Origin of the sequence: Neptunitalea chrysea, assembly GCF_027924145.1 — a bacterium.
Lineage (GTDB): Bacteria > Bacteroidota > Bacteroidia > Flavobacteriales > Flavobacteriaceae > Neptunitalea > Neptunitalea chrysea.
Window position 1 is genome coordinate 57,672 of the sequence record NZ_BRVP01000012.1, and the last position, 57,671, is coordinate 115,342.

The 57,671-nt window shown below is 32.6% G+C and carries 46 protein-coding genes and 1 tRNA gene (2 of these 47 cut by a window edge); 15 read left to right on the forward strand and 32 right to left on the reverse strand.

Going from position 1 to position 57,671, the window contains the following annotated elements; all coding sequences use genetic code 11:
* From NBRC110019_RS09915 to NBRC110019_RS09930, 4 genes are all read right to left on the reverse strand, one after another.
* On the reverse strand, nt 1-1,736 hold the 5' portion of the coding sequence (locus tag NBRC110019_RS09915; RefSeq protein WP_281754475.1) for a Tex family protein. It extends 391 nt beyond the left edge of the window; only the first 1,736 of its 2,127 coding nucleotides appear in the window; its start codon is at nt 1,734-1,736; its stop codon lies off the left edge, out of view.
* Nucleotides 1,737-1,954: 218 nt separating this feature from the next.
* Nucleotides 1,955-3,055 (reverse strand): DUF4837 family protein, encoded by a 1,101-nt coding sequence (locus NBRC110019_RS09920; protein ID WP_281754476.1) that lies wholly within the window; start codon nt 3,053-3,055, stop codon nt 1,955-1,957.
* A 21-nt stretch (nt 3,056-3,076) separates the two neighbouring features.
* Nucleotides 3,077-4,660 (reverse strand): LysM peptidoglycan-binding domain-containing protein, encoded by a 1,584-nt coding sequence (locus tag NBRC110019_RS09925; RefSeq protein ID WP_281754478.1) that lies wholly within the window; start codon nt 4,658-4,660, stop codon nt 3,077-3,079.
* 190 nt (nt 4,661-4,850) lie between these two features.
* Complete coding sequence (locus NBRC110019_RS09930) at nt 4,851-6,038, reverse strand: phosphoglycerate kinase (protein ID WP_281754480.1); 1,188 nt, start codon at nt 6,036-6,038, stop codon at nt 4,851-4,853.
* Nucleotides 6,039-6,156: 118 nt separating this feature from the next.
* Between NBRC110019_RS09930 and NBRC110019_RS09935 the strand changes: the two genes are divergently transcribed.
* On the forward strand, nt 6,157-7,311 hold the full coding sequence (locus NBRC110019_RS09935; protein ID WP_281754482.1) for a DNA polymerase III subunit: 1,155 nt from the start codon (nt 6,157-6,159) through the stop codon (nt 7,309-7,311).
* 40 nt (nt 7,312-7,351) lie between these two features.
* Here NBRC110019_RS09935 and NBRC110019_RS09940 read toward each other — a convergent pair whose 3' ends face one another.
* The 3 genes from NBRC110019_RS09940 to NBRC110019_RS09950 all read right to left on the reverse strand — a co-directional run bounded on the left by NBRC110019_RS09940 (nt 7,352) and on the right by NBRC110019_RS09950 (nt 11,744).
* Entirely contained in the window at nt 7,352-8,200 is an 849-nt protein-coding gene (locus tag NBRC110019_RS09940) for a DUF4249 family protein (RefSeq protein ID WP_281754483.1), read from the reverse strand.
* Between the two features lie 19 nt (nt 8,201-8,219).
* The gene (locus NBRC110019_RS09945; RefSeq protein ID WP_281754484.1) at nt 8,220-10,589 is read right to left on the reverse strand and encodes a TonB-dependent receptor; all 2,370 of its coding nucleotides are present in this window, start codon (nt 10,587-10,589) and stop codon (nt 8,220-8,222) included.
* A 171-nt stretch (nt 10,590-10,760) separates the two neighbouring features.
* Nucleotides 10,761-11,744: a LytR/AlgR family response regulator transcription factor gene (locus tag NBRC110019_RS09950; RefSeq protein ID WP_281754485.1), complete on the reverse strand. Its 984-nt coding sequence runs from the start codon at nt 11,742-11,744 to the stop codon at nt 10,761-10,763.
* A 403-nt stretch (nt 11,745-12,147) separates the two neighbouring features.
* Here NBRC110019_RS09950 and NBRC110019_RS09955 point away from each other — a divergent pair, with 403 nt between their 5' ends.
* Complete coding sequence (locus NBRC110019_RS09955; protein ID WP_281754487.1) at nt 12,148-12,540, forward strand: DoxX family protein; 393 nt, start codon at nt 12,148-12,150, stop codon at nt 12,538-12,540.
* A 591-nt stretch (nt 12,541-13,131) separates the two neighbouring features.
* Here NBRC110019_RS09955 and NBRC110019_RS09960 read toward each other — a convergent pair.
* From NBRC110019_RS09960 to NBRC110019_RS09980, 5 genes are all read right to left on the reverse strand, one after another.
* Nucleotides 13,132-13,653 carry an OmpH/Skp family outer membrane protein gene (locus NBRC110019_RS09960; protein WP_281754489.1) on the reverse strand — a complete coding sequence of 174 codons (522 nt, stop codon included), beginning with the start codon at nt 13,651-13,653 and terminating at the stop codon, nt 13,132-13,134.
* 296 nt (nt 13,654-13,949) lie between these two features.
* Complete coding sequence (locus tag NBRC110019_RS09965; RefSeq protein WP_281754491.1) at nt 13,950-14,792, reverse strand: class I SAM-dependent methyltransferase; 843 nt, start codon at nt 14,790-14,792, stop codon at nt 13,950-13,952.
* Between the two features lie 241 nt (nt 14,793-15,033).
* Nucleotides 15,034-16,905, reverse strand: coding sequence for a tRNA uridine-5-carboxymethylaminomethyl(34) synthesis enzyme MnmG (gene mnmG, locus NBRC110019_RS09970; RefSeq protein ID WP_281754493.1), 1,872 nt, complete (start codon nt 16,903-16,905; stop codon nt 15,034-15,036).
* Between the two features lie 141 nt (nt 16,906-17,046).
* Complete coding sequence (gene ybeY, locus NBRC110019_RS09975; RefSeq protein WP_281754495.1) at nt 17,047-17,466, reverse strand: rRNA maturation RNase YbeY; 420 nt, start codon at nt 17,464-17,466, stop codon at nt 17,047-17,049.
* The gene (locus tag NBRC110019_RS09980) at nt 17,459-20,779 is read right to left on the reverse strand and encodes a coiled-coil domain-containing protein (protein ID WP_281754497.1); all 3,321 of its coding nucleotides are present in this window, start codon (nt 20,777-20,779) and stop codon (nt 17,459-17,461) included. The genes ybeY and NBRC110019_RS09980 overlap by 8 nt, the downstream gene beginning before the upstream one ends.
* 277 nt (nt 20,780-21,056) lie before the next feature.
* On the opposite strand from NBRC110019_RS09980, the gene gltX reads away from it, so the two are divergent.
* Nucleotides 21,057-22,577 (forward strand): glutamate--tRNA ligase, encoded by a 1,521-nt coding sequence (gltX, locus tag NBRC110019_RS09985; RefSeq protein WP_281754552.1) that lies wholly within the window; start codon nt 21,057-21,059, stop codon nt 22,575-22,577.
* Nucleotides 22,578-22,694: 117 nt separating this feature from the next.
* On the forward strand, nt 22,695-23,651 hold the full coding sequence (locus tag NBRC110019_RS09990) for an SPFH domain-containing protein (RefSeq protein WP_281754499.1): 957 nt from the start codon (nt 22,695-22,697) through the stop codon (nt 23,649-23,651).
* Nucleotides 23,652-23,742: 91 nt separating this feature from the next.
* Here NBRC110019_RS09990 and NBRC110019_RS09995 read toward each other — a convergent pair whose 3' ends face one another.
* The 4 genes from NBRC110019_RS09995 to NBRC110019_RS10010 all read right to left on the reverse strand — a co-directional run bounded on the left by NBRC110019_RS09995 (nt 23,743) and on the right by NBRC110019_RS10010 (nt 26,532).
* A complete protein-coding gene (locus NBRC110019_RS09995) occupies nt 23,743-23,940 on the reverse strand; it encodes a DUF6327 family protein (protein WP_281754501.1) in 198 nt (65 codons plus the stop codon).
* Between the two features lie 18 nt (nt 23,941-23,958).
* A complete protein-coding gene (locus NBRC110019_RS10000; RefSeq protein WP_281754503.1) occupies nt 23,959-24,318 on the reverse strand; it encodes a hypothetical protein in 360 nt (119 codons plus the stop codon).
* Between the two features lie 19 nt (nt 24,319-24,337).
* On the reverse strand, nt 24,338-24,694 hold the full coding sequence (locus tag NBRC110019_RS10005) for a YtxH domain-containing protein (RefSeq protein ID WP_281754505.1): 357 nt from the start codon (nt 24,692-24,694) through the stop codon (nt 24,338-24,340).
* 155 nt (nt 24,695-24,849) lie between these two features.
* Nucleotides 24,850-26,532, reverse strand: coding sequence for a glutamine--tRNA ligase/YqeY domain fusion protein (locus NBRC110019_RS10010; RefSeq protein ID WP_281754507.1), 1,683 nt, complete (start codon nt 26,530-26,532; stop codon nt 24,850-24,852).
* Between the two features lie 114 nt (nt 26,533-26,646).
* On the opposite strand from NBRC110019_RS10010, the gene folB reads away from it, so the two are divergent.
* Nucleotides 26,647-27,012, forward strand: a complete 366-nt coding sequence (gene folB / locus NBRC110019_RS10015; RefSeq protein WP_281754509.1) for a dihydroneopterin aldolase — start codon at nt 26,647-26,649, stop codon at nt 27,010-27,012.
* A 70-nt stretch (nt 27,013-27,082) separates the two neighbouring features.
* Nucleotides 27,083-27,156: transfer RNA gene (locus NBRC110019_RS10020), tRNA-Cys, on the forward strand.
* A 38-nt stretch (nt 27,157-27,194) separates the two neighbouring features.
* Here NBRC110019_RS10020 and NBRC110019_RS10025 read toward each other — a convergent pair.
* The 3 genes from NBRC110019_RS10025 to rnr all read right to left on the reverse strand — a co-directional run bounded on the left by NBRC110019_RS10025 (nt 27,195) and on the right by rnr (nt 31,025).
* Nucleotides 27,195-27,908 carry a LysE family translocator gene (locus NBRC110019_RS10025; RefSeq protein ID WP_281754510.1) on the reverse strand — a complete coding sequence of 238 codons (714 nt, stop codon included), beginning with the start codon at nt 27,906-27,908 and terminating at the stop codon, nt 27,195-27,197.
* A 132-nt stretch (nt 27,909-28,040) separates the two neighbouring features.
* Nucleotides 28,041-28,718: a head GIN domain-containing protein gene (locus tag NBRC110019_RS10030; protein WP_281754512.1), complete on the reverse strand. Its 678-nt coding sequence runs from the start codon at nt 28,716-28,718 to the stop codon at nt 28,041-28,043.
* A 120-nt stretch (nt 28,719-28,838) separates the two neighbouring features.
* Nucleotides 28,839-31,025 (reverse strand): ribonuclease R, encoded by a 2,187-nt coding sequence (gene rnr / locus NBRC110019_RS10035; RefSeq protein WP_281754514.1) that lies wholly within the window; start codon nt 31,023-31,025, stop codon nt 28,839-28,841.
* Between the two features lie 1,131 nt (nt 31,026-32,156).
* Here rnr and NBRC110019_RS10040 point away from each other — a divergent pair.
* The 4 genes from NBRC110019_RS10040 to NBRC110019_RS10055 all read left to right on the forward strand — a co-directional run bounded on the left by NBRC110019_RS10040 (nt 32,157) and on the right by NBRC110019_RS10055 (nt 36,865).
* Nucleotides 32,157-32,588, forward strand: coding sequence for an RpiB/LacA/LacB family sugar-phosphate isomerase (locus tag NBRC110019_RS10040; protein WP_281754515.1), 432 nt, complete (start codon nt 32,157-32,159; stop codon nt 32,586-32,588).
* Between the two features lie 458 nt (nt 32,589-33,046).
* Nucleotides 33,047-33,973: a cation diffusion facilitator family transporter gene (locus NBRC110019_RS10045; RefSeq protein WP_281754517.1), complete on the forward strand. Its 927-nt coding sequence runs from the start codon at nt 33,047-33,049 to the stop codon at nt 33,971-33,973.
* Between the two features lie 9 nt (nt 33,974-33,982).
* On the forward strand, nt 33,983-34,426 hold the full coding sequence (locus NBRC110019_RS10050) for a GNAT family N-acetyltransferase (RefSeq protein WP_281754518.1): 444 nt from the start codon (nt 33,983-33,985) through the stop codon (nt 34,424-34,426).
* A 63-nt stretch (nt 34,427-34,489) separates the two neighbouring features.
* The gene (locus tag NBRC110019_RS10055) at nt 34,490-36,865 is read left to right on the forward strand and encodes a TonB-dependent receptor (protein WP_281754519.1); all 2,376 of its coding nucleotides are present in this window, start codon (nt 34,490-34,492) and stop codon (nt 36,863-36,865) included.
* Nucleotides 36,866-37,212: 347 nt separating this feature from the next.
* Here NBRC110019_RS10055 and NBRC110019_RS10060 read toward each other — a convergent pair whose 3' ends face one another.
* The 10 genes from NBRC110019_RS10060 to NBRC110019_RS10105 all read right to left on the reverse strand — a co-directional run bounded on the left by NBRC110019_RS10060 (nt 37,213) and on the right by NBRC110019_RS10105 (nt 47,360).
* A complete protein-coding gene (locus NBRC110019_RS10060; RefSeq protein WP_281754520.1) occupies nt 37,213-37,992 on the reverse strand; it encodes a LuxR C-terminal-related transcriptional regulator in 780 nt (259 codons plus the stop codon).
* A complete protein-coding gene (locus NBRC110019_RS10065) occupies nt 37,992-38,501 on the reverse strand; it encodes a GNAT family N-acetyltransferase (protein WP_281754522.1) in 510 nt (169 codons plus the stop codon). The genes NBRC110019_RS10060 and NBRC110019_RS10065 overlap by 1 nt, the downstream gene beginning before the upstream one ends.
* Nucleotides 38,502-38,510: 9 nt before the next feature.
* Complete coding sequence (locus NBRC110019_RS10070; RefSeq protein WP_281754524.1) at nt 38,511-40,133, reverse strand: S41 family peptidase; 1,623 nt, start codon at nt 40,131-40,133, stop codon at nt 38,511-38,513.
* Between the two features lie 61 nt (nt 40,134-40,194).
* On the reverse strand, nt 40,195-40,575 hold the full coding sequence (rnpA, locus tag NBRC110019_RS10075) for a ribonuclease P protein component (protein WP_281754526.1): 381 nt from the start codon (nt 40,573-40,575) through the stop codon (nt 40,195-40,197).
* 155 nt (nt 40,576-40,730) lie between these two features.
* Nucleotides 40,731-41,342 carry a hypothetical protein gene (locus tag NBRC110019_RS10080; RefSeq protein ID WP_281754528.1) on the reverse strand — a complete coding sequence of 204 codons (612 nt, stop codon included), beginning with the start codon at nt 41,340-41,342 and terminating at the stop codon, nt 40,731-40,733.
* Nucleotides 41,332-41,838 carry an RNA polymerase sigma factor gene (locus NBRC110019_RS10085; protein ID WP_281754530.1) on the reverse strand — a complete coding sequence of 169 codons (507 nt, stop codon included), beginning with the start codon at nt 41,836-41,838 and terminating at the stop codon, nt 41,332-41,334. Before NBRC110019_RS10085 ends, NBRC110019_RS10080 begins: the two co-directional genes overlap by 11 nt.
* A gap of 4 nt (nt 41,839-41,842) precedes the next feature.
* Nucleotides 41,843-42,706 (reverse strand): TraB/GumN family protein, encoded by an 864-nt coding sequence (locus tag NBRC110019_RS10090; protein ID WP_281754531.1) that lies wholly within the window; start codon nt 42,704-42,706, stop codon nt 41,843-41,845.
* A 201-nt stretch (nt 42,707-42,907) separates the two neighbouring features.
* Complete coding sequence (locus tag NBRC110019_RS10095; protein WP_281754532.1) at nt 42,908-44,782, reverse strand: M1 family metallopeptidase; 1,875 nt, start codon at nt 44,780-44,782, stop codon at nt 42,908-42,910.
* 78 nt (nt 44,783-44,860) lie between these two features.
* Nucleotides 44,861-46,483, reverse strand: a complete 1,623-nt coding sequence (locus tag NBRC110019_RS10100) for a S8 family peptidase (RefSeq protein ID WP_281754533.1) — start codon at nt 46,481-46,483, stop codon at nt 44,861-44,863.
* 16 nt (nt 46,484-46,499) lie between these two features.
* Complete coding sequence (locus NBRC110019_RS10105; protein WP_281754534.1) at nt 46,500-47,360, reverse strand: MBL fold metallo-hydrolase; 861 nt, start codon at nt 47,358-47,360, stop codon at nt 46,500-46,502.
* A gap of 634 nt (nt 47,361-47,994) precedes the next feature.
* On the opposite strand from NBRC110019_RS10105, the gene NBRC110019_RS10110 reads away from it, so the two are divergent.
* From NBRC110019_RS10110 to NBRC110019_RS10125, 4 genes are all read left to right on the forward strand, one after another.
* Nucleotides 47,995-50,223: a phage tail family protein gene (locus tag NBRC110019_RS10110; protein ID WP_281754535.1), complete on the forward strand. Its 2,229-nt coding sequence runs from the start codon at nt 47,995-47,997 to the stop codon at nt 50,221-50,223.
* Between the two features lie 11 nt (nt 50,224-50,234).
* Nucleotides 50,235-50,570, forward strand: coding sequence for a hypothetical protein (locus tag NBRC110019_RS10115; protein WP_281754536.1), 336 nt, complete (start codon nt 50,235-50,237; stop codon nt 50,568-50,570).
* A gap of 77 nt (nt 50,571-50,647) precedes the next feature.
* Nucleotides 50,648-50,980, forward strand: coding sequence for a hypothetical protein (locus NBRC110019_RS10120; protein WP_281754537.1), 333 nt, complete (start codon nt 50,648-50,650; stop codon nt 50,978-50,980).
* Nucleotides 50,981-51,056: 76 nt separating this feature from the next.
* The gene (locus NBRC110019_RS10125) at nt 51,057-51,392 is read left to right on the forward strand and encodes a hypothetical protein (protein WP_281754538.1); all 336 of its coding nucleotides are present in this window, start codon (nt 51,057-51,059) and stop codon (nt 51,390-51,392) included.
* 19 nt (nt 51,393-51,411) lie between these two features.
* On the opposite strand, the gene NBRC110019_RS10130 is transcribed toward NBRC110019_RS10125, so the two are convergent.
* Both NBRC110019_RS10130 and NBRC110019_RS10135 read right to left on the reverse strand, forming a co-directional pair.
* Complete coding sequence (locus NBRC110019_RS10130) at nt 51,412-53,643, reverse strand: SulP family inorganic anion transporter (protein WP_281754540.1); 2,232 nt, start codon at nt 53,641-53,643, stop codon at nt 51,412-51,414.
* Between the two features lie 3 nt (nt 53,644-53,646).
* On the reverse strand, nt 53,647-54,492 hold the full coding sequence (locus NBRC110019_RS10135; protein WP_281754542.1) for a universal stress protein: 846 nt from the start codon (nt 54,490-54,492) through the stop codon (nt 53,647-53,649).
* 205 nt (nt 54,493-54,697) lie between these two features.
* Between NBRC110019_RS10135 and NBRC110019_RS10140 the strand changes: the two genes are divergently transcribed.
* Nucleotides 54,698-56,530, forward strand: coding sequence for a cation:proton antiporter (locus NBRC110019_RS10140; protein WP_281754543.1), 1,833 nt, complete (start codon nt 54,698-54,700; stop codon nt 56,528-56,530).
* A 394-nt stretch (nt 56,531-56,924) separates the two neighbouring features.
* On the opposite strand, the gene NBRC110019_RS10145 is transcribed toward NBRC110019_RS10140, so the two are convergent.
* Nucleotides 56,925-57,671, reverse strand: the 3' portion of a protein-coding gene (locus NBRC110019_RS10145) for a cytochrome c peroxidase (RefSeq protein WP_281754545.1). It continues 1,074 nt past the right edge of the window; 747 of the gene's 1,821 nt are visible here — the last part of the coding sequence; its start codon lies beyond the right edge, outside the window — the gene reads right to left on this strand; it ends in the stop codon at nt 56,925-56,927.

Sequence of the window (57,671 nt, forward strand, 5' to 3'; positions counted from 1 at the left end):
CCAACTAGCTCGGTAACCGAAACTTTCTTATCCTTTGCCATCTTTTCTACCAGCTTATAACGCTCTGGGTGTACCGCCGAATTATCTAACGGATGCTCTGGCAGTGCTATACGTAAAAAGGCAGCACTTTGCTCAAAAGCCTTGGCTCCTAAGCGCGGGACTTTCAACAGCTCTTTTCTAGATTTTATTCCATTGTGCTCGGTTCTGTACTTTACAATATTTTCTGCCAACGAAGTACCAATACCCGATACATAACTTAACAGGGGTGCACTGGCAGTGTTTACATTTACCCCAACCGTATTTACACAACTCATAACCACCGTATCTAACTCTGATTTTAACTTAGACTGATCTACATCGTGTTGATATTGCCCTACACCAATCGATTTCGGATCTATTTTTACCAGCTCTGCTAAGGGATCAGACAAGCGTCTTCCTATAGACACAGCACCCCGCACCGTAACATCATAGGTAGGAAACTCAGCTCGTGCAATTTTAGAAGCAGAGTACACAGATGCTCCACTTTCATTTACTATAAATACCTGTAGGTCTCTATCAAAGGCTATACGTTTAATAAAGGCTTCCGTTTCACGTGAAGCGGTGCCATTACCAATGGCAATAGTCTCAATATCATACGCATTTACCAGACTCCTAATTTTTTTAATAGCCATGGCGGTTTCACGTTGAGGTGGGTGCGGATAGATATTCTCGTTATGTTTTAAATCTCCATTTTCATCTAAACAAACCACTTTACAACCACTCTTATACCCCGGATCTAATGCTAAAATACGTTTTTCTCCCAATGGAGCTGCCAGTAGCAATTGCCTTAAATTAGAAGAAAACACTTTTATAGCAGCCTCATCTGCACGCTCTTTTGCTTCCTTTAAAGCTTCATTAGATATAGCAGGTTGCAATAGTCTTTTATAAGCATCTTCTATAGCCATAAATACCTGATTGGTACTACTCTCTACTTCTGTTCTAATAATTACGTCATCAATAAGATCCAATGCATCATCTTTCTCCACATCTACCTTAAGTTTTACATAACCTTCGTTCACAGCCCTTAACATTGCTAACAAACGGTGAGATGGTGCTTTGTTCAAGGGTTCATTCCAATCAAAATACTGTTGATATTTCTGTGCATCTTCATCATCTTTCTTACTTTTTACTACTTTGGCCATAACTGTAGCCCTTCTGCTATACAAGCTTCGTATCTTCTTCCGTACAAACTCATTCTCGTTAACCCACTCAGCTATAATATCTCTGGCACCTTGTAAGGCGTCTTCTATAGAAGCTACCTCACCATTTAAGTATTTCTGAGCTACAAAATCCACATTCTCTTCACGCTGATTAAATATAACTTTAGCCAAAGGCTCTAACCCTTTTTTCTTAGCTATCGCAGCTCTGGTTGTACGCTGTTTTTTATAAGGCAAATACAAATCTTCTAACTGTACTAAGGTAGAAGCTGCCTCTATTCTTTGTTTTAACTCAGGCGTTAAAGCATCTTGCTCATGTATTGCCTTTAAAATGGTTTCCTTACGCTTTTGTACTTCTTCAAAAGCCGCTTTATATTTTGCTATATCACCTATCTGTACCTCATCAAGATTTCCGGTCATTTCTTTACGATATCTTGAGATAAAAGGAATTGTACAATCTTCTTGTAATAATTTTAGGGTGTTAGTAACACCCTTTTCAGGTAAATTGGTATGCTGAAGAATATAAGATAGTATAGTCATTCGATTGTATTAATTATTTAGAATTCAAAAATAGTTTTTTCATAGTAAACTACCTCGGGGCAAGCCCACGAAGCATTTAGTAAGCATTGTATTTCTATTTCGAGACAAGCCTCAGAGCATTTAATCTCAATTATAAGAAATACGCAAAGATTACAAAAAGTACAAAGCCAAAAAATCCTGCAAAAAGCAGGATTTTTAACTCATGTATTTTAGCGTTCTTACTTCTTTTTATCAACATCATATTTCTCTAAATCAAAATCAGCGTCTTCTTTAAACTTAATAGACTTCGCAATAGATTCTAACTCAAATATATAATCTCTCTTATCTATAGATGGAGCAAAAACAAAGCCATCAATAACAATATATCTGTTATTTGCCTTATCTGGAATCATGTAATTAATATACGGTCCTCCCATTAAAAAGTTTTTCATTTCCCATAAACCTCTACTCTCAATAGCCTTTCTATTATCTATCTCAACCTTATGAATACTTGGAGCAAATCCTTTTTCGGTTTGCATATACATACGCTCAGGGTCTCTACCAGGTACATGGGCTTTACCAATAGAATCTCTCATAGATACTACATAATTTGCCAAGGCTACATCAGGTGTTTCTACAGTAAAATCCTTATCAAAATTATACTCCTTATTGTGTTTCGTAGCAAAGTAATAATTGTTCTCATCTGAGGGAACACTGTCATAAGGTACCTCATATACTAAGATTCCACCTTCATATTTCTGAATTTGTCTACGTATCCAGAAAAACTTAGTATCCTGAGTAGTAATAATATATGTTGATGGTAATTTTAAAGTAATACCGAACTCTTTCAACAAAGCTTCTTCCTTAGACTTAGAAGTAACCATTCTTCTTTGAGACTCAATAATCTCATGATCTTTAAAATTAGCTACCATCTTAGGTGCATTGGTATCTAATAACTCTATTATCTTTTCTTCAGAAGTTCCGTTAATTATTGCTACTTGTTGTGGTTTTGCATATAAATCTTCCGAAATACCAGCAACATCTTTATCGGATTTCTGAATCACTAATACATTTCTACTCATTCTAGCAAAATCTGTAAATACAGAAGGTGGCATTTGATGGATAGAAAATATAGGCTCCTCCGTAGCTAAACCTTCCATTGGAGCTGCAAAATAAGACCTGATTTTATCACCCACTTTACCGTTCCACATTTCATTACTAATAACTACTGATAATGAATTGATAGGACCGGTAGATTGTTGTTTATAATCTTCCTCCTTAGTGGTTTTACATCCTTGAAAAACCAGAATTGTAACTACGAAAAAAAATATTTTTTTCATTTTTGCGTTTAATTTAATAATCTAACAATCACACAATTTAAGTTTTGTGCCTAACTTTAAATTAGTACCGCTAATATCATTCCAAAGTTTAATTTGTTCAACAGTAATTCCCGGATATTTTTTAGAAATACTCCATAACGAATCTCCTTCCTGAACAATATGATACTTTGAATTTCCGTTAGTTTCCTGATTTTTAGTAGCTTTAGTATGTTTTTTTGTTACAGATTTTGTCTGTGATTTGGGAATGCTTCTTGGGTAGATAATTAGTCTTTGACCAATTCTAATATTATTATTTCGTAATCCGTTCCAACGCTTAATACTACTAACCCTAACTTTATAGCGTTGGGCTATTTTTCCTAATACATCTCCTGAACGAACTTTATAAACAATCTTAGTATCTTGATTGAAAAACTTTGGTAATGGTTTTTCTCGTTTTGCTTCTTCTGCCTTTACAAAGGCATAGATACTATCTTCATTAGCTACAAATTTACCAATACTCTCTTTAGGTAGTCGTAGTGTATAATTTTTTCCTTTAATAAACGGAATAATATCTAGCTTATAAGAAGGATTAAAAAACTGAATTTCCTCCATATCAATACCGGTAAGTTCAGAAATTTGATCGAACGTAATGGTATTTTTTATATGAATAGTATCTGTATTAAAATACGGATACACAGTTCTTTTAGGCTTAAATCCGTGCTCATCTGCATATTCAAAAACATACATGGTTGCTAAAAATAACGGAACATAACCAGCTGTTTCACGTGGAAGATAGGGTCTTAAATTCCAATAATTTTGGTATCCCCCCGATCTTCTAATAGCTTTACTCACATTACCCGGACCTGAGTTATATGCTGCTAATGCTAAATCCCAATCGCCAAAAATTTCATATAGCTTAGATAAAAATTGTGCAGCAGCCTCGGTAGAACGCATCGGATCTGAGCGTTCATCTACATAACTACTCACATCTAACTTGTACATTTTACCGGTCTGATACATAAATTGCCATAACCCTGTAGCTCCCACTCTAGATTTTGCCTTCGGATTTAAAGCCGACTCTACAATGGATAGGTATTTAATTTCCAATGGTAAATCATACCTATCTAACTTCTCTTCAAAAATTGGAAAATAGAAGTCACTTATACCCATTAAACGCTCTAAACTTTGTCTTCTATTGGTTAAAAACGATTTAATGATACGCTCCAATTCTGGATTATATTCCACATTAAAAGGCGTTTTTTGGTTCAATCGTTCCAAACGCGCTTTTAAAGTATCGGTAGGTAATTCGTTATAGGTTACCTCATCAAAGTTTTCACGTGTTACATCGGCATACATTTCATTGTACAACTCAGAGTTATATAATTCTTTTAACCATAATGTATCTATCCAGTACGGTAACTCTATATCTTTTAGCTCGTACTTTCCGCTTACTTTCGGAAAATACCCAAGATTGGTTTTCCCAATAGTATCTAAGACTACTACAGAATTACCGGTTTCCTTTTGAAATGCTAACGAATCTGCAATTTGAGTACTTAGGTTATCTGTAGTTTGAGCATACAAACCAACCGACAAAAAAATCATACTAAATGCACAAAAAAATCTCATATTATCCTCTAATTTTTCAGAATGATTTATGTTCAATCTGCCAAAAATCGGTTTTTTTGATTAGAAACGTGAACTAATTGCGTTAAAAATAAAAAAACCTTGCCAATGACAAGGTTTTTCTTTATTCATTTTTATGTAAAATTTACTCAATAATTGAGTTTTATACTTTACCATTATGTTACTCAAATTACTACGCTAAAATAGCAGCAATACCAGGTAATTTTTTACCTTCTAAGCTTTCTAACATAGCTCCACCACCTGTAGAAACATAGCTTACTTTATCTTCAAAGCCAAACTGTTTTACAGCCGCTACAGAGTCACCACCACCTACAAGAGAGAACGCTCCGTTTTTAGTAGACTCATCTATAAAGTTACCTACAGAAATAGTACCTTTTGCAAATGTTTCCATTTCAAAAACACCAACAGGACCATTCCATAAAATAGTTTTAGATTCTAAAATTACTTTCTTGAAAATTTCAAGAGTTTCAGGACCTGCATCTAAACCTTCCCATCCGTCAGGAATAGCATTTACAGGAGTAACTTGCGTATTAGCATCTTTTTTAAAGTCATCTGCAGCAATTACATCTACTGGTAAGTATATCTTAACACCTTTTGCTTCTGCCTGTTTTAGAATATCTAAAGCAAGTTCTTTCTTATCATCTTCACAAATAGAATTACCAACAGTACCGCCTTGAGCTTTTACAAAGGTATACGTCATACCTCCACCAATAATCAAGTTGTCTACTTTATCTAAAATGTTCTCGATAATCGTAATTTTAGAAGACACTTTAGATCCTCCTAAGATAGCAGTAATAGGTTTTTCTCCACTTGCCATTACTTTATCGATAGCTTCAATTTCTTTTGCTAATAAATATCCGAAACATTTAGCTTCAGGGAAAAATTTTGCAACAATTGTAGTAGATGCGTGTGCTCTGTGCGCCGTACCAAAAGCATCGTTTACATAGATGTCTCCAAATTTAGATAGCTTTTCAGAGAAAGCCTCATCTCCTTTAGTTTCCTCTCCATAAAAACGAAGATTCTCTAAAATTAAAACTTCTCCTGGTTTAAGATCTGCAACAGCTGCTTCTACTTTTTCACCAATACAATCTTCAACAAATTTAACCTCTACACCTAAAATTTCAGAAGCTTTTGCCACAATATGTTTTAAAGAAAACTCATCCTGAAATCCTTTTGGCCTTCCTAAGTGACTCATTAAAACTACACTACCACCGTCTTCTAAAATTTTAACGATAGTTGGTTTAGCAGCCTCAATACGTGTAGTATCCGTTACATTAAATTCTGCATCTAACGGTACGTTAAAATCAACTCTTATTAATGCTTTCTTATTTTCAAAATTAAAATCATCAATTGTTTTCATATTATGGATGTTATCTTGTAGTTATTTATAACAAATGTAATTAATATTAATTAGCCTTAATATGATAATCGGCATAAATTAGTAAAAACTTAATATTTGAAAACCCCTATCTTTGCGTATGCTTTTTTCAGAAATTTTAGGACAACAACATATTAAAAATCATTTAACGGTAAGTGCCGATAGTAACAGGGTAGCTCATGCTCAATTATTTGTAGGCCCTGAAGGCTGCGGAACCTTACCTATGGCCATTGCTTATGCACAGTATTTACTATGCAAAAATGTAAGTAGTGAAAATACTGGAGGAAATGAAAGTTGCAATCTAAAGTTTGAGCATTTAGCGCATCCCGATTTGCATTTTGCCTTTCCGGTAGCTACCAATGATAAGGTTAAAAAGCATGCAGTAAGCAATGCGTTTATGAATGAATGGCGACAGTTTGTTGCCAAGCAACCTTATGGCAATACCTTTGATTGGTTTCAGCTATTAGGGATAGAAAACAAACAAGGGATTATTGGGGTTGATGAGGCTACTGATATTGTAAAATCGCTTAGCCTAAAATCATACGAAGGTGGTTATAAGATTATGCTTATCTGGATGGCTGATAGAATGAATACGGCTGCTGCCAATAAGCTTTTAAAACTTATAGAAGAACCGCCTAAGGATACCATCTTTCTTCTTATTGCCGAAAAAGAAGAACAGATTATACAAACCATTAGATCGCGTTGTCAGATATTACATTTTCCACCGTTAACGGAGGAGGTTATAAAACAAGGGTTGGTTTCACGTGGAATACCCGAGGCCGAAGCCGGAAAAGTTGCCCATAGCGCACAGGGCAATTACAACAAAGCCATCGATTTATCTGTTAACGATTCAGAAGATTTAGTGTTTGAGCGCTGGTTTATCTTTTGGGTACGTAGTGCCTTTAAAGCTAAAGGTAATAAGGCTGTTATTAACGATTTAATTATGTGGAGCGAGGAAATTGCAGGTACCGGAAGGGAAACTCAAAAGCAATTTTTAACCTATTGTATGGAGGTGTTTAGACAAGCATTACTACTTCATTACCAAACTCAAGATTTGGTATATATGGACATGCATGAAGAAGGATTTAAACTAGAAAAATTTGCTCCGTTTGTGCACAGTGCCAACATTATAGAAATTACCAAAGAATTAGAAACTGCTATGTACCACGTGGAACGTAACGGAAATGCCAAAATTATATTTACGGATCTTTCTATAAAATTAACCCGCTATTTACATAAGAAAGAAACCGTATAAAACCGCCCGCAAAAAACTGCAGGCGGCTTCAGTTATACTTTTATTGTACAGTGTAAGTTACCTGATTTACTTGAGTAGTTCTAAAATATCCGTAGGCATCTTTACCTCCTGAAACATTTTTACAATTTCCTTGTAAACCCACTGGTACCGTACTAAATGGATTCCCTACTTCTTCTGCCTGATAGATTAAAATATTCATATAATTATAGTAGGGTTCTGTAATACTATAGAAATTTATATCTACCACATCGCCAGGTTTTAAAGGCTCTATGTCATCATCATCGTCATCTAATTCATAAAAATTATTTATTAGATTTCCGTTTATAAACTCATCAGAAAAGGTTTCAATGCTATTTAATAAATCACCATCACGGTAGAACTTAACAAAGTAAAAGTTATCGCGCGTAGCATCGTCCTGAAAGTAATAATTAATCTCTGTTAAATCGGTATCAAAACCACCTTCTGTAGATTGATCTACGTTTGAAATTACGGTTCCTTCCTCAAACGTATCGGTAGCCTCATAACTTTCGCCATCATACTCAACATACAATGTAAAAGACTGATTTACTAGAGGTTCAAAACTAAAGGTGGTATAATATCCGTTGTTCTGATCTGTAAACGGATACTCTTCACCCGTTGCATTGTTCACTACTTTCACAGTAGCGCCCGTAACCATTTCTACCTGATCTTGAGAAAAGTAAGGACTAGACATGCTTAGTTTTACTGTTTGTTCATTGCCGGTAGTGGCACCGGTATCGTTAATTTCCCAATCTAACGAAGCTTCTATCACCAAATTTGGTTCTTCTGTAGTTAAATCTACATCTACTACATCGGTACAAGATGTGAAAAATAATCCTATACCCATGATTACTAAAAGAGGTTTTATCATATATTTTTTCATAGCTATTTTAAAAATTAAAGTTATAGGTTACCGAAGGAACAATTCCGAAAATACTGGTTCTAATAGCCTCATTAGCTCCTGTAGCCTGATTTTGACTAAAAGTTATAGAGGCCGCATTATAACGATTATACAGGTTATAAATACTAAATACCCATTCACCTTTCCATCGTGCATCTGGTTTCTTATTTGGAGTATAGGTTGCAGACACATCTATACGGTGATATGCAGGTAATCTATTTTCATTTCTACCGGCATAATTAGCAATTGAAATACCTTCGTACTCATATTGTCCGTTAGGATAGGTAACCGGTCTTCCTGTCTGGAAAATAAGATTGGCACCCAAACTCCATTTTTTATTTAATGAGTAACTACCCGTAACAGATATATCATGTGTTCTGTCATACGAGGTATTGTACCATTCTCCATCGTTAATTCCTAAACCACCTGCAGCTCCGCCCGGTGTTCTTTGTTCCGATTTAGACAGTGTGTAAGCAATCCAGCCAGTTAGGTTTCCTTTATTCTTTTTAAGCAATACTTCTAACCCGTAGGCTCTAGACTCCCCCGTTAAAATTTCGGTTTCAATGGTATTGGTACCTATAAGCACAGAACCATCTACATAATCTATTCTATTATCTACGGTTTTGTAGAACGTTTCTACTTCTAACGAATATTTATTGTTATTGATGTTTTTAAAGTACCCAGCAGAAAACTGATCTGACAACTGTGGTTTTATAAATTTACCACTTGGTGACCACACATCTACTGGAGTAACTGCAGAGGTGTTAGACAACAAATGTAAATATTGAGCTGTTCTTGAATACCCTAACTTAATAGATGAATCATCATTCAACTGATACGACAAACCAACACGTGGTTCAAAATTACCATAAGATTCTATTACATCTCCATCATCGTAATAAGTTTCAGAAATCACTTCTCCTTCTTCATATACGCCTAAGTCTTCGTTGTACACTACTGGCAAACCATTGGCGTAATTGTTTAAATATTGACCGCCCAAACGATTAAAAAAGCTATATCGTAATCCATATAATGCTGTAAGTTTATCCGTAATTTTATGTTCTGCGCTTACATAAATTCCAGTTTCTAAAGCTTTCTTTTGATCTAGTTTTAAATAATTAATAGGAGAAGTTTCAGATGTAGGTTTCACCTCACCCGGATTAAACTTATAATAGATACTGCTAACACCCGCATTTAATTTTAAATTCTGACTCGCATAGTATTTTAAATCATATTTAAAATTATAATTATCAATGGCTGCCACCCAGTCCAATTCATTAAAATCAATAATTACCTGAAAATCATACTTACTGTAAATTAATGACGTATTCGAAAACAATTTATCGTTAAACACATGATTCCATCTTAGGTTAGCCGATATATTCCCATAGTTGTTTTCAAAAATACCATCGATTTTTAATACATCTCTACCATAATAACCCGATAAGTACAACTTATTACGATCATTGATTTGATAGTTAACCTTTCCGTTAACATCATAGAAATAAGCCGAATTAGGCTCATCTGCGAGCTTTAAGAATAAATGAGCATACGAACCCCTTCCTGCTAGCAGAAATGAGCTCTTATCCTTTGCAATAGGCCCTTCTAAGGCCAATCTACTAGACACCACCCCAATACCACCGGTAACATCAAAATTTTTGTTATTACCGTCTTTTTGGCGTACATCTAAAACCGATGATACCCTACCCCCAAATTGAGCAGGTATAGATCCTTTATACAACTCTAAATCTTTAATAGCATCTGCATTAAACACAGAGAAAAATCCAAATAAGTGGGACGTATTATAAATAATAGCCTCATCTAACAATACCAGATTTTGATCTGCTGCACCACCTCTTACATTAAATCCGCCAGAACCTTCACCTCCGTTAGATACCCCAGGAAGTAACTGAATGGACTTAATAATATCTACCTCACCTAAAACCACCGGAATTTTCTTAATGGTTTCTGTTTTTAATGTAGCTACACTCATTTGAGGCGTTCTAATATCTGTAGCTTCTGTTTCTTCAGCAGTTACCACTACCTCGTCTAACGCCATAGATTCTTCTGTAATTTCAAAACTTAACTTCATATCCTGAGTTAAATTAATTTCTTTAGAAACCATTTCATATCCGATGTAGGAGATAACTACATTGTAGGTTCCCGCAGGCGCCGTTAAAGAATAAAATCCATACGTATTAGTAGTAACTCCATAGGTAGTTCCTTCAAGATACACCGATGCTCCATAAACGGTTTCACCGTTATTGGCATCGGTAATGGTACCGCTTATTGCAAAGTTTTCCTGACTGTAGACCAATACCGAGAAAAAACTTAGTACCACCAAAAAAATGTTCTTCATAGTTCTTTTTTTATAATTGATGAAATTTTTACAAAATTATAGTAACGTATCTTTCTTGTTATAGTTAAACAGGTGAACTCTCCTTATCGGCACTTGTAGCACCCGTATTTCCTAATGAAAAAATGTACGTTACATTTTATGATACTTACTTTATTTTATTCGCTTATATTTTCACGTGAAACATGCCGCAAACTTTTCTAATAAACCCATAAATACTAATAATATTGCGCTTATGGAGTAAAATGACTGTATTTGGAGTGAATGAAATACCTCTAGTACCTTTCTTATTTCCTCTAAATACGACTTAGATACAGGAATTATTAACCCTGCATCTTGATATAATAATAAATAATTTTTTCCTTCTTTTTTTTCCAAATGAGATACATTTAATAGATTTATTATGTATGATCTGTGACATTGATATACCGAGCTATCTGGTATGTCTGAAAGTAGATTTTTTAATCGGTTTCTAACGATTTCTTTCTTTAAACGTTGGTCTTCTAAATAATAAACAATCACATATTGGTTTCCTGATTCAGCTAATAAAAAATCTTTTAATTGCAGTTTTATAACTTCATTCCCGTTCTCATCTTTAATATTGACATGATCATCCTCATGTACTTTTTTAAACGTATTTTGATACTCCGTTAATTGAGCCGATAACTCGTTAAGCTCTTCATTCAATCGTTGAATAAATTCATAAACAATGGTTCCAAAAAATGGAAATAACAAGATGATAAAAGCTTTGAAATAATTGGCCAACTGAAAAGCAACGTTTAATTCCTCTTCAAAATCATCGCCAAGATCGGGTACTATAAACGAAAAAATAAAAGTAACTAGCGTAATAAGAAACGTTTCACAGAAAAACCAAATCACATATTTTTTATTGGTAACCGACTGAAAACCGAGTAATGGTCTAAGTATATGTTGCGATAAACTGAGTGAGATTACCGTACTAAATGAAATAGAAACAAGAAATAAAAATTTATGTAAATTAGGGTTGGCGGGATTTCTCATTTCCTCATGCAACCCATAAGGCTGAAAAACAATTAAAAATATATATACAAAAATGGTGGCACTGATAATGTACATCCATTTTGCACGTGCTGTATGTAAATAATTAAATCGTTTTTCTAAGAAGGCATTTATTTTCATTAAAAAGCCGTAATTACTTATTATAATTTATATAAAAATCGCCATTTTTTGCAACAGTTACATTTGTACCTAAAACAACAGAAGTGTTACACATATAGTATTCTATTAATATTAAATAATTGTTAATCAACAAAATACATTTTAAAATAATTACCTAAATTAAAACCCCTAGTATTTATAAAATGTTGTATAAACTGCTAAACAGCAGTAAATTTTAATTATGAAACAAACAATTTCATGCACTCGTATGAATCAAATTACAACAAAATTTTAAAGATTTTAAATACTATTAAATCAAAATCTAATTTCCTACTAAGTTACTAATACCCTCAACGATAAAATGCTACTGTTAATATTAAAATTTTAGCTTCAACAATTGGTAACTTTGCAGAAACAAAATATCATGAACATACCACACCTCACGGAAATAGCAATTTTACTATTATTGATTATCACCTTTGGGTATAGTTCATATGAAAAAATAGCTGACTTTAAAGGACAACTTGCCTGGCTTACCGATTATTTTAAGAACACCTTTATGCAACGCTTTATAAAAATTGCATTGATTAAGGTTTTAATATTTGAAGTTATAGCCACTATTTTATGTGTTCTTGGAGTTGTAGCGCTTATTATTGAAAAAAGCCCGCATATGGCTTTATATGGGTGTATTTTATGTGTTTTGGTACTCTTCTTCTTTGTAATTGGTCAGCGCATAGTAAAAGATTATGACGGAGCACGAAATACGGTTATTTATCTTATTCCTTCTTTCTTTTTGTTATACCTATTAACCCATTAATATAAATATCCATTTTTTAAGCCAGCTTGAACATACAACCAAAATAAGTTGAAAAACGATTTATACCGGATTCTATATACTGCAATAGTTTCTTACTTATAAACTACTCTTTATCTGCATTGAACTCAATAATTGAGATTAAATTCTACTAGACTTATCTCGAAATAGAAATGCACATGCAAAAGCAATCTACATATAAAGTACCATCAAAAACTTATCTAGATAGCATTACATATTCTTGGCTCAGGCTTTCAAACTATCCCTTTATGAAAACAAAGCAATACTTCCCACGGTAAGACTCCGTTGTTTCAAGCTAATCTATTTACTAAAATACTGATTATCAATATTATTAGTTAGTGAATCCTTAACAGCTAAGTAACTCTTTATGTCAGGATACTCAATGTATACCTCCATTATCTTTATCTAATCTGAAACGTAATACAGACCATGCTAAATACTACTCGTACACCCCTAAAAAGAAACCTGCTACTTTAAAACCCTTAGAGATTATCACACCAATTTTAGTAGATATCACAAAAAAAACGCTGTTTTACAGCGTTTTTCAATTTTATTTAAGCGTATTAACCTCTTTTAGTTTTTGGCGTAATCGTCATTAATAGCTTTCAATACGTCCTCAGTAACGTCTCTAGTTTCATCACCATACATAACGCTACCAGCATCGTTAGCACCAAGAATATACGTATACTTCTTATCTTTACCGAACTGATTCACAAACTTTTTAACTGTTTTTAATAGCGTATCAACTTCTTTCTGAGTTTCAGTATTAATTTCGTACTCACGTCTCTGAAGAATTTCAGACCAATTTTTCTGCTTAGTAACAAGCGCCTCATAATCTGCTTGAGCCGCAGCTGTAGGTTGCTTTAAGTTTTTATATTTTTTGTCAAACTCTTGTCCATCCATTTGAAGTACTTTACTAATACTATCTTTTTTAAACGCAAGTTTTTCCATTTTATCATCATGCTTCGTTTGAATATCTTTTCTACCTTGATACTCTTCCAATAATTTAGTTCTGTCTACAAAAACAATTTTATCTTGTTCTGCACAAGAAACTAATCCTACTACTGCAATAAAAGTTACTACTAATTTTTTCATCTACTAATTTGTTTTATCTATAATTGATTTCGATAAAATTTATTGAACACAAAAAAACGTTCAAAAAATTCATCGAAGCAAAAATAAGAAAGTGAATGTTATATTACTGCAAACTACTATCAATTTTAAGTAAAAAGCAACTATAAACAATATCGATAGTTAAATTTAATACTTATAAAATTTCTTTATTAAAAACAGCTTATTTTAAAGCGATTTAAGGCACTTTCAAAAATTAGCAAGGATTTACTATAGCACCACCTATAAAACAGCATCAAAATCTCTTATTCGCTTAAATTTTACTTTTTAAGCACATAAATTAGCGAAGAATAGTTCTTACTACGCATAGCCTTTACATTTGAACGTAGCCCAACATAAAATGCGCTAATAAAATTCATTTTCCCTGTTTTATACTTTTCTGATAAAAGTGATACATAAAATGAATCAAAAATTAACGGACGCACATCTACCAATCTAAATGCATGTTTAGAAAATAATTTGTTTATAGAAGTTTTTGAAAAATGCCAAAGATGTCTTGGTACATCATACGCCGCCCAAAACTCTTTGTAATAATTAGCATCATAACTATTATAATTAGGAACCGCAATCACAATTACTCCTTCCGGTTTTAAAAGGTATGTTATTTTTGCAATTTGCTCATCAAGATTTGGCAAATGTTCCAACACATGCCATAATGTTATTACATCATATTTCTTCTGTGGCAATACTTCAAGGGTACTATATAAATCTATTCCTTTCTTTTTTGCGTTCTCAATGGCAGATGCATTTGGTTCTACTCCACATACACTCCACCCCATAGACTGTGCTTGTTTCAAAAAATCACCCGTACCTGCACCAATATCCAATAATTCTTTTTCTTTAGTTTTAAAAGAGTATATGAGTTTTACTTTTTTTACCAACGCATATGTTTTTATTAAATGATATAATTTCTCAAACAACGAACGCTTCGCATCGGTATGAGAAATATAATCTTCACTTTGGTAATATGCTGGTAAAGCATCTTCTGAAGGTTGTGGTTTTGTTTCCAACATTTCTAAATCGGTATTTAATACCAATTGAAATGTTTCTTTAGAAACCGAATGATCTTTAACCGTTAAAAAAATAGTTTCTTGTTCTTTCATAAGTAAACTTCTTCGGGACAAGCCAACAAAGCATTTATAACATTAATTTTTTATTTCGAGGCAAGTATCGGAGCATTCAATCTCAATTATTGAGCAAACAACTTCAGAACAGGCCAACGAAACATAGCATCTACTAGAATTGTATTTTTATTTTTATTTTCGATTCTCGATTAACAAAATATTCCTGCCAAAAGCAGGAACATTATATATTGTTTCACGAATTGTTTCACGTGGAACTTATTTATCTACCCATATACACCAGCATAATACTAATATCACTTGGTGATACCCCACTTATTCGTGAAGCCTGTGACAAAGTTGCCGGTTTAATCTTTTTAAGTTTTTCTCTAGCCTCAAAAGAAACCGAGGTTAACTTATCATAATTAAAGCTATCAGGTATTCTAATATCCTCTAGTCTATTTAACTTATCAGCATTGTTTTTTTCTTTAGCAATATAGCCCGAGTATTTAATTTCAATTTCTGTTTGCTCTAATACCTCGGTATCTAAATTATGTTCATTTATATACTCAGTTACCTCAGGAAACTGCTTCATATGATCCATAGTAATACGAGGTCTAGAAAACACCTTATACATTTTATCTGATTGCTTCATAGGTGCTGAAGCTAACGTTTCTAAAACCGGATTTGCATCTTCAGGCTTAACACTAGTTTCTTTAAAGAAATGTATAAAGGCATTTGCCTTTTGTTGTTTTTCTTCCATTCGCTTTAACCGTTCTTCTTTAGCTAAACCAATTTTATACCCTTTAGGTGTTAAACGTAAATCGGCATTATCTTGTCGTAACAACGTTCTATATTCAGCACGTGATGTAAACATACGATACGGTTCTTCGGTACCCTTTGTAATAAGGTCATCAATTAATACCCCTATATATGCTTCGTTACGTTTAAGAACTAAATCCCCTTTACCTTGTACTTTTAATGCAGCATTAATACCCGCCATTAAACCTTGCGATGCCGCCTCTTCATATCCTGTAGTACCATTAATTTGTCCGGCAAAATATAAACCATCTACCAATTTGGTTTCTAAGGTATGTTTTAATTGCGTTGGTGGAAAATAATCATACTCTATAGCATAACCCGGTCTAAAGAATTTTACTTTCTCAAAACCTTCTACCGAACGCAACGCCTTAAATTGAACATCCTCGGGTAACGAAGTTGAAAAGCCATTTACATAAACCTCTACCGTATTCCATCCTTCAGGTTCAACAAATAACTGATGACGATCTTTATCAGCAAAACGATTTATTTTATCTTCAATAGACGGACAATATCTTGGTCCGACACTTTTAATAGAACCATTAAACATAGGAGATCTATCAAAACCAGTTCGTAACAAATCATGAACCAATTCACTGGTATAAGCCATATGACAATCTCTTTGATGCGCCAATGGTTTTGTACTATTAGAATATGAAAACTTCTCAGGATTCTTATCACCTGGTTGCACCAGCATTTTACTATAATCTAAAGAACGACCATCTACACGCGGAGGTGTACCCGTTTTCATTCTTCCCGACTCAAAACCTATATTTACTAAATCTTCAGTAATCCCTGTAGCAGCTCTTTCCCCTGCTCTACCACCTCCAAATTGTTTTTCACCAATATGGATTAACCCATTTAAAAAAGTACCATTCGTTAAAACAACCGACTTAGCATATACAGATACTCCTAAAGATGTTTTCACTCCTTTAATCTCACCATTATCAATAATAAGTCCTGAAACCATTTCCTGATAGAAATCAAGATTTGGAGTTTGTTCTAACATCATTCTCCATTCTTCTGCAAAACGCATACGGTCACTCTGTGCTCTTGGCGACCACATAGCTGGTCCTTTTGATTTATTCAACATCTTAAACTGTATAGCGGTCTTATCTGTAACAATTCCACTATACCCACCAAGTGCATCTATCTCACGAACTATTTGCCCTTTTGCAATACCACCCATAGCAGGATTGCAAGACATCTGAGCTATGTTTTGCAAATTCATTGTAATTAAAAGCGTGCTAGCTCCCAAATTAGCAGCCGACGCTGCGGCTTCTGATCCGGCATGACCAGCACCAACTACAATTACATCATATTCTCTATCAAACATACCTTTAATTTTTTTGTTCCACGTGAAACATCCTATTATACACTATAATATTCAGATGTTTCACGTGGAACACTTTATTACTTTTACTTAAATTTACAAACGTTTCACGTGGAACAATACAAAATTTATACCCCAACATCGCTATTGTTTCACGTGGAACATTGCTATTTTCTCATTTTCCTTTTGTCTCATACGTTCTGCATCTGTGTTATTCTTGTCTTTATAACCACAATAATGCAACACTCCATGAGACATCACTCGTAATAACTCTACACTAAATTCCTCATTAAACTCTTTAGCGTTTTCACCAACACGCTCTACACTGATAAAAATATCACCCGAAATACTATTTCCTTCTGTATAGTCAAAACTAATAATATCAGTATAGGTGTCATGATCAAGATAATCTACATTAATAGTATGTAGATATTCATCATTACAAAAAATATAATTCACCTCTCCCAACTCTTTTTCTTCACTCTTAATTATAGTGTTTATCCAGTTAGCATACTCTTTCTCATCTGATAAACTAAACGCTGTTTCGTAATGAAAATTAATCATTTGTCTTAAAATATTGATTTACCTTTTCTTTATAAAATTGGCGCAAAGGTAATACTTGTCTATTTAATATTTCTACTTGGTTAAAATATTCTTTTAACGCTTCAATCTTATCTCTATTACCACCATAATCTCGTGTATTAGTAGTGCTTTTTCGTTCCTGCTTCTTGCCTTGCTCAAAGGATGCATTCTCTAATTTTATCAACTGTTGTTCTATCTGTTTCATCTTATTTAAAACCGATTCTGTAATACCTCGACTTAACAGTTCTTCTTCTACACTTTCTGCGTCTTTTGCTATCTTCTGTAAACTTCTATATTCAGCATCACTTAACTTATCAGATAATTGCTTCTCTAATTCTTGACGTAGCAACTGTTGCTGCTTATAAATCTCATAGATTTTTTCAATGTTGTTCTCTGAATTTCCGTTGCCTGTACCACCAGCACCATTAGTGCCTCCTTCACCACCTTGTCCATCTTGCCCATTCTTACCCTCTTTACCATCTTTTCCTTTTTGCCCTTTCGATCCTTTATCTCCCTCTTTATTTCCGCCTTCTTTATCTCCTTTTTGCTTACTCTTTTCGCCTTCACCAGACTCTCCTTCACCAGATTTTTGCCCAGACATTTTACCATTTAATTCTTGTTGACTCATAATAATATCGCTCAACTGCATACCTGGTGAAGAACTATTTCCCTGACCGCTCCCCGAGCCTTGCATCTTCATTGCACTCTGCATATTACTTAATGCATCACTCAATAAATTAGCCAAATTATTAATATGCGTTAACGAATATTGCTGACTACCTAAACCTTGATAAACTTTATTTTCGGCCAACCGCTCTAAACTTTTATCCATATTAAAATAGATCTCTTCAATCTCATCATTTATAACCACACTAATCATAGGCTGACGTGATGCTAACACCATCAAACTATCATCTACATGCTCAAACATTTCTTTTAATTCTTGTTGCTCTATTAAGTGTTTTGAGAATCCACCAGAGGTGGTAATATATTTTGATAACTGCTCTTCTATATCCTCTTGCTGATTAGAAACCACAATTAAATTATCTAATATTTGACGAAGCATTTCAACATCTTCTTCCATAGATTGTCCACCTTGCATTTTCAGCGCTGACTTCATTCCGCCACTCATTTGCTTCATTTTTTTTGCAGCACTCTTTTGTTTTTGCTTTGCAGATTTTTGAGCTTCTTGCTTCTGTTGCTCATTATCACTTTCCTCAGAATTCTCTAAATCTTCTGTCGCCTCTTCTTGATCCTGCTTCACATCTTCGCTCTTTTCAGTCTCATCAGGAATATCCATCGGCTTTTGTAACTTCTTATTTTCCTCCTGTAAATCTTTTAATTCCTCTGATATTTTATTAAATTTTTCATTTACATTTTTCTGCTCTTCTGAGGTATTCTTTTCCGTAGGTTCATTAGCTAGTTGTTCTTGTTCTTTAGACAACTCTTCTAAATCCTTGCCCAACATTTCAGATTTCTGCGCTACATAATATCGCTTTACCAGCTCTAGCATTTGTTTACTATCCCTACTACTCTTACTTTTTTGCTTCTTAACTTCTTCAAGTTTTTCTGCAAGCTCTTCTTTTGACAATTTATCCATGTACTTCTGCATCTCCTCCATTAACTTTCGTTCTTCTTCCAATTTCTTTTGCAAACGTTCTAAACGTTCTTGAAGAAACTTATCAGTAGTATCCTGAAGATCATTTTCCTTTTTAAAATTCTCAAGATTTTCTTTTAACTTATCAGATAACCTTTCCATATTATCTAATTGTTTCTGCTCCTTCTTTAGATAATCATTTATCTTTTCTTTATCACTATACGATAACTGATTTCGCTCCTTTTGTAATTTAGACAGCTCATCTAACTCCTTATCATTCTTATCGAATTCTTTGAACGATTTATCTAAATCACGAATATTGTTCTTTTGATTTTCCAAAATCTTATCCTCAATCTCTGCATTCGTAAGCGCATTATATCTAAATACTTTACTAACCGATTTTTTACTACCATGTATAGGATCATTATCAAAAACCTGATAATAAAACTCATACGTAAAACCAGTCTCTAATTGAAGCGAATCAGGGAAAACAGATAAAAACTCATCTGAAGTAGATTTGTTAACCGGTATGTTAACCTTCTTAATTTCATTCGGATTGTTACTTTTATAATATACTAATTGTGCAGAAGAAACCCCATAATCATCTGTAACTTTTCCTTTAACCACATAAGTAGAAACAACACTACTATCTTTAACATACTGCAAGGTAATAGTGGGGTACTCATCTTTAATTACATTTAGTTTATATTTAAAACTTTCATATGCGTTTACCTCTTTGTTATTGGTACTAATCTCATAATTCAAATCATTAAAAAGTTGCTTACTATACGCAAATAATTCATCATCTTTAGTAAATAATTCAGTAGTGTCTCTAGTTGCAAAAACCACTTTATCTGTAGCGGCTGTTTCCAGTTTCCAAGAAACTCTAGTTCCCTCAGGAACCACACCATTACCTGTAGATTTTAATTCCTCATCCTTTTTACCTGTATAAGATGGGTAATCTAAAAACATTTTAAATTTTAAAACAACAGGTACTTTAATAACGTCTAACGTATATCTACGAGAACTAACCTGATCTGACTTCAAATGAAAATCTATGGCATCATTTAAATTGGTAAACTCATATTGGTAGGTATCACTACCAGTACGTTTCATAAAATACTCCTGGTTGTTATAACTAATAATAACACTCTCAGGCAAAACATTACCAACAATTTTTGTATATACCGTATACGCTTTACCCTCCTCCCCTTTTAAATTTTTATTTAGTACATTGAAATGAAAAGGAGCTGGTGGTTCATAATATCGAGAATAATTTACAACTCTAGAATAGCTATCAGTAAACCATGTAATTGAACCAAAGGCAATGATAATAACAATAACCAATGCCGGAATTAGCAGATACTTTGCATACTTTACATTGCTCTTAAAATTAATTGCTAACTGAAACGGTATAGGATTAAGTTCTACACTCTTTTGTTCGATACTTGCCAATAACAATTCAGAATCAGTAACATTTTCAGCTAATTGAACTAGATTAATAAGTTTATCACTAACATTTGAAAAATGATTGCCAATTATTCTAGAAGCACTTTTATTATCTAACCCATTTTTTAGTTTAAATAAATAAGCCAATGGTATACCAATAAATCTAACAAAAAGAGAAACTTCAATAACTACAAAAACCCAAAACAAAATCATTCTAGCCGTAGTAGATAACCAAAGAAAATGTTCCACAAGTAACGTGAAAATAAAATAGCATAAACCTATTGTAAAAAATAATATACTACCCTTAATCAATTCATTTACGTAATACTTTTTTATGAATTGACTAAGTTTTTCCCTTATACTATCAAAACTCGTATTCTGCATCTACAACCTTAATTACATTAATTTATTAACCGAAAAATTCTTTGTTATAACTTATAAAATTACAATATAATATTATATAAACAGGTTATTAACATGTAAACTTAAAATCTTTGTATTTTTGCAATCCAAAAACATAAAAATGATGACTAAACCGGTAAGAGTACGTTTTGCACCAAGTCCTACAGGACCCCTGCACATAGGAGGTGTTCGTACAGCTTTATTCAATTATTTATTTGCTAAAAAACACAATGGTATCTTCTATGTAAGAATAGAAGATACAGACCAAAACAGATTTGTAGAAGGTGCTGAAGCATACATATTTGAATCGTTAAAATGGTTAGGTATAACACCCGATGAAACGGTAGGTGTTAATGAAAAGTTTGGTCCGTACAGACAAAGTGAACGTAAAGATTTATATAAACAATTTGTAGACCAGCTTATTGATGCAGGTAAAGCATATTATGCATTTGATACTGCAGACGCTTTAAACTCGTATAGAGCCAAGGCAGAGTCAGAAGGTACCACCTTTATCTACAATTGGGAAAACCGAGAAACATTTGATACTTCTCTTAATTTATCAAAAGAAGCATTAGATGTGCGTCTTACAAATGGTGATCCATTCGTAATCCGTTTTAAAATGTATGATGCTACCACAGATGCTCCTACTATAGAAGCTACCGACTTAATACGTGGTAATGTAAGTTTTAAAAGAGCTTTATTAGATGATAAAGTTTTATTTAAACAAGATGGCTTACCAACCTATCACTTGGCTAATATTGTAGACGACCATTTAATGGAAACTTCTCATGTAATACGTGGTGAAGAATGGTTACCTTCGCTCCCGTTACATATTGCTTTGTATGATGCTTTTAAATGGGATGCTCCAGAATTTGCACATTTACCATTGATAATGAAACCTGTAGGTAAAGGAAAATTAAGCAAACGTGATGGCGATAAATTAGGATTCCCTGTATTTCCGTTAGACTGGAAAACAGCCGACAGTTTTTCTATGGGATACAGAGAACAAGGATATTTCCCTGAAGCTGTTGTAAACTTTCTGGCATTATTAGGCTGGAATGACGGTACAGATAAAGAATTATTTACCTTAGAAGAACTAATACAAAGTTTTGATATTAGCAGAGTACATAAATCTGGAGCAAAATTTGACCCAGAGAAAAACAAATGGTTTAACCACCAATACTTACAGACCCAATCTGATGCTGCAATTGCTAAGTTATACCTACCAATTGTAACTAACTATAAGGCTGATGCCACATTAGACTATGTTGCAAAAGTTGTTACATTAGTAAAAGAACGTGCCAACTTTATAACTGATCTATGGGACTTATCGGACTACTTTTTTGTGTCTCCTAATGAATACGATGCCAAGGCTTCTAAAAAACAGTGGAAAGAACAAACTCCAGATATCATGAAAGAACTTGTACAAGTACTTTATGGTATACCCGATTTTAGCTCTCAAAATACCGAAACCATTGTTAAAACATGGTTACAAGATAAGGGCTACGGATTCGGACAAGTAATGCCGCCATTCCGATTGGCATTAGTCGGTGCCATGAAAGGACCACATATTTTTGATATATCAGAATTACTAGGAAAACAAGAAACAATATCGCGCTTAGAAAAAGCCATAACAACATTATAAAATTTTGAGCCACTTAATAAAGTGGCTTTTTTTATACTGTAACTTTATTTGTACATTCACGACTAATATAATCGTTCATTCACTTACACTTAAAACTAATCAATACATTTTATCATTATGGAAAATTTAGGTCTCATTTTTTTTATTGGTCTAATTATAGTTATTTTATTTGGTTGCTTATTCACAGTTAAACAACAAACTGCAGCTATTATTGAAACATTCGGTAAATTTAGTACTATTCGTCAATCAGGATTACAGTTTAAAATACCCCTATTTCAACGTATTGCAGGAAAGGTAAGTTTAAAAATTCAACAATTAGATGTAATAGTTGAAACAAAAACATTAGATGATGTATTTGTACGCTTAAAAGTATCTGTACAATATGTAGTTATTAAAGACAAAGTATATGATGCTTTTTACAAATTAGAGTATCCACACGATCAGATTACATCTTACGTATTTGATGTAGTTAGAGCCGAGGTACCTAAAATGAAATTAGACAATGTATTTGTAAAGAAAGACGATATTGCTATTGCAGTAAAAGCCGAATTACAAGATGCTATGATAGAATATGGTTTTGATATCATTAAAACGCTTGTAACAGATATTGACCCTGATTCACAGGTTAAGGAAGCTATGAACCGAATTAATGCCGCAGAACGCCAGAAAACAGCTGCTCAGTTCGATGGAGATGCACAACGTATTCTTATTGTTGAAAAAGCACGTGCTGAAGCCGAAAGTAAACGTTTACAAGGTCAAGGTATTGCAGACCAACGTAGAGAAATTGCCCGTGGTCTTGAAGAATCTGTAGAAGTGCTAAACCGAGTTGGTATTAGCTCTCAAGAAGCTTCTGCCCTTATTGTTGTAACGCAACACTACGATACATTACAATCTATTGGTGAGGAAACTAATAGTAACTTAATCTTGCTACCTAACAGTCCACAAGCCGGTAGTGACATGCTAAACAATATGGTTGCTTCTTTTACAGCTAGTAACCAAATTAGTGAAACCATGAAAGAACAAAAGAAAAATGCTGCAAAAAAGGACACCGACAAAAATAAAGATGATCAATAATAAGTACAGTAACTTATAAGTTAAAAAAAACCTGATAGATAATGTTTCTATCAGGTTTTTTGATTTAAACTAACCAAATTACTCAAACTAATTATACAAACTTTTTAACTATATATCTAATTAAATATTTTATCAAAATTCCTTTAAAGCCACTTACTAATTTAATAGGATTTAATTCATCTTTTGTTTTAGTAACGTTCAATTTCACCTTTTCCAATGCAATATCACGCTCTAACTTACGAATGGCTAAATCATTATCTATTTCTTTAAAGCTTTTATATACTCGCATGCTATGTTACTTTAAAGATTAATCTTTATCATTTAATTCATCAAAGAAACTAGTTGAAAACTTTTCCAAAATCTTTCGTTCCATAAACTTATTGTTGTAAAGAAATATAAAAGCAACCACTATATAAAAAACACCTACTATCAGAAATCCTAATGCTAGATTATCCAATAAATCACCAATGCCTATAGAAATAGCAAAAGAAATAAATATGATTCCAATTACCAGTATAAAACCAGTAATCAGTATTTTAGATAATGAAGTAATACTTAAAGTTAAAAGTTTAAATACTTTTAATTTATAGTATGAAATACTCGCCTTTACATACTTCTGAGTATTTTCATTTACCCCATTAACGTTATCTTTAATGTCATCAAACATATTGGTTGGTTACCTCTTATTATACATTTGTTTCTTCAACAAATTCATTTCCTTTATGCAGTTTTGCATTTTTCTCTTTAAGAATTTCAAGCTTACGCTCCATAGCATTTATTGCATCCTCAGCCTTGTAACTCATATTAGAAACTACATCTTCAAGTTTCTCTTCAAAATCTTGTTTTCTAATTTCGGCTGTATGCGTTAATTCATCTGCTATTTTAGAAACTCTGATAGCAATATCATCTTTAGCCTCTATTGCTTTATCTTTAATTTTCTTTCTAGTTTTCTCACCTTTTTCTGGTGCAAATAAAATTCCTAATGCAGCGCCTAAAGCCGTTCCTGCAGCTAATGCAATAATGGTACTTCCTGTCTTATTCATAACAATGTTTAATTTTGGTCTATTAATTTTTTCTGAAACTAAATTACACTGATTACTAAAAACATAGTGTTAAACAGCCGTTAATTGATAATACATTAACAAAACAAAAAAGCACCCAAATTGGGTGCTTTTACTATATTTAAAACTTAAACAAGTTACTTACTTTCTAACTTAGCCCAAGTATCACGTAGACTAACAGTTTTATTAAATACAATAGAATTTTCTGAAGTATCTTTATCTACACAGAAATAACCCAATCTCTGAAACTGAAAAGTTTCACCTTCTTTAACATTTTTTAAACTAGGTTCTACAAATCCTTTAACCACATTTAATGAATCTGGATTTATAAACTCAAGAAAATCAACCTCTTTATGTGAGTCTGGTGCCGCATCATTAAACAAACGGTCATACAAACGTACTTCAACTTGCTCTGCATGTGCAACAGATACCCAATGCAACGTACCTTTTACTTTACGCATACTAGCCTCTGTACCACTTCCACTCTTACTATCTACATCATAGGTACAATGTATTTCAGTAATAGTACCATCAGCATCTTTTACACAACTCTCCGCTTTAATAATATATGCATTCTTAAGACGTACTTCTCCACCCAATTTTAAACGGAAAAACTTACGATTTGCTTCCTCTCTAAAATCTTCTCTTTCAATATAAATTTCACGTGAAAACGGAACCTTTCTATACGTCATCACTTCTTCCTCCGGATTATTTTCAGCATCCAACCATTCCTCTTGTCCTTCAGGATAGTTAGTAATAATCACTTTAACCGGATCTAATACTGCCATTACACGTGCTGCTTTCTTATTAAGATCTTCACGTACACAATACTCTAACAATGAAACATCGATAAGATTATCTCGCTTAGCAATACCAATAGTATCTGCAAAGTTTCTAATAGAATCAGGAGTATACCCTCTTCTTCTTAAACCAGAAATAGTAGGCATACGCGGATCATCCCAAGCAGTTACAAACTTCTCTTGTACAAGTTTTAATAACTTACGTTTACTAACAATAGTATGACTTAAATTTCTGCGAGCAAATTCACGTTGTTTTGGTCGTACCTTTTCAATATCGTATACCTGATCTAAAAACCAATCATATAACTCACGGTGCATAGCAAATTCAAGCGTACAAAATGAATGCGAAACCTGTTCTAAGTAATCACTTTCACCATGTGCCCAGTCATACATTGGGTAAATACACCAATTATTGGCAGTTCTATGATGATACTTATGTATAATTCTATACATAATAGGATCACGCATAAGCATATTAGAAGAGGCCATATCTATTTTAGCACGCAACACATGAGAACCGGCTTCAAACTCACCATTTTTCATACGTTCTAACAAATCAAGATTCTCGTCTACACTTCTATTTCTAAACGGACTATCCGTACCAGGCACTGTAGGAGTACCTTTCTGTTTAGCCATTTCATCAGATGACTGAGAATCTACATATGCCTTACCCGCTTTAATAAACTCAACTGCCCACTTATATAAATCAGGAAAATAATCTGATGCATAACACTCATGTGCCCATTTAAAACCAAGCCATTCTACATCTCTCTTAATAGCATCTACATACTCTTGCTCTTCCTTTTCAGGATTTGTATCATCGAAACGTAAATTAACGGGGGCATCGTACTTTAAACCCAACCCAAAGTTTAAACATATAGAACTAGCATGTCCAATATGTAAATAACCATTTGGTTCTGGTGGAAATCTAAATCTTAAGTGATCTGTAGAAAATCCGTTTCTAAGATCTTCTTCTATAATATGCTCTATAAAATTAAGCGATTTCTTTTCTTCTGACATAAATATCTACAATGAATAAGATTATATACAAAAATAGAAATTAGTAACAACATACCTCATACAAAGCTATGATAATTACGTAATGCGTACATTTGTATTCTTATTTTACGCTGTATGGGAATTATTAAAGTAACGAATATAAAAATATACGCCTACCATGGTTGTCTAACTGAAGAGAGTAAAATAGGTAGCAACTACCGAGTAGACGTTACTGTAAAAGCGAATCTACAACCCTCTGCCAAATCTGATAATCTACCTGATACTGTTGATTATGTACACATTAATAAAATAGTAAAAGAAGAAATGCAAATACGTTCAAAGCTACTAGAACATGTAGCTAAACGTATAATTGACCGCATATTTATAGAAATAGAAATAGCAGATGAAGCTACTGTTGCCGTATCTAAAATTAATCCGCCAATTGGTGGTAATGTTGAAATGGTAACTATAGAGATAAATCTTAAAAGGGACAGCTTTTAAAGTACAGTATATTTAAAACCGATTTTTCTTGAAATTATAAAAATATTTAGTAGATTTGCGCTCCTGTTATGGCATCGTGGCCGAGTGGCTAGGCAGTGGTCTGCAAAACCATGTACAGCGGTTCGAATCCGCTCGATGCCTCCAAAACTAAAAGAGCTGTTTAAGATTAAACAGCTCTTTTTTTATTCTATAGTTTTCAAGGTATCTTTTTTATATCCCTGATTAATTTCTAAACGTTTTTCAAGATATTTTTTTTCTTTCGGAAACAAACCTTGAAAGATTAAAAAACAACCAAATACAATAATAATTACACTAATAATTCTTTTAATCTTATGAATTAAATGCGGAGTTAATTTATTTTTTAATTGCTTAGCCAGTACTATTTTTATAGCGTCTACAACTAAATAAGTAACTACAATACTAGTAAAGAAAACAATAATTCTATTAGGTTGCATATCTAACTTTGGTCCCATTGATAACAGTACAATTAGCCAAAATCCTAAAACACCAATATTAATAAAGTTTAAAATAAAGCCTTTAAAGAAAAACATCAGATAGTTATTGTTAGCAACATCCTCTACCTTATACTCCTCTTCTAATTTCTTATTATAATCTCTTTTCTCTTTTATATACCCATAAATACCATAGGTTAGCATAATTGCACCTCCTAAAATAAATAAAAAAGGGTCATCTTTAATACGTTCTAAAAGCTTTGAAGTACTAAAATACGCTACTAATATAAAAAATACATCACCTGTTGCTGCCCCTAAATCCAACACCATTGCAGCTCTAAATCCTTTACTAACACTGGTTTCTATAACAAGGAAAAAAATAGGTCCTATAGTAAAAGCAAGCACCACCCCTAACGGAATAGCTGCTATAATATCATCTAACATTCTCTCAAATTATCTAATTACTAGAAATCTTTTCTTTATCAAAAATAAAGAATAAAGAAAAAAAAGCATTATAATTTTAAAATTATAATGCTTTATTCTTGCTATTAACAATAATTTAATAAAAACTAAACACTAGTATTCTTTAATTCTACCTCCTAAAAAGGTCTGTTTATCAATTACTTTCGGGCTACCATGAATATCAATATCTCCACCCGCTTTAACTTCTGCATCTACATATTCGGTAGCAAAAATAACAGCTTCACCACCTGCACTTATTCGTACATAAGATTGTTTGGTTTTTAAATCTCTACCATGATATTCTCCTCCGGTTCTTATATTAACACCTTGTGTACTAGCAGTACCATGCGCATCAATTTGTCCACCGGTAACAGATTTAATCTCTAAACGTTCTACGTCTACATATACATCGATCTCACCACCCTCTTGCGCTTTTAATATAAGCTCTGTTACTTTAAAAGGTTCCGTATTTTCTATAAACGCTTGTTCGTTAGCATCTATAATATAAATAGGTGATTTATGATAAATACTTACAAAGGTATTATACCCATCAAACGATTCAGATATATCCATTTTAATCTTTAACTTACCATCTTTGTTAACAATAACAACATCATTTCTATTCTTACCTTTTATTACAGCCTTATTTTCATCACTTCTAATCAGTTTAACAGAAATACCATCAAAAGCTTTTACTTCTGAAAAATCTCCTAATGATTTCGTTATTTCATTCTGTGCAAATGACATAAAAGAGGTCATTACAAATAAAATTCCAACAGCTATATACTTCATAATTAAATTTGGTTTTGGTTTATGATTATTTAGAGTAAAGATGTTCTAAATTTTAAAATGTTACAGTTAATCTCAAATTAAATCATAATTAAAAAATATAAAACTTTGATAATTAGAAAATTACACAATTTTCTTTCCTAATAATTCAAAATCAAGATGTCGTTTCATTAAGTCGGTAGACTTTACTTTTACAACAACCTCGTCTCCTAATTGGTACATATTCTTAGTAACTTCACCAACAATTGCATAGAGTTTCTCATCAAATGTATAGTAATCATCATCTATATCACGTATACGAACCATACCTTCACATTTGTTCTCAATTATTTCTACATAAATACCCCATTCGGTAACCCCCGAAATAACACCTAAGAACTCTTGATCTTTATGGTCTTCCATAAATTTAATCTGCATATACTTAATAGAATCTCTTTCGGCATTTGCAGCTAAACTTTCCATATTTGATGAGTGTCTACATTTTTCCTCATATTCTTCCTCTTTTGCAGAAGCTCCACCATCTAAATAAAGTTGTAACAAACGATGTACCATAACATCTGGGTATCGCCTAATAGGCGATGTAAAATGACTATAATAATCAAAAGCTAAACCATAATGACCAATATTATCGGTAGTATAAACCGCTTTACTCATACTACGTATTGCCATAGTATCTACTAAATTCTGTTCTCTTTTCCCCTGCACATCCTTTAACAAACCATTTAAAGATGAGGTAATGGTAGCTCTGTTTTTAAAATCTAAGCTATATCCAAATCGGGTAATAATTCCTTGTAACTGCATTAATTTTTCATCATCAGGTTCATCATGTATCCTGTATACAAAGGTTTTTTCCTGTTTTCCTATAAACTCAGCCACTTTTCTATTAGCTAAAAGCATAAACTCCTCTATTAACTTATTAGAGTCTCTAGCCTCTTTAAAATAAACCCCAACCGGTTCACTATTTTCATCAAGCCTAAACTTCACTTCCACCTTATCAAATGAAATAGCCCCATTACGCATACGATTACTACGCATAATTTTAGCCAATCTATCTAACGTAAGTACAGCATTTACAATAGTGTCATCTACTGTATAAGATTCTCCGGTTAGTGAAATTTCTGCTGGTATAGTATTTTCTTTCGTTTCAATAATACACTGCGCTTCTTCATACGCAAAACGTTGATCTGAATAGGTTACGGTTCTACCAAACCATTTATTAACAACTTGTGATTTATCATTTATTTCAAACACCGCAGAAAACGTATATTTTTCCTCATTCGGACGTAACGAACATGCCTTATTAGATAGTATTTCTGGTAACATAGGTACTACCCTATCTACTAAATACACCGAAGTTGCTCGGTTATATGCTTCTTCATCTAAAATACTACCCGGTTCAACATAATGAGATACATCTGCAATATGAATACCTATTTCAAAATTTCCATTATCTAATACTTGGAAAGATAATGCATCATCAAAATCTTTTGCATCTTTAGGATCTATAGTAAACGTAAGTACCTTACGCATATCTCTTCTCTTCGCAATTTCTTCCTCCTTAATAGACGTATCTAACTGATTTGCATAATGTTCTACTTCAAGAGGAAACTCATAAGGCAAACCATACTCAGCTAGTATAGCATGCATTTCTGTATTGTGTTCCCCTGGTTTACCAAGTACTTGTATTACTTTACCATATGGCGAATCTGCTTTCTCTGGCCAATCGTTAATTTCTACAATTACTTTATCACCATCTTCTGCCCCACTAAGTTTATTTTTTGGAACAAAAATATCGGTATACATTCTAAAATCGGTAGCTACTACAAATGCAAACTTTGGATGTATTTGCACAATACCCACAAAATGCACCTTTTTACGTTGTATAATTTTTGTAATCTCCCCTTCTATTTTTTTACTACTGCGTCTCCTAGGAAATACATATACTTCAACTTCATCGCCATGTAATGCTTTGTTTAATAAATTAGAGGGAATAAATACGTCGGAATCTAAATCTTCGCAAATAACATACGCATTACCTCTACCGGTAACATCTACAATACCAGTGTGATAATTTAAGTTAGGTATAGCTCTATACTTACCTCTCTCTGGTTCTTCTATACGTTTTCCTTCTTTTAACTGAACCAGTTTTTTAATTAGTAAATTTCTGCCAGAAGTATCTGTTATTCCTAATTTAGCCGCAATTTGCTTGTAGTTAAATAGTTGCGACTGATTTTTTTCTAAAACAGTAAATATGCCCTTGGTAATTTCATTCTTTTTCTGCTTTTGAGCTCTTTCTCTTTTTCTTGACATAAATGTTTATATAAATGAATCAGTAATGTACAAATATTTTATTCGATTATCGATATTAAATAGTTTAAGCCTTTTTTAAATTAAAAATTCTTAATCATAAATTGTATCAAAAGGGAACTCTATTCAATGCCAGATACCCATCGAAAAAATGAAAAGTTAAAATTTTATTAAAAAAAGTGTAATATTTAGAAAGTTTCAACGTCTATATAGTATGAGGAAAATTTATTTGGTCATATTATTCTTTGTTTCACTCTTTCTATCGGGGATGATTTACTTCATTATCACCATCGATAAGTCTTTTGCAAAGAAAGAAAAAGTTATGATTGAAAGAAAAAAAGACTCTGAATCTTCAGAAACTTTTTTTTACTACATAACAGATAAACCTATTGAAGCATAACTTTCGATATCTACTTTTAAGTATTTCTAATTTCTTTTAATTATATCCGAATTTTCATTTAACCAATTTATTCGATAATCAAGATTGAATACTCTAAGACTTATTTAAAAATAGTTTACTTTAATTGTTATCAACATATACTATTAATTATTCTTTTCTTCTTTTTTAAAATTTAAAATAAATGGTGGTTATTATAGCGTGTTAATAGCGGTATAAATTTTCTTAGATTTATTTTTTTTCTGATTTATTAAAAGAGATAATCATGTAATTAACATTAAATTTACATTGTAAAATGTTATTTTTCAGCTACTTTTTAGTAGATATTAACAATTGTTAATAGTTGTAAACAGGAGTGTTTTTTTAATATTTTTAGGTGCTGGTAGGTGTTCATAATGGTTGTTGATAATGGGGATAACTTTGAATAAATAATTATAATATTTACTTGGTAAATTCAGAATAGTTTACAATAGGGATATATTTAGTTAAGATCAAAATAAATTTTATAGTTTTTTGCCACCACTTTTCAACAATTAATGTAAATTTTTAATTAGCTGAAATTTAAGTAATTGTAAATTTTAAAGTTAATAACTGTTTATAACCATTTAACTAGCTGATTTATAATAGAATAATTAGTTAATAACTAGTATACCCCTTTATTTAGATGTAACTATACTCGTTATATGCAGAGGCTATTTTGTAGTTTTGTAACTACTAATCTTTATAACATTCAAATTATGAAAATTGCTATTAGTAATGATCATGCGGGTCCTGAATATAAATTTGCCATTGTTGATTATTTAAATTCTATTGGTGTAGAGGTAACTAATTATGGTACAGATACGCCTGACAGTGTTGATTATGCTGATTTTGGACATCCGGTAGCTACCGATGTTGAAAATGGAGTTGTTGATTTTGGTATTGTAATTTGTGGTAGTGGTAATGGTATCTCTATGACCGTTAATAAACATGCCGGTGTGAGAGCTGCTTTATGCTGGACAAAGGAAATAGCTGAGTTAGCGCGCCAACATAATAATGCTAATATTTTAAGTATTCCGGCACGTTATACTTCTATACAACAAGCAGTTGAAATGGTAAAAACTTTTTTAAACACTGAATTTGAGGGAGGTAGACATGCTAATAGAATAGCTAAAATACCTTGTGCATAAAATAAGTTTTAAAAGAGAAGAGCTTTTTTTAGAAACAAGCATATAAAACCTACTGCAATGCGTTTACTCGTGTTGCAGTATTTGTTTAATAGCAAATAGACGGTTTCTTTTTAAAATAGAAGAAGTATTATCCACTGTAGATAAGTTTATCTATTTTAAGAAGTTTTAAACATTTAAAGAGTGTGGTATTGTGTATAGTATGCACAAAAGTCATTTAGAGGACACCCTCATTTTCATTGTTCGAAATGTGATACTACTATATCTTTAAGTAGTGTTTTATTAACGGGAATTAGACTTCAAGAAAATTTTATTTTACAACAGGAAGAGCATCTTATTCATGTTTTTTTTGAAAAATGCAACACAATTGCATAACCTATATACGTACCTTTGTAACTAACAATTAGTTTAGATTCAATTTTTCGAGTATAATTCTTGCTACGCGAGTTAAGATTATAAGTATGTCGCACCATCATCACCATCATAGAGGAGGCCATCATCATCACGACCATGACCTACATGGAAAGAATTTATTGTTTTCTATTTTTTTGAATATTATTATTACGGCATCTCAGGCAGTAGGCGGATTGATATCGGGTAGTTTGTCTTTAATATCAGATGCACTTCATAATTTTAGCGATGTTATTTCATTAATCATTAGTTATGTAGCTAGAAAACTTTCTAAAAAGAAAGCTTCTACCAATAAAACATTTGGTTATAAAAGAGCAGAAATTATAGCTGCATTTGTAAATTCTGCTACCTTAATTTTAGTGGCAGTGTATCTTGTTAAGGAAGCTATAGAACGTTTTATTACGCCAATCCCAATTAAATCGGGTATTGTTATTTGGTTAGCGCTATTAGGTATTTTAGCAAATGGTTTGAGTGTACTATTACTTAAAAAATCTGCTAAAGACAATATGAATATGAGATCGGCGTATATACATTTACTAACCGATATGCTTGCAAGTGTTGCAGTATTGATTGGAGGTTTGCTAATGAAGTATTTTGAGATTTATTGGGTAGATAGTATTTTAACGTTCGCTATTGCCATATATCTTATTGTTGTTGGGTATGATTTGCTAAAAGGGTCTACTAAAATACTTATGTTATTTACTCCGGAAAATATTAATATTAAGGAGATTGTAAGAGCGGTTCATAAAATTAAATATGTACAAAAACTACATCATATTCATGTGTGGCATTTAAATGAGGATGAATTGCATTTAGAAGCACATTTAGATTGTTCAGAAGATTTAACTATTTCAGAATTTGATACGGTGTTACACGAAATAGAGCATGTATTAGAAGATAAGTTTGGTATTAATCATATCAATATTCAACCTGAATACAGGAAAGAGGATGTAAAAGATTTTATTGTTCAAGATTAATTGGCTTCGATGAATATTACTATAAAAGTTTTTAATGAATTAACCATAAATGAACTTTATGCGATTTTACAATTGCGCAGTGAGGTGTTTGTGGTAGAGCAAGATTGTGTGTATCAAGACATAGATGATAAGGATCAAAAAGCCTTTCATTTGATAGGAGAAGATGAGGGTAAAGTAGTAGCTTATACGCGTATTTTTAAGCCTGGTGATTATTTTGAATATTCTAGTATTGGACGTGTTGTTGTGAAGCAAACCAAACGAAGATTTGGCTATGGACACGATATTATAAAGGCTTCCATAGAATTTATTGTAGCAGAATTGGCTGCTACAACTATTAAAATATCTGCTCAGGAATATTTAAAAGATTTCTATGAGTCTCACGGTTTTCTGCAAGTGGGAGAAGGATATTTAGAAGATGGTATTCCGCATATAGGAATGTTATATTATAAATAATTACAGTCAAAACTGTAACATATAGTATTTTTTTGAATCTTTATTTTAAGAAAAATACTATATATGAAATCTTATTTTCTTCTTTTTGCGTTATTAACTTCTTTAGTAAGTTTTGGACAAAAATCAACGATTAAAGGGCTTGTAGTAGATAAAAATACAAACGAATCTATACTCTATGCAGAGGTAACAGTATCAGCAGTAACCAATGATACTATAACGTATGGAGCTATTACCAATGAAAAAGGATTCTTTCAAATTAAAAATGTGCCCTATGGTACTTATATTTTTAATGCTAGTTTTTTAGGTTTTAGTAAAGTGCAAAAAGAAATAGTAGTTACAAATAAGGTAACTAATTTGGAAACTATTTTTTTAGAACAAGGTGCCGAAAATTTAGATGAGGTTGTGGTTACCAAAACAAAAGCTGCTATTCAGTATAAAGTAGACAGACAAATTATTAATGCGGCTAGTTTTCCAGAAGCCACTGTAGCAGTAGATTTATTAAAAAATGTACCTTCTTTACAAGTAGATGTAACAGGAGAAGTTACCTATAGAGGAGATGGTACTTTTAAAGTATACATCAATGGACATCCGGTGCCAAATGGCACAGAGAAATTACAACAAATTCCGGCCGAACAAATAGATCATATTGAGGTGATAACGAATCCGTCTTCAGAATTTAGTGCAGAGGGTACGGCTGGTATTATACAAATTATACTTAAAAAAACACGTTTAGAGGGGTATGCAATTAATGTTACTGCAAGCACTTCTACCTTAGGATCTTATTATGGAAATGCTTCTATTGATAAGAAAACGGATAAAAGTGGGTGGTATATTAATGTAAATGGCGGTAGAAGGTTTTGGAATAAAATAGACCATGATATTAGACAATCTGCTACAGACAACGAGCTATTATATGCTACGCATTTAGTAAAGACCTCGAAAAGAGGAAATAAAAGAATAGAACTTGAGACTGGGTTTAATTATGATATTACCGATAAGGATTATATAGATGTAGCGTTTAATATTGAACCTATAAAAAACCAAAGTAGTAATTTGAGTAATGGTTGGGTATCTACTGAAGTGTATGAGAATACTAATTTAATTGAAGATGGTTATTATGACCTTATTAGCAGTTATAAAAATAAGTATGGATATTATGGGGGTTCGTTGTCATATAATCACTTTTTTAATGAAGATAAATCACATAAATTAATTTTTGACGGAAGTATTTCTAACTATATGAGTCCGTACGAAGAAGCGTTTGTTGATACTAAAGTTTATGAAACAGAAACACAGCAAATAGGCTCTCAAAATTATGAGAAGAATGAGCTTATGATTTCTGGTAAGTTTACTTATGAACATCCTTTTTCAGAAACTACGTTGTTTAAAATTGGTGCCGATGTAGATATAGATAATATACCCGAAATTGGAACCGAAAATGGAATGTATGTAGATGGAAATTTGATTCCTTTTTCCAACCAGCGTTCAAATCAAATTATAGACTATTCGAGAACTATTTATTCAGGTTTTACCAATTTTAGTAGTTCCTATAAAAAGTTTGAGTATAAATTAGGATTACGTACAGAGTATGAACATACAAAATCTAATTATACGTATATCAATAGTAATGGCAGTACGGTTTATGAACCGGCCTCTTATAATAGAACAAAACTTTTTCCGAGTGCTTACCTATTATATAATTGGAACGATGATTTACAGTTAACTGCCAGTTATAGCAGACGAATAGAGCGTCCAGGATATTTTTCATTAGTACCGGTATTTCAGTATTCTACTGTTACTTCTTATTACCAAGGCAATGCCGATATATTACCTACGTATATAAATGCATATGAAATAGCTTACAAACAAAACTGGACAGATACTGATTATTTAAGTATTCAGGCATTTCATAATGTAAAAAATGGTGTAAGTACTAGTTATAATTATACTTATGAAGATGGAACTATTATTTCTAAAGAACAGAATGTAGGTGATTCTTATAGTACCGGGATAGAATTTATGGGGAATATGAAGCCGGTAAAATGGTGGCAAACGAATCTTAGTTTATCATTATTTAACTATAAGTTAGATGTAGATTTTGAAGATACAAAATACACTCAGGAACAGTTTAATTACAACGTAAAGTTTAACAATACGTTTACTATTTCTGATGATTTTAGCATACAATCTAATAGTTATTTCTATGGGGATTCAAAAGGTGCACAGAATTATTCAAAAGGCGCTTGGTTTACCTCTATTGGGGTTAATAAGTCCTTTTTAAAAGATTCTTGGAAGGTGAATCTTTCAGGAGATAATATTTTTAATACGCGCGTATTGAGAAACACTACTACAGGTGATGGTTTTTCTAATTATTCTAAAATGGTTTTTTCTCCTAAGGTTACCTTAAAAGTAAGTTATACTTTTGATAATCAGAATTAATATTCATTAGGTAGAAATAAAAAAGAACGGTATAGTATATATAATAAAGTGGGCTTAACTTTTTTTTGCGTGAAAAGAAATACTTGCTATTTATAGATTTAAAAAATTTATGGATAAGTTAAAAAAAAACACTTAAGCATAAGCTTAAGTGTTTTAACCCTAATTTTTAGTTAGATAAAAGATTTTTTAACCCCAAAAAAAACCCAATCTTACTACAAATGTATATGTAAATAAACTTTTAAAAAATACTCAAATTGAGTATTTTAATAATTGAATATGCTTAAATATGCCTCTATAGATGAAAATTTATTAATATGCTAATTCTGTTTTTATTAGATAAAAAGATCTTACGAAATAAAATTATCTTTGTAATACTGTACAATTTCTCCGGTTGATTTAAAGTTCATTTTTTTAAGAATATTTCTTCTATGTTTATCTACCGTATGAGAGCTAATAAATAGAATATCACCTATTTCTTTACTGGTTTTACTTAAGGTTAGTAACCGTACAATATCTATTTCTCTATTAGTTAGTTTACTTACAATAGAGTTAGTAGAATAGTTTTTGTAATATAACGTTTCATAACCGTTTTTCTCGTTTAGTATTTTTATAATAGCTACTATTGGATATTCATTTTTAGAACCATTAACTGTATAAAATGAAGTGACAAACAACGGAATTTTGTCCTTATTAAAATACTCTGGCGAAATATGCTCAAGAATGTTTATATAAGTACCATCCTTTTTCTTAATTCTATAGTTATATGAACAAGAAATTTTATCACGTTTATCTGCAGGTATTTTTGTAGTAATATATTTCATTAATTCATCTATTGCTTTTAGCAATAAAGGGGCATCGTTTGGGTGAATTTTAGAGAGCAAATACAAAACCCCTCCATTTTCATGCATTTCAGAAACCGTATATCCAAGATTGTGCTCAATATTTTTGCTTAAGTATTCAAATTTATATTCCAATATATTTACTGAGGCAAAAAATGTTTCGATAGGGGGAATTATCTTATCTATTTGTTTCATCCGTTGAATAGTTTCTTTTACTACTTCATTGGTTTCAACTTCATAATCGATAAATATTTTTTTAAAAGCTTCAGATCTATCTTCAGTATTCATTAATTGGTTAGTTTTTTCTCCATTATATAGTCTTCCATTAGGTACCCGTTGCCTATGTTAATGTTCTCTACTTTGGTTTTAGTAAAGCCTATTTTTTCATAGGAAATAATAGCATTTGCATTGTATCTGTTAACATTTAATGCCAGTATGGTACAGTTATTTTCCTTTGCTATGGTAGCAACTTTGTTTATAGTTATCTTTCCTAATCCTTTACTTTGGTACTCAGATAAAATATAAATTTTATGAAGTTTGGTAACTTCCGGGTTTTGGTTGTACCCTATCTCAAAAGATACAAACCCTACAGCAGAATCTTCCTTTTTTATAATAAGAAATCTGCAATTATTTTTAAGCTGTTCTTGTAAAGCAGGTACGCTGTACATCATATCCATCATATAAGCTATTTGTTGTTCACTTAAGATAGATTTAAACGTATCTGGCCATACTTTTAAAGCTAATTCACGTATTAGAAAAACATCGTTTTCTAATACCTCTTCAAACATAATGTTCATGTAAAATTCTTATTGAAGAATTGATTTATATTTTGAAGAATCATTTAAAAGTTTTGTAGCAATAGTAACCGCTTCATCATGTGTAAGATTATAAGTGTACAAGCCTTCTTTATAGAAATAATGCTTTATAATCTCATTTTCAACGGCATTTTCAATTTCAGCTTTGTATGCATCTAAAGCATTTACTTTACTATCTTCAATGGTAGTTAGTAAATTTTGGTAAGAAATTTTAACATCGTTCCCCAGCGCGTCTAATTCATTTTTCGTCATTAACTTTTTAAGCTTCTTTTCGGTATCGGTTTCAAAACTAAAATCGGATTTAATAACGTATTTTTTAAAATTAGCATACTCTTTATCAGTATATTTTAAATCGGCTGCATTGGTTAATTGATGTGAATAGAAGTAGTTATTTACATAATCAAAAATCACATAATTGTTAATTAAACTATTTGTAAATACACTGTTTTTAGAAGAAGCTATTTCAACATCTGGCATAATACCACCACCATCGTATACAGTTCTTCCGTTTTTAGTTTGGAAGGCTTTAAAGTCTTTTTCCTGCGTTCTAACGGCTTTTCCGCTACCATCTCTATTCCAGTAGTCTAAAGCTTGTATACAACGTCCGCTAGGCGTGTAATAACGAGAGATAGTTACTTTTAATTGGGTTCCGTAAGAAAGTTTTAGTGGGCGTTGCACCAATCCTTTACCAAAACTTCTGTCACCTAGCACTATTGCTCTATCCAAGTCTTGTAAAGCACCCGAAACAATTTCACTGGCCGAAGCACTTCTTCCGTTAACTAAAATTACCAATGGTATTTCGGTATCTACAGGATTTCTTTTGGTTTTATAAGTTTGATTAAATTTTTTAACCTTCGATTGGGTAGTAACAATTACTTCTCCCTTAGGTACAAATAAGTTACAAATTTCTATAGCCTCTCTTAATAGTCCACCCGGATTATTTCGTAAATCTAGTACTAACTTATCTACTCCTTCTGCTTTTAGCGCAACCAAAGCATCTTTTACTTGTTTAGAAGCTTTATCATTAAAACGTTCTAAAACAATATATCCTGTATTTTCATTTATTTTTTTGTAAAATGGAACTGCATCTATTTCTATACCCTCACGTTTTATTGCAGTAGTATATTGTTTACCTTGTCTAAGGTAGGTAAGAGTTACAGTAGATCCTGGAGCACCTTTTAGTAAATCGTTATAACTGTCTTTAAAATCTTTAATGTAGATGTCGTCAATTTTAATAATTTCATCACCGGGTTTTAATCCTGCTAAGTCTGCCGGATATCCTTTGTAAGGTTCCAGAATAATCATTTTATCTTTAACAGTACGTATATTTGCACCAATACCACTGTATTCTCCACTTTGGTTAATTCGATAATTAACCACATCTTGTTCATTTAAAAAGTTGGTATAAGGGTCTAAATCTTCCAGCATACTTTTAATGGCAGTATCCATTAATTCTCCGGGATTGGTTTCATCTACATAATTCATATTCAGTTCTTTGAATAGTGTAGTGAAAATTTCAATCTGTTTAGAAATTTCAAAAAAGTCGTTTTTAAAGGAGGTTCCTATAAAAAATATAGTAATAGCCGCGCAGCAGATAATAATCTTCTTCTTCATTAAATTAAGGTTTTAGTAGTGGCGTTAGCTAATTTAAAAAAAGTTTCGGTTTATCTTTACTCTAACGAATATTAAGTTCGTTTTGTATAAATTTTTCCGATAAATCTGACATTTTTTTCTGGATAAATTCAAAATCCGGAAGCTCTTTACCGGTATAGATAAACATAAAAACATATGATTTCTGTAGTCGCAAAAACTGTTCCGTTTTTTGTAATCGGTATGCTTCTCGTAGTAATCTTTTAATACGGTTTCGGTCTACTGCCTTTTTAAAAAAACGTTTCGGAACCGAAAAACCAGCTTGTACTAAAACATCTTTTGTTGGAGTAGCTTCGATGTATACAAGCTTTATCGGATATTTAGATACAGCACTCCCTTCAGAAAATAATTTCTGAATAAGAATTTTACTTTTGAGCTTTTCATCTTTTGGGAAACTGAAATCCATATACTTTATTACGTTTGGCAAAAGTAATGAAATCCTTTTACCTTAAGTAATGCATTATTTTATTTACTCGATAATCGAGATTAAATGTTTTGAGTTTTGTCTCGAAATAGAAATGAAATTCTTAATAATGGCTCGCGGGCTAGCCTCATAGTAGTTTACTCCTTAAGATCGTCTATAACGGCCTTGATTTCTTTAGCATATTTACCGTAAAAGAAATGTACCCACCACTCTAGCAGTACTCCCGTTAAAAGGATAGTTACTGCAACAACAACAAATAGAATGGTAATGTGTAGTTCAGATAATTGTTCTATATCTAAAATAGTTAAGCCAAATACATTGTTATAGTAATACCCTAATAAAAATAGAATTAAAAAAGGGCTAAGAGCAAACCCAAAGGTTTTGTATAGTTCCATATTTAGCCTTACATCATAATAGGTTTCATATAAATTGTCACGGGTATTTAGGGTTACGGTGTTTAAGCGTTTAAGGAAAATATATAATTTAGTTAAATAATAAATACAAATTCCTGTGAATAAACTATATAGAAGATAATATATATGTGTTAAGGTATTTTCGTAACGGTAAACAGCAGGTACGAATCCCAATACTAAAATTGCAAATACCTGCAACCAAAGTTCTTTTTTCAGGTTGCTTTTAATTTTATCCAAAGGGGTATTTGCCGACTGAATTTTATCTAAATTTTTAGGAAGCTCCACGTTTTTGTCATTATCCTTCTCCCAAGCAGATTGTATATCTTTAAAATCCATAACCCTGTTCTTTAATGAGTTCTTTTAATTTATCTTTTACTCTTTTCAATTTAACCCTCGCATTACCTTCCGATATTCCTAGGCTTTCACCTGTCTCTTTATGAGAGAATCCTTCTAATTGATAAAAAATAATGGCTTTATCAATTTTGTTTAGTTGTTGTACTGCCTTATAAAAATGAGCTAGTTGAAGTTCTTTTTCGTCTGTATTTTCGTTTGGTTCTTTTACCTCTTCGTTGGTTAATTGGGAAGTAGCCACCTTACGTTTTTCTTTTTTTAAATACAGTATTGAAGTATTAATAGCAACCCTGTACATCCAGGTAGAAAATTTACTTTCGCCTCTAAAGCTTCCGTAAGATTTCCATAATTGTAAAACAATCTCCTGAAAAAGATCAGATTGATCTTCTTCTGTATCCATGTAAATCTTGGAAACCTTATATAAAATTCCCTTGTGTTCATTTATTTTGGCCAGAAATTCAGTTTCAGATATTTTGGCCATAGACTTATTTTGTAATTGGGTTTACAGTATAACCTGCTTTTCTAAGTAATTTTATAACACCTGTATCCCCTGCTAAATGCCCTGCTCCTACTGCTATAAATAAGCTTTGGTCCTTCATCATACTTGGTAATTTATCAACCCAGTTTTTATTTCTATCGGTAAATAAGTATTTCAAATTATTTTCAGTAACCATTTCTGGTTTTGTAACGTAAGCGTATAATTCAGATAGTTTTTCAGAAGCATATAACATACTCATTTCATCAAAATAGCTATCAGTATTATATCCTAGCTCATCAATAATTTCGTCAGTGGTAAAACCTTTAGAAAATGCTTCCATTTGTGCATCTACGGTTTCTAAACCTACGAGTTCTTTTTGTTGCGACATCGCTTTAGTTATAAGTTCAAGCTCTATCATTTTTGGGGTACATTTTATGCTTTTAGAAATGTAAGTACTCATAATTGCTAGCAAGGTAAAATTTTCAAAATCAGAAGCCTTCATTTGTATATTGGCTTGCAGCACACTATCTAATTTGTGGTATTGTTCTTTTGTTAAAGTTTCACTTAGGGGCTTTTCTGCAACTGTTAATTTCGCCATTTTTTGCATTTCAGCAGGGTCGTCAAAATCTATTTCCAATACCAATTTATCGGCAGATGAAAGGGTCGTAGTTACATAGTCTTTTAGTTTAAATTTATCAGCACATATCATATGTTGTGTACCAAAGAGGTATGACTTTTCAGTTAATCCGTTGCCGCTTATTTCCCATAAAAGCGAGTTTGCAAGGGGTGCAGTAGGTTGGTTTTGTGCCGTAAGTGTTACCGTGGTTAAAAAGCCAAAAAGTAAAATGTATAATCTTGTTTTTAGTTTCATAGAAAATAGGTTTAATGCACCATGCAATATTTAAAGGGTTGTATACTTATTATAAAGCAGTTTTTTGTTTTCATTTTTTTAGTAGGTAAATGAAAATTAAAAACGTTACACAGATTTTGTAAAAATATCAATTAATAACAAAAAAAGGAGGCTGTATTTTTTAAAATACAGCCTCCTTTTATTTTAAAAAATAAGCAGTCCTTATTGTGCCGGATATTTATTGTTAGCAAGTTTAATATCTGCCATTAGTCCTGAAGGATCTATGGTAATGGTTTTTATTTCAGCCATTGGTTTGTTTATGGTTACATCATAGGTTGGGAAAGCCCAAGGCCAATCTGCTAATTCTGTTTTCTTAAAATCATACGGATTTGCTTTTCCGGCTCTCATCATACGTAACGGAATATAGAAATATTCAGAAGTACCATCGGTATATTCTACCACTACATCTATAGGCATTGGCATTAAACCAATTCTTTCTAAAGTAACCACAGTGCTGGTAGTATCTTCAGAAGCTTTTACTTCCTTAATACCGTAATCTATAGTGTTGTTAGTTTCAATCCAATCGGTTAAATACCAGTGTAATTGTGCTCCTGAAACTTTCTCTGCGGTTCTTATAAAATCGTTAGGTGTTGGGTGTTTAAATTTAAAATCGTCGTAGTATTTTTTCAATGTTTCCATTAGCTTCTCCTCTCCTATTACGTATTCTAATTGCGAAAGGAAAATTTTACCTTTTACATATGCATTAATAGAGTATGCAAAGTTGTATTCGTATCTGTCTCCATGTGTTGCTGCAGTTTGCGCTTTACCAGAATTTACTAAATAATAGTAGCTTCTATAAGAACCAAAAGGTTTAGCATTTTTGTTTCCTTTTACATAAGCGCTTGCTAAGGCAGAAATAAAAGAAGTAAACCCTTCATCCATCCATGGGTGTTCAGATTCGTTTGTAGCTAAAATATGTTGAAACCAAGTGTGCGCCATTTCATGGGCAGTAGTACCAAATAAATCGTTGTAATCTTCACCACCTGTAATTAAGGTACACTGAGCGTATTCCATACCACCATCTCCACCTTGAATGATAGAGTATTGATCCCATGGGTACGGACCAATATGAGTACTATAGTACTCCATAAGTTCCGCAGCCTTTGGTTGTATTTGTGTCCATGCAGCTTTTACTTTCTTATCATCTTTAAATAAGAAGTGCATAGTAATACCGTTTTTAGTTTTTAATGAGTTGTGAATATATTCTGGGTCTGCAGCCCAAGTAAAATCATGTACCTGATTAGCTACAAAATGCCATGTATTGGTTTTACCTCTTCTTTTTACTTTGGTTCCAGGGGTTTCATACCCATACCCTATCTTGTCTCCGTTTTGTAGGTTACCGGTACCTCCTAAAATATAATCTTTATCTATGGTAATTTTCACATCAAAATTTCCCCAAACACCATGAAATTCTCTTGCAATATATGGGTCGGCATGCCATCCTTCAAAATCGTACTCAGCCATTTTTGGGTACCATTGTGTCATTGATAGTGCTACCCCATCGGCATTGTTTCTACCCGACCGTCTGATTTGTACCGGTACCTGACCGTCAAATTTCATTTTAAAAGTAGCTTTAGCTCCCGGTAGAATAGGCTCTGCTAAGGTAACCTCTAAGATGGTTCCGGTAACCTTGTAAGTTACATTAGTACCGTCTTGCTTTAACGACTTTATTTTAATGTATCCAATCTCTTCTGGGGTAAGTTTAGAAATTCTACTCTCATATATTGGGTTATCTTTAGTCCCTAAGTTGTTTACCATTCTACTATCCGGATCTGCAATATTTTGCAACCTGATATCCATTTCACTTCCTGGTTGAAAAGCATTAAAATACAAATGGTAAAAAACTTTGTCTAATGCGTCTGGAGAATTATTAGAATAAACCAACGTTTGTTCTCCTTTGTATTGGTAGTTTTCTACATCCATTTTAATCTCCATAGTATAGTCAACATGTTGTTGCCAGTAGCAAGAACTTTGAGCATAAAGGCTAAAAGAAATAATAGCTAACAGGCAACTAAGGCTAAAGCTTAATTTTTTCATATAAATAATTTAGTGAGTTAAAAAAAAACCGCTTTTAAAAATATAAAAGCGGTTTAAAGATTGCAAAAAATCTTACAATTATAATTTTGTCTTACCTGCATCTACTTGAGCAGCCAGAATAAGTGCGTTGTATGCGTTTACAATTTTACCACTTTTACAAAGGTCGGCAAAGTTTGCAGTATCCTCAGGATTACCTCCAATGTATACTTTTTTGTTAATTGCTAAACCAGACTGCATAAGAATTTGTTTAACCTCTGCAGCTTTTAATTTAGGAAAATAAGAACGTATTAAGGCAGCTACACCTGCAGTAGCAGGAGATGCCATAGAAGTTCCTTGTAAGAACTTATATTTATTACCAGGAATGGTAGCGTAAATTTTCACACCAGGAGAAAATACATCTACATTATGCTTACCATAGTTAGAGAATGTAGCAGGTAATTCTGGTCCGTACTTATAGTTTAACGCACCAATGGTAATAAAATTATCAGACATTTCAGGTCCTGTACCAATAGCATCAGCAGGGTATACACTTACTTTATCTAAGTCATATGTATCGTTACCGGCAGCATTTACAATTAATACATCGTGTTCACCCGCATATTTAATAGCATCGTAAACCCACTGAGCATGAGGAGAAAATGCTTTACCAAAACTAGTGTTAATTACTTTAGCACCGTTATCTACCGCATATCTAATACCTAATGCAATATCTTTATCGTACTCGTCACCGTTTGGTACTGCTCTAACAGCCATAATAGCTACGTTGTTAGCAACCCCATTCATACCAATACCATTGTCTCTTTGAGCGGCAATAATACCAGCAACGTGTGTACCGTGTAAAGCCTCATCTGGCTCTGGCCCAACTACATTGTTGTTACCATATTTGTTATCTTCAAAGTTATTAGGATCGTCTCCTAAAACACCTCTTGCATCAAACTCTAAATTTAGGTTATATTCTAATTGATCTGTAAAATGTTCAACTCCTCCTTGAATATCTTCAATTAAAGCAGGAATGTTATCAGAATAAGCAAACATTTGTCCTAATAAGCCAACACTTTGTTTAACCTCAGGAGTTTCTGCTTCCATACTCATAACCTCTTCTTTGGTATAGTCTTCTTTTCCTAATTTTTCAGAAACAATACCATGAGCATTTTTAACAGCCATTACTAATTGCTCGTAACGCTCTTTACTTTGTTTTGCATTTTGATAATCTTCATCAAATGCTTTTTTAGCAGCTTTATATTGCTCAGACCCATCATCACCAGCCTTAACAATACGAGTCATTTCTAAGTTTTCATCAACAATATCACCTAAGAAGTTCCATCCGTGAACGTCATCAATGTATCCGTTTTTATCATCATCAATTCCGTTACCTGGAATTTCGTCTTCGTTTGTCCAAACAACATTTTTAAGATCTTCATGCTCAATATCAACACCAGAATCTACCACACCCACAATTACTTTAGTAGGAGTAAGGTCTTTTACAAGTTCATAAGCTTTATTAACACTCATTCCAGGAATGGTATCAGCTACTAGATCTAAATGCATCCAGTTTTCTAATTGCTCTTCAGTTAATTCTGCTTTTTTCTCAGTTACACCACTAATGTCTGTAATTGGAGTAGCAACAATTTTTGGGGCACCACAACTTGCTAGCATCAAAGCAGCTGCTGCAGTTATTGTAATTGGTTTAACTATTTTCATTATATATTATGTAATGTTAATTAAAAATTTCCTCAAAAGTATAAATATCCTTCAATCTAACACCTCTTTCAGTATGTTTTACCGTACAAATTTCGTTATGCGCATCGTGTTCTAGCAAAATATAGTACTCATTTTCTACTGCTTTATTTAAAAAGGTAGCTTTTTCATCCATTGTTAATAACGGGCGGGTATCATAACCCATAACGTACGGTAACGGAATATGTCCAACAGTTGGTAGTAAGTCGGCAGCAAAAACTAAGGTTTTCCCTTGGTAGTTAAAATGCGGTAACATTTGCTTATCGGTATGCCCGTCTGCAAATAGGATATCAAAACCTAGTTCACTGTTTTCCAGAAAATCACCGGTAGGATTGGTAATAAAGTTTAATTGACCACTTTCTTCCATAGGTAGAATGTTTTCTTTTAAAAAGGAAGCTTTTTCGCGGGGGTTTGGTTTTATAGCCCATTGCCAATGGTCTTTATTGGTCCAGAATCTTGCATTTTTAAAAGCAGGTTCATATCCGGTACGGTCTTTATTCCATTGTATACTACCACCGCAATGGTCAAAATGAAGATGCGTCATAAAAACGTCGGTGATATCATCTCGGTGAAAACCATGTTTTTGTAATGAGCCATCTAAGGTATGGTCTCCAAACATATAGTAATATCCAAAGAATTTTTCACTTTGTTTGTTCCCCATTCCTGTATCAATAAGAATAAGTCGGTCACCATCTTCTACAAGTAAACAACGGGCTGCCATATCAATCATATTGTTGGCATCTGCCGGATTGGTTTTGTTCCAAATAGATTTTGGTACAACACCAAACATAGCACCCCCGTCTAACTTAAAGTTTCCGGTTTCTATGGTATATAGTTTCATAGGAAATAACTGATTAATAAATAATTGAAGAATTTGAAATTTTGAATAAAAAAACAATGCAAAGTAAAAAATAACGAATAAATAATAGGTGTTTTTATGATTTTATTAAGAAATGAAATTATAGAGTTGAGTTGTTAGCTATGCAAAAGTCTAATATTAATAAATCTTATTTGTTTCATTATTAATAAAAGAGTATGTTTGTACTTCATTATATTTCAGAAACCGATATAGTTCTTCAAATACGAGATTTCATAAATTTAATTTTTCTTTTTAATTTATAGTAAACAGATTTTATGTTTACCTATTATCATCATTGTTTCTTATTAGATTTGGGAAAGTAGTTTACCCATAATCTAAATTAAAACATAATTCTTATAAATGCTTCATGAGCTTGTCCTAAAGTAGTTTACTCGATAATCGAGATTAAATGCTCTGAGACTTGTTTCTAAATTAAAACGTAATTCTTATAAATGCTTTATGGGCTTGCCCTAAAGTAGTTTACTATGGATATTTCTTAGTGCTTCACTTTTTAACTAAGAGCAGAGATATGGGAAGTATATCGAACACGATGGGTTATAGCAGCCCATTTAACAAAAATCAAAGTGTAATTTTAAGGGGAGAAACAGTCAGAGGAATGACTAATGTGAACCCCCTACTTACACAAAAATTTTCAGACAGGTCTGTGCAGTCTATAAACAACCTGTATTTTCCGGACGGAAAGGTATATAGTTCGAACAATCAACCTATAAATATTATTACAGATGTTGGATCTTCTGTAAAGGTTGATGATTTTTTAAAATTTGATGTTTATTATGATTACAATAGGGACAAAGAGTTTTCTGAAACAGATAAATTGGCTTACACACTTTACATTTTTATATCAAAAGATGGAAATAAAGTAAAGGAGGCTTATGAGTCTACTAAACCGGGAGATGATGAAATTATTTTATTTCTAGAAGATAACGAGAGTGACTTTTTATCGGAAGCTGTTATGTACGGTAGAGCATCTGCTAACATTGTAAAAAATCATCAAAGTTTACGTAATGGAAACTCTAGTTTCTACAACTTTTTAGAGAATAATGAATATTATAAGATTTCTCATGATAAGGTATTTGAGTTACTTACAAAAGGGTATATTGAGGATACTACAATAGCAACTTCTTTTGTGGAGGGAACGTGCTTCATGTTAAATCTTATTAGCCTACCCGTTAAAGGATTAGGTTGGGTTCTTGAAAAAATAGGGGAAGGAGTAGATCTGCTTAAGATTGAGGATAAGTTTTGGGATACAGAAAGTGAAGAGTATGTATTTAGCGAAGATAATCTGATAAATTTTTTGACGGTAGATGATGACACCATAAATGAAATAAAATCGATTACTGAATCTTTAAAGAATGACCCCGAAAGGTTTGAATGGAATGATTTGATTCCCGGATTTGTAGTAAAAATTACAAAAGCTATTGTTGATAAAATTGTTGGATTAATTGAAAATTATAATGCATATATAGCCAAGTTTATTAATGAACTTTACAAATCTGAAACGTTTAAAAGTTTTACTGAAACAGCAAAAAAAAACTATTTACAAGAAGTAATAGCTTTGCGTTGTGGTATTTATAATGGTTTGGTAGATTTTATTTCTTCAACGATTAAGTTTGCGGGTAGTTATTTACAAACGCCTAGTAATATATTTAGTAGCTGGGAAGAAATAAAAGAAACCATTGATAATTTTATTAATGCTATAAGTACTATTAATTGGGAAGAAGTAAGTACAATTTTTAAAGGGTTTTATGAAAAAATAAAATCGTATTTTAAAAAAAATGAGGCGGGTGATTATAACTGGGTTCGTATAGCATATGTTTCGGGATTTGGGATTGCATTTATTGCTACTTTTTTTGTGCCGTATGCCAATATAGCAAAAATTGGAACCATAGGTACAATAACAAGTAAAGTACAAACCTTAACTGCCGACCTTGTACAAACTTTAAACAAGGTTTTTGTTAAAGCTACAACTGCTATTGGGCAAAAAACAGCACAAGGGTTTAAAGCTTTTTTAAAAATGCTGCAAAAGCTTGGAGAACTGTTTGCTAAAGGAGGCAAAAAGTTAAAGCAATTATTAGATGGTGTTTGGGAAACAATCTCTAAATGGTTTTTAAAAGGGAAAGAAGAGTTTGAAACCTTGGTAAGCAAAGCAAAAAAGCTTCTAAAAAGGAAACCCAAAAAAGATGCACTGTATAGAGATATTTATAAAAAATTAATTATACCTGGTAAGGAGGGTATGGTATCTGTGCGTTACTTTAATAAGGTTGCAAAAGAAACAGCAGAAATTTTTGAAACAGCTTTGCATTTAGTAGATAGGAATAGTGAAGAATTTAACACACTTTTTAAAAGGTGGTATAAAAATCCTATACATGGAGTATTTCACCAATCTACTTTTTTAAACAAAAGGTATAAGCTAGTATTAGAAGGACCCGCAATTTACTTTTTTCAAGGAGTAAGTGGTGCTATTGTTAATGGGGAACGATTGGTTTTTAAGATAACCTATTATACCTTGCAGCATGAATTGCTACATTTAAAGCTTTGGTATAAAATGACAAGAGAGTTTCCTGAGTTAAAAAAGTTATATGATAAAATACCAAGATGGTTGCATGAGGCAGATGTAATTGGTGAAATACTTAAACAAAATGCCCACCGTAAAGGAAAATGGCTTAACGAAGATATAATAAACGATGTAAATGCATTAAATGGAATATTAGAGAATAATACAAAATATAGGAAACAAGCAAAAAAAATGTTTGGAAAGGAACAATTTAACAAGGATGATTTTAAAAATTGGGATTTAAGCAAATATTTAGATAAATTAGATTAAACTTTATTAGAATGAACCATACAGAAGCAGAAATAATAGCCATAGTAAAAAAATTGATGGCAGATTTAGATATTGAATATTTAGAAGATATACCATTTGAAATACGAGTACTAAAAGATAGAAAAAAGTCTTATACCAAAAGAATAGACATGGAAACCGCTTGGGGTGTTGGAGTATCTGTACCATCTGCTGATTGGAGGGATGAAGATGGTACCATATCAATTAATATAGACGATGCTACAGGTGAAATAGAAAGTTATCTATTTTTTTCGGCTGGTCGGCCTATACCTTGTTACGCACGTCTTAATGAAGAAGGTGAATATAGGTTAATACCAATAGGTAATTAGTATATACACCCCAACCTTTTTATGAATAGGTTGGGGTTTGTTTTATATATTAGTGTTATAAAACATTTAACAAATAAATGAACCATACAGAAGCAGAAATAATAGCCATAGTAAAAAAATTGATGGCAGATTTAGATATTGAATATTTAGAAGATATACCATTTGAAATACAAGTAGAAAAAGATATAAAAAAGTCTTATACCAAAAGAATAGACATGGAAACCGCTTGGGGTGTTGGAGTATCTGTACCATTTCATAAGAAGTATGAAGATGGTACTATAGGAATTACTATAGACGATGCCACAGGTGAAATAGAAGGTTATCTATTTTTTTCGGCTGGTCGACCTATACCTTGTTACGCACGTCTTAATGAAGAAGGTACATATAGGTTAATACCAATAGGTAATTAGCATATACACCCCAACCTTTTTATGAATAGGTTGGGGTTTGTTTTATATATTAGTGTTATAAACATTTAACAAATAAATGAACCATACAGAAGCAGAAATAATAGCCATAGTAAAAAAATTGATGGCAGATTTAGATATTGAATATTTAGAAGATATACCATTTGAAATACGAGTACTAAAAGATAGAAAAAAGTCTTATACCAAAAGAATAGACATGGAAACCGCTTGGGGTGTTGGAGTATCTGTACCATCTGCTGATTGGAGGGATGAAGATGGTACCATAGCAATTACTATAGACGATGCTACAGGTGAAATAGAAGGTTATCTATTTTTTTCGGCTGGTCGACCTATACCTTGTTGCGCACGTCTTAATGAAGAAGGTACATATAGGTTAATACCAATAGGTAATTAGTATATACACCCCAACCTTTTTATGAATAGGTATGAACCGTTTCTTCAATACAAACCTTTAATCGTTTTCCGTAATCTAATAATGCTTTTAACTCTTTTATACTGGCAAGACGCTCTTTTTTAAAAATTAAAATGCCTTTACCATTAGACTCAATATGGTAGTATGGGTTACTTTCAAAAAACTGCACTAATTCATCTGAGAAGAAGTTCTGAATATCTGTAATATTTTCTCCTTTTAAATAGAAGCGTTTTGAGAAGTCTTCATAAGCTTCAATATTTATATCTTTAAAACCTGCAAGTGCATACGCTTTTTCTATAAAACCTTCTTTGTCAAGTGTAAAATCGGGAATATGGGATTGGGGTTTAATAAGTAACATGGTAGATCGAATGACCTCCTTGGCAATAAATTCACCTTCAGAATATTCTACATCAAACAAATGAATACCGGTTTCTATATTAGAAAGTTGGTTATAAATATGATTAACGGTTTTTGTATTAAAATACGTAAAGTGCTCTAAAAATTCAACTTCTTTTCGCTTACGGGAATAATAGTTAAGTAAATATCGCGGAGCAATTTCTTTGAGCTGGTTTTGACGCTTAGTAAAATTAACGTCTCGTAACATTTTAGCTACCGGAATAACCCTGCGTAAAGCAAACGGATGTGGGGTATCGGAGTTGTGCATGTCTAATCCGTTAATCTCAAAATTACCCCCCTTTTTAGTAAACATATCCTGGTAATTATTTAAACTTTCCATTGCGGTATGGTCTACAAACTCACACATAGAAAAATCTAGTATAACATCGGCTGTTTCCGGAATATCGGCTAATTTATTTTTTAGTTTATAGTAATTTAAAAACGTACAAAAGTGCTTAACGCTTATAAAATAACTATCTTCTTTGTCTTCTTCACCATCTTCTTCTTTAAACATTAAAACATTGGGCACAAACACATACCTAAAAAAGAAGATAAAGTTTCTTTTAATAATCATGTGCATAAGTAGGGTTACCAATGCCCCTATAAGAATTCCTGAAATTAACCCTACGGTAAGGGTAATAATTAGGGTTGTCATAAAAATGATAATCTGCTCTTTACCAATTAATAGTATTTGCTTTGCTTTTATAGGTGATGCCAGTTTATACCCTGTAAATACTAATATAGCCATTAGAGCAGGCAAGGGGATACGGGTTAACTGTGTACTAAACAGCGCAATAAATATGATTAGAAAAAAAGCATGGAAAAAATTAGAAGACCTGTTGGTACCACCGTTGTTTACATTTACAGAACTACGAGCAATAACGGTTACCACATTTAAACCTCCTAAAAAACCGCTTATAATGGTAGCCAAACCTAAGGCTTTAATGTCTCGGTTTACATTAGATCTTCTTTTTAAAGGATCTAGTTTGTCTACTGCTTTAATACTTAATAACGATTCTACACTGGCTATAAGCGTTAATGAGATTACACTATCCCAAAATAAAAAACCATTTATATGCGAAAAGTCGGGGAGTTTCACATCGGCTATAATTTGTTCTACATTCGGAATACCCGAAATCATATAATCAGGATGTATGACATTGGGTGTTCCTAAAATTAATTCACAATAGTAACTGAACGATATAGACAGAATAACAATCCACATAGGCGCAGGAACCAATTGCAAATACTTGTTTCTAAGTTTTGGGTACACAATCATAATCCCTAGACTAATTACCCCTGCAATTGCTGCATAGTGTAATCCTATATCCTGATGATTGAAACTTTGAAAAATGGTATGTGGTATTTCTAGTAAATATTCCAGATTGCTATCTCTTACAATTTTATGGCCTAGCATAATATGAAATTGCTTTCCTAAAATAATAAGTCCAATAGCGGCTAACATGCCTTGTATAGCCGATGACGGAAAAAAGTCGGCCACTTTTCCTAAACGCAAAAAACCAAGAAGCAATAATAACCCACCCGACACTGCAATGGCGGCATAAGCACCTTCTAATTGTAAGGTAGCAATAGCCATAATAATAACACCAACCAATCCGTTACCGGGGCCAGTAATGGTTACATTACTTCCTCCAAAAATTGACACGATAACACCCCCTACAATAGCAGTAATAATACCTGAAATAGGAGGGGCGTCGCTAGCCATAGCAAGTCCTAACCCTAAGGGTAGCGCAATTAAGCTTACCACAAAACCAGAGAATATGTTTTTGGGTAAGGCTTTTAAAAATATGTGTATACCTTTTTCTTTCGGATTCATGTATTAAACAACTAGCACATCGGTTGGTAATTCTCTTAATATGTATTCTAGGTCATGGGTAAAAAAACGATCCCAAAAGGAGGTGTGGTTACTACCATTCATTACAAGTAGATCGGCACGCATTAGTTGTGCATAATGCCCAATAGAATAGCCTCTTCTTCCAAAGATAGACTGTGTTTTTACCCGAATGTTTTTCTTGTAATCTTCTGGTATCTGGGTTACTATTTTTTTAACTCTAGATTCTTCTCTCAGGCGTAAACGCTCTTTTACAATAGTTGCTTTTCTTAGTGTTTTATCGTCTTCTACTTTTACTTGTACCTTTTGCTGACTAATTTCTTCTACAATGGTAATTTTTCTAGCCTCTAGTTTATGACTCACATAAAACGAGGTAGCAATAGTAGCTTCTGTTTTGGGACTGCTTAAACCATTAACCACTATATTTTTACAGGGCACCCTTTCTACCGAGGGTTTTATTAAAAGCAATACAGAGCACGATGCAGATCGGGTAATTTTTCGGGCTATAGAACCTACATAATACTTTACCAATTTTTCTCGTTGTAACGCTCCTAATACCAGAAGGTCAATTTTCTTTACTTTAATGGCATTTAATATAACTTCTACCGGATCTCCTAATTCATATACCACTTTATATTCTAAATGCAGCTCTTTAAAAGGGGCAATAATTTCTTTTAGGGTAACTTCTTTTTGTGTAGTTCTATTACCAACATGTATTAATACTAAGCGGGCATTAAAACACAATGCCAACCGTGCCGCTTCATAAATGTTAGCTTTAAGGTTGGGGGAAAATGCAATCCCGATTCCTATTGTATTATAATGTGTAGTAATCAATATTTACAATATAGTTTATGTTATTTGTGAATATACTATAATTTTCCAAAAAATAATTATCTTAAACGTGATAATGATGGAATTTAATTATATAATTTTTTAACAATAGAATAATCCGAAGCCCTTATTTTAGTAAATTGCTTTTTGGTGAGTCGATGAAGTATTTAATCTCGATTATTGAATAAACTTAACCTTGTTTTGAAATATGTTAGCACTAGCAGGAATTGTTATACTTGGAATTTTAGCGCAATGGGTGGCCTGGAGATTAAAGCTGCCTGCAATTTTACCACTTATTTTAATAGGACTTTGTGTGGGGCCAATTTCTACCTACTTTACTCCTGATGGAGGAAAATGGTTAGAACCTACCTGGAATGGTAAAGAGGGGCTTTTTCCGGGAGAACGTATGTTTAATTTTGTATCGCTTGCCATTAGTGTAATTCTTTTTGAGGGCGGACTAACCCTTAAGCGTTCTGAAATTTTAAACGTTGGTTCCGTAATTATTAAGTTAATTACCATAGGTAGTGTTATTACATTTTTTGGAGCAGGGGTGGCGTCTCATTTTATTTTTGGTTTAACCTGGCCCATTGCCTTTTTATTTGCTTCTTTAATTATTGTAACCGGCCCAACAGTAATTACACCCATTTTACGAAATATACCTTTAAAGAAAGATGTGTCTGCTGTACTTAAGTGGGAAGGTATTTTAATTGATCCTATTGGGGCATTGGTTGCAGTATTGGTATATGAGTTTATTAGTGTGGATGCAGGAGGCGAATTTACCCAAAAGGCTTTAGAGGAGTTTGGTAAAATTGTGGTTATTGGGGGTTCGTTTGGTTTTTCTGCGGCTTACTTGTTATACTTTTTTATTAAAAAGAATTGGATACCTCATTACCTTATGAATGTGGTAGCACTGTCGGCTGTTTTAGGGGTTTTTGTATTGTCTGATCAGTTTGCGCATGAATCTGGTTTATTGGCAGTGGTGGTAATGGGAATGGTTTTAGGAAACATCAACCTTCCTAATTTAAAAGATATTCTGTACTTTAAAGAGTCGTTAAGTGTACTACTGATTTCGATACTGTTTATTCTACTGGCAGCTAATATTAATATGTCCGATTTAGAGTTAATCTACAATTGGAATACCGCTATATTATTTGCTGTGATTGTATTTGCTATAAGGCCATTAGGTGTATTTATAAGTACTATGGGCTCTAACTTAAAAATAAATGAGAAAATGTTTATAAGTTGGGTTGGACCACGTGGTATTGTAGCTGCGGGTATTGCTTCGTTGTTTGGTTTAAAATTGGTGATGATAGGGGAAAATGGGGCTGAGTATATTACACCATTGGTGTTTGTAATTGTACTGGGTACGGTATTATTAAACGCTACCACGGCACGTTTGTTTGCCAGAGTATCAGGGGTATTTTTAAAAAATTCTAACGGAATTGTAATTGTAGGGGCTTCTCATGTATGCCGACTGATTGCTAAATATTTGGTTAAAAATAATCGACATGTGGTGTTGGTAGATAGTAACCCAGATAATGTAGAACGCTCTTTAGAAATGGGAATAGAAGCAGCTGAGGTTAATATTTTTACAGACGATCTTACTGCTAATATTGAGTTTAATAACATAGGGTACTTGTTAGCTTTAACGGCAAGTGATGAGGTAAACAAGTATACGCTAAATAAGTTTCAAAAGTACCTGGGAGAAAATGGATCTTTTCGTTTAATATCGTCTGATGAAATAGGGCAGGATGATCTTCCTTTAGAGCAGATATTCTCTCAGCATGACGATTTTATAAATTTGAGTGAGGTAGCTAGAGACTATCCTAATGTAAATGAATTGAATCTAGAATCTAAAGATCACTACGTGAAAGAGGTAACCCGATTGAATGATGAAATAAAAACAATTCCGTTATTTATTAAAGATTATGATGGGGTATTACACATTATAGCGTCATTAGATGCCAACTTTGGTATAGAAGAAGGCTATAAACTGGTGTATTTAGGAAAGCCAATGGAATTATTAAATCCTGCGAGTTAAAGAAAAAGTATATTTTCATAAAGAGTAAACTACCTTGGGGCAAGCCCACGAAGCATTTAATCTCAATTATTGAGTAAAAAAAGCTATTCAAAATATAAAAGTGTGTAAGGGCAAAAAAAGTGCAATGAATTTAAGATTTTTTGAATAGCTTTTTTATGAGCCATTAATTTATAAAAAAACATAGAATTTTTATACAAGTTTCTTTAAATATTTCATATTTGACTTTGCAGTATCTATAGCTTCTGAGATTTCCCCTGTTTTGTTATCTAAAGAAATATTAAAATGTGAAGATTCGTTTTTATGGGTGGTAATTAAATTTTAAAAACGAACAATTAGGCAATTAAAAAAGCCAACCCCAAAGGAGTTGGCTTCTTAAAAATGTGGTTGTGTTTATTTAATACGTACCTTCTATTTGTGTGTCGGTAAGTGTTTTCATAAAAGCTATAATGGCTTTTTGTTCTTCTTCAGTAAGTTGTAAATTATCAAACGGCAAGGTTTGGTGTGGTAGGTCAAAACCTAGTCCGCCGCCGCCGCCTTTATTATAAAAATCTACTACTTGTTCTAAGGTAGTATATACTCCGTTATGCATGTATGGGCCGGTAAGCTCGACATTACGTACTGTAGGTGTTTTAAACATGCCTTTGTGTATAGCTACCTTATAGTACCAGTAAAAACCAGTATCATCATCTAGTTGTTTGTTTTCTGCTGTTTCTGGCACTCCAATTACTTCCTTCTCCGTATCGTTGAAAAATGGAGGTACCGTACCATTGGTTAGTGGTATAAAGTGGCAGGTAGCACATAAAGCTTTTCCAGTAAACAGGTTAAAACCTAATTGTTCTTCTTTGGTATAAGTGTTCTCTTCAGAACGTATGTTTTTATCAAACTTAGAATTAAAAGTATTTAGCGTACTTAAATACGCTGATAAGGCTTTAATAACTACCGTGTTTTTATTAGGAACGCTACCATAGGCTTTTTCAAAAAGCTTTATATAGGTAGTATCTTTTAGAAGATCATTAGAAAATTTGTGTACCTGTGTATTAAACTCGTCTTTGTTTTTAAATACCGAAGTAATTTGGTCGGCAATAGTTTCCGATCTTCCATCAAGGAAAAAGCGTTTCTGGTAAATGGAGTTTATAAGGGT

Coding starts and splice junctions, on each gene's coding strand:
- ybeY (WP_281754495.1), bottom strand. CDS start 17,466: ATGATTAATTTTCATTACGAAACAGCGTTTAGTTTATCAGATGAGAAA.
- NBRC110019_RS10100 (WP_281754533.1), bottom strand. CDS start 46,483: ATGAAAATAGTTAAACCAATTACAATAACTGCAGCAGCTGCTTTGATG.
- NBRC110019_RS09995 (WP_281754501.1), bottom strand. CDS start 23,940: ATGCGAGTATATAAAAGCTTTAAAGAAATAGATAATGATTTAGCCATT.
- NBRC110019_RS10070 (WP_281754524.1), bottom strand. CDS start 40,133: ATGAAGAAGAAGATTATTATCTGCTGCGCGGCTATTACTATATTTTTT.
- NBRC110019_RS10080 (WP_281754528.1), bottom strand. CDS start 41,342: ATGGATTTTAAAGATATACAATCTGCTTGGGAGAAGGATAATGACAAA.
- NBRC110019_RS10065 (WP_281754522.1), bottom strand. CDS start 38,501: ATGAACATTATGTTTGAAGAGGTATTAGAAAACGATGTTTTTCTAATA.
- NBRC110019_RS10120 (WP_281754537.1), top strand. CDS start 50,648: ATGAACCATACAGAAGCAGAAATAATAGCCATAGTAAAAAAATTGATG.
- NBRC110019_RS10050 (WP_281754518.1), top strand. CDS start 33,983: ATGAATATTACTATAAAAGTTTTTAATGAATTAACCATAAATGAACTT.
- NBRC110019_RS10105 (WP_281754534.1), bottom strand. CDS start 47,360: ATGAAACTATATACCATAGAAACCGGAAACTTTAAGTTAGACGGGGGT.
- NBRC110019_RS10045 (WP_281754517.1), top strand. CDS start 33,047: ATGTCGCACCATCATCACCATCATAGAGGAGGCCATCATCATCACGAC.
- folB (WP_281754509.1), top strand. CDS start 26,647: ATGGGAATTATTAAAGTAACGAATATAAAAATATACGCCTACCATGGT.
- NBRC110019_RS10095 (WP_281754532.1), bottom strand. CDS start 44,782: ATGAAAAAATTAAGCTTTAGCCTTAGTTGCCTGTTAGCTATTATTTCT.
- NBRC110019_RS09955 (WP_281754487.1), top strand. CDS start 12,148: ATGAACATACCACACCTCACGGAAATAGCAATTTTACTATTATTGATT.
- NBRC110019_RS09920 (WP_281754476.1), bottom strand. CDS start 3,055: ATGAAAAAAATATTTTTTTTCGTAGTTACAATTCTGGTTTTTCAAGGA.
- NBRC110019_RS10040 (WP_281754515.1), top strand. CDS start 32,157: ATGAAAATTGCTATTAGTAATGATCATGCGGGTCCTGAATATAAATTT.
- NBRC110019_RS10055 (WP_281754519.1), top strand. CDS start 34,490: ATGAAATCTTATTTTCTTCTTTTTGCGTTATTAACTTCTTTAGTAAGT.
- NBRC110019_RS10030 (WP_281754512.1), bottom strand. CDS start 28,718: ATGAAGTATATAGCTGTTGGAATTTTATTTGTAATGACCTCTTTTATG.
- NBRC110019_RS09925 (WP_281754478.1), bottom strand. CDS start 4,660: ATGAGATTTTTTTGTGCATTTAGTATGATTTTTTTGTCGGTTGGTTTG.
- rnr (WP_281754514.1), bottom strand. CDS start 31,025: ATGTCAAGAAAAAGAGAAAGAGCTCAAAAGCAGAAAAAGAATGAAATT.
- NBRC110019_RS09945 (WP_281754484.1), bottom strand. CDS start 10,589: ATGAAGAACATTTTTTTGGTGGTACTAAGTTTTTTCTCGGTATTGGTC.
- NBRC110019_RS09935 (WP_281754482.1), top strand. CDS start 6,157: ATGCTTTTTTCAGAAATTTTAGGACAACAACATATTAAAAATCATTTA.
- NBRC110019_RS10060 (WP_281754520.1), bottom strand. CDS start 37,992: ATGAATACTGAAGATAGATCTGAAGCTTTTAAAAAAATATTTATCGAT.
- NBRC110019_RS10000 (WP_281754503.1), bottom strand. CDS start 24,318: ATGTTTGATGACATTAAAGATAACGTTAATGGGGTAAATGAAAATACT.
- NBRC110019_RS10090 (WP_281754531.1), bottom strand. CDS start 42,706: ATGAAACTAAAAACAAGATTATACATTTTACTTTTTGGCTTTTTAACC.
- NBRC110019_RS10010 (WP_281754507.1), bottom strand. CDS start 26,532: ATGTCAGAAGAAAAGAAATCGCTTAATTTTATAGAGCATATTATAGAA.
- rnpA (WP_281754526.1), bottom strand. CDS start 40,575: ATGGATTTCAGTTTCCCAAAAGATGAAAAGCTCAAAAGTAAAATTCTT.
- NBRC110019_RS10115 (WP_281754536.1), top strand. CDS start 50,235: ATGAACCATACAGAAGCAGAAATAATAGCCATAGTAAAAAAATTGATG.
- gltX (WP_281754552.1), top strand. CDS start 21,057: ATGACTAAACCGGTAAGAGTACGTTTTGCACCAAGTCCTACAGGACCC.
- NBRC110019_RS10125 (WP_281754538.1), top strand. CDS start 51,057: ATGAACCATACAGAAGCAGAAATAATAGCCATAGTAAAAAAATTGATG.
- NBRC110019_RS10085 (WP_281754530.1), bottom strand. CDS start 41,838: ATGGCCAAAATATCTGAAACTGAATTTCTGGCCAAAATAAATGAACAC.
- mnmG (WP_281754493.1), bottom strand. CDS start 16,905: ATGTTTGATAGAGAATATGATGTAATTGTAGTTGGTGCTGGTCATGCC.
- NBRC110019_RS10110 (WP_281754535.1), top strand. CDS start 47,995: ATGACTAATGTGAACCCCCTACTTACACAAAAATTTTCAGACAGGTCT.
- NBRC110019_RS10025 (WP_281754510.1), bottom strand. CDS start 27,908: ATGTTAGATGATATTATAGCAGCTATTCCGTTAGGGGTGGTGCTTGCT.
- NBRC110019_RS09930 (WP_281754480.1), bottom strand. CDS start 6,038: ATGAAAACAATTGATGATTTTAATTTTGAAAATAAGAAAGCATTAATA.
- NBRC110019_RS10140 (WP_281754543.1), top strand. CDS start 54,698: ATGTTAGCACTAGCAGGAATTGTTATACTTGGAATTTTAGCGCAATGG.
- NBRC110019_RS09940 (WP_281754483.1), bottom strand. CDS start 8,200: ATGATAAAACCTCTTTTAGTAATCATGGGTATAGGATTATTTTTCACA.
- NBRC110019_RS09950 (WP_281754485.1), bottom strand. CDS start 11,744: ATGAAAATAAATGCCTTCTTAGAAAAACGATTTAATTATTTACATACA.
- NBRC110019_RS09965 (WP_281754491.1), bottom strand. CDS start 14,792: ATGAAAGAACAAGAAACTATTTTTTTAACGGTTAAAGATCATTCGGTT.
- NBRC110019_RS10005 (WP_281754505.1), bottom strand. CDS start 24,694: ATGAATAAGACAGGAAGTACCATTATTGCATTAGCTGCAGGAACGGCT.
- NBRC110019_RS09960 (WP_281754489.1), bottom strand. CDS start 13,653: ATGAAAAAATTAGTAGTAACTTTTATTGCAGTAGTAGGATTAGTTTCT.
- NBRC110019_RS09990 (WP_281754499.1), top strand. CDS start 22,695: ATGGAAAATTTAGGTCTCATTTTTTTTATTGGTCTAATTATAGTTATT.
- NBRC110019_RS10130 (WP_281754540.1), bottom strand. CDS start 53,643: ATGAATCCGAAAGAAAAAGGTATACACATATTTTTAAAAGCCTTACCC.